Source organism: Brucella sp. RRSP16, assembly GCF_052246815.1.
GTDB lineage: Bacteria > Pseudomonadota > Alphaproteobacteria > Rhizobiales > Rhizobiaceae > Brucella > Brucella intermedia.
This window is the reverse complement of record NZ_JBQQAM010000006.1, coordinates 55,792-112,569: the sequence shown is the minus strand read 5'-3', so window position 1 is coordinate 112,569 and position 56,778 is coordinate 55,792. Positions and strand designations below refer to the sequence as shown.

The following is a 56,778-nucleotide window of genomic DNA, read 5'->3' as shown; positions in this document are numbered from 1 at the left end:
AGAAAAAATTCACACCAGAGACAAACTCTCGTCGCTCCACGACTGTCTTCTCGTCCAAGACGCACTATGATTGAGTGCAGAAGCATTCCCGATTCTCATCTTGCTAGAGCATTTCCTGTTTTGATTGAATCGTTGGAAATGCTCTATCTTTCTGTTTTAAGCATGTCTTTATCCCGAAACCGGTTCCCACTTTCGGGCGACATGCTCCAGTTCAAGGAAATTCGGCGTGACCTCCTTTTCCCCTTTCGGCAAATCATTCGATGCGTTTCTGTTCGACATGGACGGCACGATATTGAGCTCCATTGAGGCAACCGAACGGGTGTGGAGCGAATGGGCGATACGCCATGGCATCGATCCGGTTACATTCCTGCCGACCATCCACGGTGTTCGGGCAGTGGAAACCGTCCGCCGCCTTGCCCTGCCCGGCGTTGACCCGATCCGCGAGGCGGAAATATTGCTTCAGGCCGAAATGGCCGATCTGGACGGTATCGCGCCCATCGATGGCGCGCATGAGTTTCTGAGCGCGCTGCCGGAAGACCGCTGGGCGATTGTAACCTCCGCGCCGCTCGAACTGGCGCGCCGTCGCGTCGCGGCGGCGGGATTGCCGATGCCCAGGACCATCGTGTCAGCCGAAGATGTCGAGCGCGGCAAGCCGAGCCCCGAATGCTTCCAGCTTGGCGCGAAGCGGCTTGGATTCGATCCGCACAACTGCCTTGTGTTCGAGGATGCGCCAGCCGGTATCGTTGCCGGAGAAACCGCCGGTGCGAGCGTTGTCGTGGTAACCGCGACGCATCCGCATTCGCCCCAGACTTCCCATCTCAGCATCCAGAGCTATCGCAATCTGCAGCTCGATATCCTGAGCGAGGGCAGGCTGGGGCTGGAACCGACAGCGCCAGACCCTGTGGGCTAAATAACCCGCCGCCCCTCGCGCCAGACGGTGCGGATGATCGGAACGTGATCGGCGATCTGCACGCGGACGAGGTCGGCCCGCTTGCCGGCAACGATCTCGCCGCGATCCTCCAGCCCCACCGCGCGCGCAGGATTGGCGGAAACCAGACGAATGGCCTGCGGCAAGGAGATGCTTTCCACGACATCGGCGAGGAAAAAGGCCGATTGCATCATGCTGGCCGGGATATAGTCCGACGATATGATGTCGAGATTTCCGGCCTCGGCCAGTTCACGCGCGGAGACATTTCCAGAATGCGAACCGCCGCGCACCACATTCGGCGCGCCCATCAAAACCGACATGCCGGAAACTTTTGAAGCCTTGGCAGCCGTGTGGGTCGTTGGAAATTCGGCAACGCGTATCCCCTGCGCCTGCGCCTCCGCCACATGCTCCACCGTCGCGTCGTCATGGCTTGCGAGAATAACCCCGCGCTGATGGCACAGTTCGGCAATCGCCTTGCGCGTCGGTGCGGAATATTGCTGCGACTGGCCGATACGGCGCTCGCAATAGAGCCTGAACTCTTCTTCCGAGAATTTCAGCTTGCGGAGGAAATAGGTCTTGTAGCTTTCGATATCGGTAAACTGGCGCTGCCCCGGCGCGTGATCCATCAGGGACACCAGCCTGACCAGCGGCTGGTTGCCGAATTTTTCAAAGGCCGGAAGGCAATCCGGTGCTGAAACCTCGCAGCGCAGATGCAGGAAATGGTCGGCGCGCAAGCGCCCCGCCGCGCGGCCCTCGGCAATTGCCGAAGAAAGCTTGCGCATATCGTCGATACCCGTTTCGGCGTCGTCATCGAAGCCGATGCGCAGGGCGTCGAAAACGGTGGTGATTCCCGAGGCGGCAATCTGTGCGTCGTGGGCCTGCACGGCGGCAATCGGGTTCCAGCGCACTTTCGGGCGCGGCGCATAATGCCCTTCGAGATGATCCGTATGCAGCTCGACCAGACCGGGCGTCAGGAAGTCGCCGTCCATATCCTCGCCGCTACTGGATGCACCGGCGGAAATATCGGCGATCCTGCCATCCACGAGCTTCAGGGAACCGAGGACAACGTCGTCGGCCAGCACGATGCGTGCGTTGCGCAGAACCGTTTCATTTCCCATTGGTTACGGCCTCCCAACCGCTCGTGAGGCGCGAGCCGATGCCGCCTTGCCGCCTGTCAGTGGATGCAGCGAATGAATCTGGAAAGGCGCCCCTTTCTCAGGTTCCACGAACAGGGCGAGATTCGCAACCTCCACGGCGTCATCCAGCAGCGGCGTGAAGAATTCATCCAGCGTCCGCTCCACGCGAGCGCGGTCTTTCTCCTCCACCGGTCCGGTCAGGGTCATGTGAAAGCGGAATTCCTCAAAAACATAAGGATAGCCCCAGCGCTCGATATTGTGCCGCTGCGCCTCGCTGAGACGTTCCGGCCGTCGCCTGGCTATTTCCGCCTCGGTGAGCGGGGCGCGAAACCGGTCGAAGGCAACCACGACATCGTTGGCGAGCTGGTTCAGCTCGGCCACCGGTTCTTCGGGCACAAGCGCGAAGAACGGCCCAATCGCGTGAAGCTTCAGGCGGGGAATCGTGACAGGCGACGCCGACGAAGCAAAATGCATCAACGCGGAAAGCAGATCGTTTTCCGTGTGCTTCTCATCCAGACGGAAGGGAGCCTTCATCGTCGCATGAAAGCCGTAGCGGCGCGGCTCTTCGGTCAGCTGGGCGATTTCATCGGTGGCAAGCGAGCGAATCGCAGGCATCTTTACCGGCTCGCCGCTGAACGCATTGCGTCCGAGCCAGTTTGCGGCAACCTTCAAAAGCGCATCGTTGGATGGCGGCGTGAAATAAATCGCATAACGCATGTCAAATCCTTAGGCGAGGTTCGCGACACGACGTCAGCGGAACTCCAGAATATCAGGCAATGCATCGCGCTTTTGAAAAGCTGTCCCGCGTTTGGGAGCGATGCGGTCGGCGGATGCTTACACAATGAATGTGGCAAGTCGATAAAGGTCGGATGACAGCTGACGAAATGCCGACAAACCAATTTTACATAGCCGCAAATTAGTATAGGCGTTAGCCCCATTGGAAGTGAGGAGACTGAAATGGGCGGATTTGCGTCTATCGGCGAATGCATGATCGAGCTTTCTGGCAATGAAGGCGACCAGTGGCGCATGGGTTTTGCGGGCGATACGCTCAACACTGCGTGGTACATGCGGGCGCTGATGGAAAAATCCTATCCCGTCGAATATGTGACCGCCTTCGGCGAGGACAGTTTCTCCCAGAAACAGCGCGTGTTCCTGACCTCCAACGGTATCGGTATCGCCCATAGCCCCATCATCGACGGGCTGCATCCCGGCCTTTATGCAATCACGCTCAACGGCGCCGAGCGCTCCTTCACCTATTGGCGCAGCGACGCCGCCGCAAGGCGTCTGGCCAGTGACCGCGAAGCGCTGGAAAAGAGCCTGACCGGCCGCGACATCATCTATTTTTCGGGTATTTCGGTCGCCATCATCCTGCCCGAGCATCGCCACACGTTCTTCGATGTCCTGCGGCAATGTCGCGCCGCCGGTTCGCGGATTGCCTTCGACCCGAATTTCCGCCACCAGCTGTGGCCGGACCGCAAGGCCGCGCAGGATATCATCAGCGAAGCAATGCGCATTGCCGATATTGCGCTTCCCACCTTCCCGGACGAACAGGCGCTCTTCGGCGACAAGGACGCCAGCGCGTGCGCTGATCGCCTTGCCGGGCTTGGCGTAAAAGAGATCGTCGTCAAGGACGGCACGGAACCCGCGCTCGTCGTCACCGGCGAGGAAAGAGTGCTCGTCCCTTCCGTCGTTGCGCAAGCGGTGGACACAACGGGCGCAGGCGACAGCTTCAACGGCGCCTATCTTGCGGCGCGGCTGAACGGGCTTGCCCCGGTGGAGGCAGCCCGCAAGGCGCATCTGGTAGCAGCCCGCGTGGTCGAGATACGCGGCGCGCTTGCCCCGATGGAAACCGCACGCGCCGCCTTTGCCGATTAGGGCGCGTTTCGATCTGACTGGATCAGTTCGGCGCTCTAATCCTTTGTTTTGACGCGCATCTTTTCCGAAACCCGCTTCACACTTTTCGGGATGCGCTCTAATCCTTTGTTCTGACGCGCATCTTTTCCGAAAACCGTTTCACACTTTTCGGGATGCGCTCTAATTATCTTTCGCGTGAAAAGCTGAAATGGCTGGTCTGGGCGTAAATCTCGCCCGGACGCAATATTGCCTGCGGGAAATACGGATATTCCAGCGATCCGGGCCATATCTGCGGCTCCAGGCAGAAACCCGCATGTTTTCCGTAGGGCTTGCCCATAAGGCCGATGCAGTCATTGGCCATGGTGTTGCCCGCATAGAACTGAACGCCCGGCTCCGTCGTCGATATATCGAGGCGAATGCCGGAGCGCGCGCCCTTCACTGACGCGCAGGGACGCAAGGGCCCGCGAGCCGCAGCCAGACAGAAATTGCTGTCATACTGGACCTGAGCGCCGTTCTCCTCGAAGCGAATCGGGCGGAAATCCCGGAAATCATATGGCGTCCCTTTGACCGGCAGCACGCGCCCGTCCGGAATGAGAGCTTCATCGACCGGCATATAGGCATCCGCCTCGATTTTAAGCTGGTGATCAAGAATATCGCCCTCGCCGCCATCATCGAGATTGAAGTAGCTGTGATGCAGCAGGTTGCAGACGGTCGTCTTGTCGGTCACGGCCTCCAGCCGCACGATGAGCGTTCCGTCCGCATTGAGCATGTAGGTGCAGCTTACATTCAGGTTGCCGGGAAAGCCCATTTCGCCATCGGCGGCCACCGTGGCAAGCGTCACGAAATCCGGCCCGGTCCCGGTTATCTTCCAGACGCGATTGCCCAATCCCTTGCTGCCGCCATGCAGGTTGTGGCGGCCCTGAAAATTCGGCTCGACCTCATAGGTCGTTCCATCCAGTGCAAAGCGGGCATTGCGGATACGGTTGGCCGAACGGCCTGCAATCGCGCCCAAATGCGGCGAATGCGCCGGATAATCGGCAAAGTCGCGATAACCGATCACCAGCGGGGCTTCGTGGCCCTCCATGCGCAAATCCTGGATGGCCGCGCCCCAGCTTATGATCCTGGCCGTCAGCGGGCCGTTGGAGATAGTGAGCCGGTGAACCGCCTGCCCGTCCGGTGCATACCCAAAGATTTCCGAATTCACGTTTGCCCGCCTGTAAATGATGCAGCGTTGAGTTGCCCATGAATCCGCATCCATGCGCGGGACGCAAGATGCAAGATGATCAAATAATGATTTTGAACAGAACTTGATCGATCAGGATGACAGATGAATTTCGGGCTGTTTTCCCGGAGGAAACTGATGTTATCATGGCGTGTAAATTATTGATTATTATGGCTAAAGACTAATTTAGAGGCTTTTCAAATGAAGTCGAATTTCCAGAAAGTCATGCCTTATATTTTCAGTGAAGAAGGCGGTTATGCAAACAACCCCGCCGATCCCGGCGGCGCGACCAATATGGGCATCACCATCGCCACCCTGTCTGCATGGGAGGGGCATCGCGTATCGCCGGAAGATGTACAGAACCTGACCGCGGCCACCGCAACGAAAATCTATCAGGCGCAGTTCTGGAACAAGATCGACGGCGACAACCTGCCTTCCGGCATCGACTATGCGGTGTTTGACTTTGCAGTCAATTCAGGCCCCGGGCGCGCGGCCAAGATGCTGCAAGGCGTCCTGGGGGTGCCGGAGGATGGCGTGATTGGCGCGAAGACGGTTGCGGCTGCGAGCATCCGGCCTGCCGGCGAGATCATCAATGCGTTATGCGACGCCCGTGCATCCTGGCTGAAAGGCCTGTCGACGGCTTCCACCTTCGGAAAAGGCTGGCTGGCGCGCGTTGAGCGGGTGCGAGCCCGCGCGCTGGCGCTGGCTGACAAGTCGCCCGTCCCTCGCCCGGTTGCCGCCCTGAACGATGTAGCGCCGACGAAAGCACGCCAAGGCGATACGGCGGTCACATCCGCTTTGATGCACCCGGAAGCGCTGGGTACGATGGGGAGCGCGGTATCGGGCCTCGCAGCGATCGTATCGGGGAACGGACCGGTTCAATATGCGCTGGCGATCGTCATGTTAGCCTGCGCCGCGGTCGGTCTGTGGTACTTTATCAGGCGGGTCAGAAACGAGCCCTGACCGCATCGCAATAACTCGGTTTTGAGAATATTTCCAAAACATGAGTTTGCCTTTATGTTGCGCTTCGCATGTTGCGCGCCTTATATGCGCTTTCGACAGACCGGTGCTTATGAAAGTATTATGACTTTCCCTATCACCGGAAAAACGCTAGACACGCGCAAACAGTCAGATGCGTGCCAACTGTGGCACCGCCATGAATAAAGGAATCGAAACTTGTCCTCTACTTTTGACAAAGTCGCCGACATCATCGCCGAAACCAGTGAAATCGACCGTGACACCATCACGCCAGACAGCCACACCATCGACGATCTGGGCATCGACAGCCTCGACTTCCTCGACATCGTCTTTGCAATCGACAAGGCTTTCGGCATCAAGATTCCGCTTGAGCAGTGGACCCAGGAAGTGAACGAAGGCAAGGTTCCGACCGAAGAATACTTCGTTCTCAAGAACCTCTGCGCGAAAATCGACGAGCTGGTCGCAGCCAAGAAAGGCTGATCCGGCACATTATATGGCGGTATTGAGGGGTGGACAGAAATGTTCGCCCTGATTCCGTTTCTGGAGCAGTATCAGCACCGACGGACAAACGGCACCCATGCAGAACAATAAAGTCGTCATCACAGGCATCGGCATCATCTCCTCGCTCGGCGAAGGGGTCGACGCGCATTGGAACGCTTTCTCGAAGGCCGGTTCCGAACCGCGTCTCGAAAAGCACGCCTTTGCGCCCTACACCGTTCACCCGTTGGGCGAAGTGGACTGGAGCCTGCAAATTCCAAAGCGCGGCGACCAGCGCCAGATGGAAACCTGGCAGCGCCTCGGCACCTATGCCGCAGGGCTGGCGCTTCAGGACGCAGGCATGAAGGACGATGAAGCGCTCTGCGCGACCATGGACATGGTCGTGGGCGCAGGTGGCGGCGAACGCGACATCACCGTCGACATGCAGATTCTGGACGAAGGCCGCGTCCGCAACGACCGCGGCGTCATGCTGAACGAAAAGCTCTCGACCGAACTGCGCCCGACGCTGTTTCTGGCCCAGCTTTCCAACCTGCTCGCGGGCAATATTTCCATCGTGCACAAGGTCACGGGTTCCTCGCGCACCTTCATGGGCGAGGAAGGTTCCGGCCTTTCGGCCATCGAGACCGCAGCCGCGCGCATCCGCACCGGCCAGAGCACCCATGCACTGGTTGGCGGTTCGTACAATGCCGAACATTTCGACATGATTCTCGGCCATGAGCTTGGCGGTCTGCTCAAGCATGACGGCTGGGCGCCGCTCTGGGAGCGCGACGGCTCGGCAGGCGGCGGCATGATCTCCGGTTCCGGCGGCGTCTTCCTCGTTCTCGAAAACGCCGAACATGCCGCAAAGCGCGGCGCCCGCGCCTATGCAGAAGTCGCCGGGATTGAAAGCGCACAGATCCGTCGCGACAATGCCGACCTTGCAAATGCCGTCCGCGAACTCGTGCTTGCCGCCAATGACGGCAAGAACCCGTCCTATGTCGTTTCCGGTGCTTCCGGTGCCCATGCGGCGACCGCCGCGGAGAAAACCGCGCTGGACGCTCTCTCGGCATCCTATCGCGGCATTTCCGGCCTGACCGGCCATTTGCGCGAGGCGCAGTTCCCGCTGGCACTGGCGCTTGCAGCCATTTCGGTCTGGAAGGGCGAGGCTTTCGCGCCGCTCGATGCCTTTGAAAAGGACGCCGGTGGCCCTGTCAGCGAGGCAATTGTCACCATCGTCGGCGCAACGCGTGCCGAAGGCGCAGCAAAGCTGGTGAGAGTATAAGATGACGAAATATACAGACCATCTCGGCCGTCCCATTGTCGCCATCACCGGCGCTGGCGTGGTTTCCTCGCTCGGTCAGGGCAAGGAAGACAACTGGGCTGCATTGACCAGCGGCAAGTCGGGCATCCACACCATCACCCGCTTTCCTACCGACAATCTCAATACGCGCTTTTCCGGAACGGTTGATTTCCTGCCGGAAAGCGATGTGGGCGCATCGGCGCTTTCCGAAGCGCTGGCCCGACTCGCCGGTGAGGAAGCCCTCGCCCAGTCCGGGCTTTCGTCGACCGATTTCGGCGGTCCGCTGTTCCTGGCGGCGCCCCCGGTCGAACTCGACTGGAAAAGCCGCTTTGCACTCGACGCAACCGTGAAGAATGAAGGCCCGGCAAGCTATCAGCTTCTGCTGGAAGCCTGCCGTCGCGCGCGTCAGGACGAACTCTTCAACACGACCCAGTTCGGCTATATCGCCGAACGCCTGTCGGAAGCTTTCGGCACGCGCGGCCTGCCGATCACGCTGTCGACCGCCTGTGCCTCGGGCGCGACTGCGATCCAGCTCGGGGTGGAAGCCATTCGTCGCGGCGAAAGCGACCGGGTTCTCTCTATCGGAACCGATGGTTCCGTCTCTGCCGAAGCGCTCATTCGCTTCTCGCTGCTGTCAGCCCTTTCGACGCAGAACGACAGGCCGGAAAAGGCTTCCAAGCCCTTCTCCAAGGACCGCGACGGCTTTGCCATGTCGGAAGGTTCCGGCGCACTGGTCATGGAATCGCTTGAAAGCGCAGTTGCGCGTGGAGCCAGGGTTCTGGGCATTCTGGCCGGTTGCGGCGAAAAGGCCGATGATTTCCATCGCACACGCTCCAAGCCGGACGCCTCGCCTGCCATCGGCACGGTGCGCGCCGCGCTGGCAGATGCGGGCCTGACCGAAGATCAGATTTCCTATATCAACGCCCACGGCACCTCGACGCCGGAAAACGACAAGATGGAATATCTGGCGCTCTCGACCGTATTCGGTGAAAGGCTTGCCTCCATCCCGGTTTCTTCCAACAAGTCGATGATCGGCCATACGCTGACCGCAGCGGGCGCCATCGAAGCCGTCTTCTCGCTTCTGACGATCCAGACCGGCACGTTGCCGCCGACCATCAATTACGACAATCCGGACCCGGCTATCCCGCTTGATGTCGTGCCGAATGTGAAGCGTCAGGCGGAGGTCTCTGCCGTACTTTCCAACTCGTTCGGTTTCGGCGGACAGAATACGAGCCTTGTTTTGGCGGCAAATCCGAATTAATCCGTCCGGCAACGAACTTAAATTCCTGATGATCCCGGAAGGCGGAAGCTCTCCGGGATCATGCCATGAAAGGAACAGCCCATGCGCGCCTTGCAGCTTCTTGATGATCGCCGCCTTGAAATCACCGATATCACACCCCCGCCTGCCCCCGGCATCGGCGAGGTGACGGTACGCATCAAGGCCGTAGCGCTCAACCACATCGACGTATGGGGCTGGCGCGGCATGGCGTTTGCCAAGCGCAAGATGCCGCTCGTCATCGGCGCGGAAGCTTCCGGCATCGTCGATGCCGTCGGCCCCGGCGTTTCCAATCTCCTGCCCGGCCAGCTTGTGTCGATATATGGCGCGCGCACCTGCGGTCTTTGCCGCGCCTGCCGCGAAGGCCGTGACAATCTGTGCGAGCATGTCGGCGGCGTGCATGGTTTCCATCTTGACGGCTTTGCCTGCGAAGCCGTGAACCTGCCTGCCCGCCTGCTCGTTCCGGCCCCTCCCGGCGTGGACGCCATCGGCGCTGCCGTTGCACCGGTTACCTTCGGCACGGTCGAACACATGCTGTTCGACAATGCCAAGCTTGAGCCGGGCGAAACCGTGCTCGTTCAGGCAGGCGGTTCCGGCATCGGCACGGCGGCGATTCAGCTTGCGAAGAAAATGGGCTGCACCGTCATCACCACGGTCGGCTCCAACGACAAGATCGAGAAAGCCAAGGCGCTCGGCGCCGATCACGTCATCAATTACCGCGAAGACCGCTTTGAAGGCGTGGTGCGCAAGCTCACCAAGAAGAAGGGCGTGGATGTGGTGTTCGAGCATGTGGGCGCGGACACATGGGCCGGCTCGATGCTGTGCATGAAGCGCGGTGCGCGCCTCGTCACCTGCGGCTCGACCTCCGGCGTTTCCACCAACATGAACCTGATGCAGCTCTTCCAGCAGCAGCTCAAGATTTTCGGCTCCTTCGGCTGCCGCATGGAAAACATGGCCGATGCGATGCAGAAGATGGCGCGCGGCATCGTGCATCCGGTCATCGACACCGTGGTCGGCTTCAACGATATCGACACGGCGCTGAAGCGCATGGAAGGCCGCGACGTCTTCGGCAAGATCATTCTTGAGATCGACTGAGCCGTAATTCCATGATGTTCAAGCTGAAACTTCTGCTCTTCCGCTGGACCCGCAAGCTGAAGCAGTTCAACTACTGGCTCTGGGCACAGGCCGTGTTTCTGCTGCTTGGCCTGCTGCGCCTGTTCCCGGCGAAGGCAGCGATCAGCTTTTCAGCCAGGGTGGCCCGTCTGGTCGGGCCGCTGACGCCGCGCCACAAGGTGGCGACTGATAATCTGCGTCAGGCCTATCCCGAGAAAAGCGACGCGGAAATCGAGGACATCGCCCGCGAAATGTGGGATTCGATGGCGCGCCTCTTCGCGGAATATATCTTCCTCGACGCGGTTTTCGATTTCGATCCCTATGCGACCAAGCCGGGGCTGGTCGAAGTGGAAGGCATCCCGATTTTCGAACGGCTGCGCGACGAGAAGAAGCCGCACATCTTCTTCACCGCCCATACGGGCAATTTCGAGTTGCTGCCCATCTGCGCCGCCACTTTCGGCCTGAACGTCACGGCGTTGTTCCGCCCGCCGAACAATCCCTATATCGCCGACAAGGTGCTGAAGGCCCGCCGCACAAATATGGGCCATCTGGTGCCGTCGAAAGCCGGTGCTGCATGGTCGCTTGCGCATATCCTCGATGAAGGCGGCAATGTCGGCATGCTGGTGGATCAGAAATTCCGCCGTGGCGTGCCGTCGACCTTCTTCAATCGTCCAGTAAAGACCAACCCGCTTCTGGCCAAGCTTGCACGGCAATATGATTGCGACGTCTATCCGGCGCGCTGCATCCGCCTTCCCGGCGGGCGCTACCGGCTTGAGCTTTATGAACGCATGGAACTGCCGCGTGACGACAAGGGCGAGATCGATGTTGCGGCGACTGCGCAGCTTCTGAACGATACCGTCGAGACATGGGTGCGCGAATATCCCGGCCAGTGGATGTGGTTCCACAAGCGCTGGGGATAGGATTCCCGCCCCTCATGTGCTAGGGGCTGGCCAAAGTTACGGAGATCACATATGCGCCCCATCGCCATCGCCCCGTCCATCCTTTCCGCCGATTTCGCCCGTCTGGGCGAAGAAGTCGATGCCGTGCTGGAAGCCGGTGCCGACTGGGTGCATATCGACGTCATGGACGGGCATTTCGTGCCCAACATCACTTTCGGCCCGCAGGTGGTGAAGGCGATCCGTCCGCGCACCGAGGCATTCTTCGATGCCCATCTGATGATTGCGCCTTGCGATCCCTATCTGGCGCCTTTTGCCGATGCCGGTTGCGATCTCATCACAATTCACGCCGAAGCCGGGCCGCATACGCACCGTTCGCTGCAATCGATCCGCGCTCTCGGCAAGAAGGCCGGTCTGGCGCTCAACCCGGCAACGCCTGCCGAAGCGCTGGCCAATGTCATCGAAGATGTCGATCTCGTCCTCGTCATGACGGTCAATCCGGGCTTTGGCGGACAGAAATTCATCGCCCCGATGCTCGACAAGATCAAGCGCGTTCGCGAAATGGTCGGTGACCGCCCTATCGACATTGAAGTGGATGGCGGCATCACGCCGGAAACCGCAGGCTCGGTCGTTGCCGCTGGCGCCAACATTCTCGTGGCCGGTTCGGCCGTCTACAAGGGCAATTCGGTCGAGAGCTACCGCGCCAATATCCAGGCGATCCGCGCCGCTGCCGAAGCTGCCCGCAAAAATTAACCCCCCTCTTTCTACAGGATGCACCCATGATCCCGCGCTATTCCCGGCCTGAAATGGTCGCCATCTGGTCGCCCGAAACGAAGTTCCGCATCTGGTTCGAGATCGAAGCCTATGCCTGCGAGGCGCTCGCGCAACTGGGCGTCATTCCAAAGGATGCAGCAAAGACGATCTGGGAAAAAGGCAGCGTGGCAAAGTTCGACGTCGCCCGCATCGATGAGATCGAGGCCGTTACGAAGCATGACGTCATCGCCTTCCTGACGCATCTGGCCGCATTCATCGGCCCGGACAGCCGTTTCGTGCATCAGGGCATGACCTCATCGGACGTGCTCGACACCACGCTCAACGTCCAGCTGGTGCGCGCTGCCGACCTGCTGCTCGCAGACATGGACCGCGTTCTGGAAGCGCTGAAGAAGCGCGCTTTCGAGCACAAGGACACGGTGCGCATCGGCCGCAGCCATGGCATCCATGCCGAACCGACGACGATGGGCCTCACCTTTGCGCGTTTCTATGCCGAGATGGCGCGCGGCCGCGCCCGTCTCGTTGCGGCGCGTGCGGAAATCGCAACCGGCGCCATTTCCGGCGCTGTCGGCACTTTCGCCAATATCGACCCGCGTGTGGAAGAATATGTCTGTGCCAAGCTCGGCCTTGAGGCAGAGCCGGTTTCGACGCAGGTCATCCCGCGCGACCGCCATGCGATGTTCTTTGCAACGCTTGGCGTCATCGCCTCTTCGATGGAAAACATCGCCATCGAAATCCGCCACATGCAGCGCACCGAAGTTCTGGAAGCAGAAGAATTCTTCTCGCCGGGCCAGAAGGGTTCGTCCGCCATGCCGCACAAGCGCAACCCGGTTCTGACCGAGAACCTGACAGGCCTTGCCCGTCTGGTGCGCATGTCGGTAACGCCCGCGATGGAAAACGTGGCTCTCTGGCACGAACGCGACATTTCGCATTCGAGCGTCGAACGCGCCATCGGTCCGGACACCACCATCACGCTCGATTTCGCGCTGAACCGTCTGGCCGGCGTGATTGAAAAGCTGGTGATCTACCCGGACAACATGCTGAAAAACATGAACAAGTTCCGCGGTCTGGTGCATTCGCAGCGCGTTCTGCTGGCGCTGACGCAGGCCGGCGTGTCGCGTGAGGATGCCTATCGTCTCGTACAGCGCAATGCCATGAAGGTCTGGGAACAGGGCGCCGACTTCCTTGAGGAACTGCTGGCCGACACGGAAGTGCGCGCCGCTCTTTCCGAAGACCAGATCCGCGAAAAGTTCGATCTCGGCTACCACACCAAGCATGTGGATACGATTTTCAAGCGCGTCTTTGGTTGAAGTGGCTCTGCCCACCCTCCCTCACCCTGAGGAGCCGTTGAAAACGGCGCCTCGAAGGGCTGAGGGAAACACTCCGCATGCCCTCGTCCTTCGAGGCTTCGCTTCGCTTCGCACCTCAGGATGAGGGGGGGAGCACGGAGACAAGAAAAAAGCCCCATGTTTATGAAAACATGGGGCTTTTTTACATTCTGAAGATCGCTGGCTACGCCTTGGTCTTGATCGTGTTGACCACATTGCCCCATGGGTCCACGAAGGTGCTGTCATTACCGCCGCGCGTATCTTCCAGTTCCACCCATGCGAGGCCGGTGCGATCCTCGTCGCGCTTGCCAGCACCGGCGCTCTGCCAGGCATTGGCCGCGATATGGTGATGGTAGCGCCCGGTGGACATGAACACTGCCCGGTCACCATAGGTTTGGACGGTTTCGAGGCCGAGTTCATTGTGCCAGAAAGTTTCGGCTTCATGGGCATTACCAACGCGCAGGTGAACATGGCCGACGACCGTGTTCTGCGGCGCAAAGGTCCATTCTCCGCCTTCCTGCTTGATGACATCGAGCAGATTGCCGACATCCAGCGGATCGGTGCTCATGGCCACACGATCACCATTCCACTGCCACTGGCTGTTGGGACGGTCCGAATAGATTTCGATGCCGTTGCCTTCGGGGTCGGTCAGATAGATCGCTTCGCTCACCTTATGGTCCGACGCCCCGCTGACCGGCAATTGCTTGTCGATGGCGCGGCGCGACCAGCGCGCCAGATCGCCACGGGTCGGCAGCAGGAATGCGGTGTGATAAAGACCGGCGCTGCGCGGATCGTCCGGACGGGCTGCTGAAAACTGCTCGATTTCCATCAGTTCGCGGTCGCCCGCGCCGAGAACGATCGACGCGCCACGGCGGGTCATCTCGCGCAAGCCCACGACATCACGGTAATATTCAGCCAGCGTTTCGGCGTCGCGGGCCTTGAGGCCGACGCGCGCCACTCGCATTGGCGTGGTCATTGCGAAAGGAAGTGGAGCGACAGGACGCCCGGTTTCGGCTGCCGCCGCTTTCAAATTCTGTGTCATATCGCTCTCCTTCGACGGCATTTCTGCGCGGACAGGAAGAATGTTGGCCATGACAGCAGTCCCGGCTGCGCCGAGCATCTTGCGTCTGCTGATTGCCATGTTGTTATCTCCGTCGCGTTTCAAATCTTGCCTAAACATCACCATTTGCGACATGTTTCACAAGATCGCGATCAGCGAACAGGCTGTTCATCATTCGCATGCCTTCCAGACCGGGCATACCGCAAGCACCGCTTGAAGAAGTGAGCAAGCCTCTCTAAATGGGAGGCCATGAAAGTCAAAGACGCAGATATCCTCATCATCCCCGGCTATACCAATTCCGGCCCCGACCACTGGCAGACCCGCTGGGAGAACAAACTCTCCACGGCGCGGCGTGTGCAGCAGGCGGAGTGGTCGAAACCTGTTCGCGAAGACTGGATCGGCGAAGTCGTCAAGGCTGCCAATGCGGCCACCCGGCCCATCGTTCTGGTCGCGCACTCGCTCGGCGTTGCAACAGCCGTTCATGCCGTGCCGCATATCCAGCACAAGGTCGCCGGAGCCTTTTTCGTGGCGCCTCCGGATGTTTCCAACGACAGGATCAGGCCCAAGCACCTGATGACGTTTGGCCCTTATCCGCGCGAGCGCCTGCCTTTCCCGACGATTACCGTCGTTAGCCGCAACGATCCGTTCTCCAGCTTCGAGGCTGCGGAGGACGTGGTGAAGGATTGGGGCGCCATGCTCATCGATGCAGGTGAAGCCGGACACATCAATTCGGAATCCGGGCATGGCCCCTGGCCGGAAGGCTCGATGGTGTTCGCCGAGTTCATGACGCAGCTACAGGCGCCCAAGCATCATTGATCTGAGAAGAAACGGAATGGTAGGGTCTGCTACCATTCCTCCCATCGTACTTCCAATCGCCCACCCAAGGCTCGCACTGCTCGGCTGATGGCCTTGAAGTTAGGATAGTCACAACGATAACCGCGTGTTTGGAAATATCGCCCGGTACCGGCTTCATCATCCAAATCCCGCATAATCCAGTTTATTTCGTAGCAGCGGCTCCTACACTGATCGAGTGAGAGGACTCCGGTGATTTTGTAAGGTTTTTTCTTGCGCCGGTAACTATAGTAACGGGCCGCGGCCTGAATTTTCCCCCACTCAACGCCGGGAAAGGCGCTGCATATTTCCTCCTTGGTCGCTTCTGGATAAAGTCTCCGCAGTTTTTGTTTCGCTGACCATCCCCAACACAACTTCTTGGGAACAAGCCCCAGTTTCTGGCAGCGTGCCTGTATTGCTTTTCTTGATCGGGTATCCAGAACTTGGCAAATCGCAAAATAATCGGGATAGAAAAACCGACATACCCGGTCTTCGTCATCAGTCCATAATCGATGCCCGCTGATCGTGAACCCGGAACGAAGTATCCTTGAGCGTATACGCTCCGCCGAATCTGCATTTCGCGATAGATATCTTAAGTCCATTGCACAAACCAACAGGCTATTTTTTCTTCACCTTCATTACGCGGAAGGAGTTGAAGGTGTTGGCTTTGTCGGTAAAAGCATCCGCGACAGATTTTGGGAGAGCGTTCAACTCCCTCAACTCGTAGGCGAGGATCGCAAAGTCAAGTTTCTTCCGTTCTATATCCTGGCTTTTAACTTCCAGAATTCGCGCTTCAATTTCCGCTTTCTGACGGAGAAGGTCATCAAGTTCAGACATGCACACCCCTCGAACGAGCGTTCGGCTAAGAGATATTTGTGATGAAATCGCGTGGGTAGTGAAAGTGAAGTAGTTCAACCAACTTATCGATCCGTCCAGCGGGCTGCCAGTTGCAATTGTTTGGGCCCAAACATTCCGGCGGGTCTACCATAAGCAAAAGAAAAGGCGGGTCACGAGCCCGCCTTTTCTTGTTCAATACCTTGCAACGGACTTAATCGCGGACCGCTTTCGTCAGCGTTTCGGCTGCCAGCCGGATGTAACCGCCATCATTGCTGAGCGTCAGGAAGCGGAAGCCAAGCGGAATGTAACGCCGCGCGAATTCCGCGGTCGGCGAATAGATGCCTGCAATCTTGCCAGCCGCAATTGCCTTGCGCGCAATGTTGCCGATCGGCTCCACAATCGCATCGGAATTCGGGTTGGCCTCGCGTCCGTTGCTCCATGCTATGGAGAAATCCGCAGGGCCGACGAAAACGCCGTCGATGCCGCGAACGTCGAGGATGGCATCGAGCGCATCATAGGCGTCCCGCGTCTCGATCATCGCGAAGGCGAGCGTGTCGTGATTTGCGGTCGTCAGATAATCGTTGGAACCCGGCGTGCCGTAATCCGCATTGGCCCTGAACACGCCCCATGAGCGCTCGCCCACCGGCGGATATTTCATGGCGGCTGCAAACCGGCGGGCATCCTCGACGGAATTGATCATCGGAGCGATGACCGCCTGCGCGCCGAAATCAAGCGCACGGCTTGCCATGTCGAAACGGCCGACGGGAACGCGCACGACGGGGGGCTTGCCGGCATTCAGGATAAGGCCCAGCGAGCGAAGCACGCTCGCCTCATCGTGGCCGCCATGTTGCATGTCGAGCGTTACGGCATCGAAAGCGCTATGGGCGAGAATTTCGACCGTCAGGGGTTCAGGAAGCGAGGACCATGCGGAGAGCACTGTTTCCCCGGCGCGAAGGCGCGAAGACAACGACATTCGAATTTCCTTCATTTCAAAGCATCGGGGCGGAAGTGCTGGTGGATTGAATTTTACGTTCGATACTCGTCCGCAATCAAACCACTAGCTGCCCTTGCGCCCCGAAACCTGCATCAATCCTGCTTTACCTGGCGGATTGCCTCTTCGAGGAAAGCAAACATCTTCTCGCGGATGACCTCGTCTGCAACGCTCACGCCCGCAGCATCGAGATCGGCGCGGATCTTGCGGAAAACATCCTCGTCGCCAGCTTCCTCGAAGTCGGCGGCAACGACTTCCTTGGCATAGGCTTCCGCCTCCGCATCCTTCTTGCCAAGCTGGTCTGCGGCCCAGAGTCCCAGAAGCTTGTTGCGGCGTGCCTCCGCCTTGAAGCGCAGTTCCGCATCAAGCGCGAATTTCTTTTCAAAAGCGTCGCGGCGATCATCCATGCCAGTGTTCATTCATAAAGCTCCCAGACTTACAAGTTAGAAAAGATCGTCATCCGTTCTCTTGCCTAAAGCTGGCAAGGGGCGCAAGATTATACAAGGGCTTAAAGACCACTTTCTTGCGACTCATACATAAACTTGCGTCAGAAACGCCGAAAACGGGGGAACGGGCACAAAGCAGGATTGTTAAAAGCCCACAATTGCTATAGGTAGCCCGCGAGAATAGCGGCTTAGAGCCGATCACCATAAATATGGAAATCCGAGAAAAGCCATGAACCGTCGCCGCCGTATTTACGAGGGCAAGGCCAAGATTCTTTATGAAGGCCCTGAACCCGGTACGCTTGTCCAATTCTTCAAAGATGATGCAACTGCCTTCAATGCAAAGAAGCATGAAGTCATCGACGGGAAAGGCGTGCTGAACAACCGCATTTCCGAGCATATTTTCACCCAGCTCAACCGCATCGGCATTCCGACGCACTTCATCCGCCGCCTCAACATGCGTGAGCAGCTGATCAAGGAAGTGGAAATCATTCCGCTTGAAGTGGTCGTGCGCAACGTTGCAGCCGGTTCGCTCGCCAAGCGCCTTGGCCTGGAAGAAGGCACCATCCTGCCGCGCTCGATCATCGAGTTCTACTACAAGGCCGATGCGCTCGACGATCCGATGGTCACCGAAGAGCATATCACGGCTTTCGGCTGGGCAAGCCCGCAGGAAATCGACGACATCATGGCGCTTGCCATCCGCGTCAACGACTTCCTCACCGGCCTGTTCCTCGGCATCGGCATCCAGCTTGTCGATTTCAAGATGGAATGCGGACGCCTGTGGGAAGGCGACATGATGCGCATCGTCGTCGCCGACGAAATTTCGCCGGACTCTGCGCGTCTTTGGGACATCACCACCAATGACAAGCTCGACAAGGACCGTTTCCGTCGCGATATGGGCGGTCTGGTCGAGGCCTATCAGGAAGTTGCGCGCCGTCTCGGCATCATGAACGAGAACGACACGCCGCGCCCGTCCGGCCCCACGCTTGTGAAGTAATCATCCGCCCAGCCCGGAAGGGCCTGGTCCCGAAAAGTGGAAGCCGGTTTTCGGGATCGAGCCAGACAAGTCTTCCGGGCTGTTTCATTCGTTCTAAAATTGCAGGAACTACAGAGTGATCAAGGCACGCGTCACCGTTACACTGAAAAACGGCGTTCTCGACCCGCAGGGCAAGGCAATCGTCGGCGCGCTCGGCAGCCTCGGTTTCGACGGCGTCAATTCGGCCCGTCAGGGCAAGGTGTTCGATCTGGAACTGGAAGGCTCGGACAAGGCCAAGGCCGAAGCAGACCTGAAAGCCATGTGCGAGAAGCTGCTCGCCAACACCGTGATTGAAGATTATTCCATCGCCATCGCCTGAGCCCAACAAGGAAGCAGTCGCCATGAAATCCGCAGTCATTCTCCTTCCCGGTCTCAATCGCGATCGCGACATGATCGCGGCGCTGACCAAGATCACCGGACAGGCTCCGGTGACCGTCTGGCAGACTGACACCAGCATCCCCGACGATGTGGACCTGATCCTCATCCCCGGCGGCTTCTCCTATGGCGACTATCTGCGTTGCGGCGCCATTGCCGCCCGCATGCCGGTCATGCAGGCCGTGCGCGAGAAGGCCGAAAAGGGCGTGATGGTCATGGGCGTGTGCAACGGCTTCCAGATCCTCGTTGAAGCCGGACTTCTGCCGGGCGCGCTGATGCGCAATGCCTCGCTGAAATTCGTCTGCCGCGAAGTGAAGCTCGAAGTGACCAACGCCAACACGTCGTTCACGCGCGGCTACCAGCCGGGCCAGATCATCCGCTGCCCGGTCGCGCATCATGACGGCAATTATTTCGCCGATGCCGAAACGCTGAAGCGCATCGAAGGCGAAGGCCAGGTCGTGTTCCGCTATGCCGAAGGCACCAATCCGAACGGATCGGTCAACGACATTGCAGGCATCGTCAATGCACGCGGCAATGTGCTCGGCATGATGCCGCACCCGGAAAACCTGATCGAAGCAGCCCATGGCGGCGACGATGGCCGGGCGCTTTTTGCAGGCGCACTCGGCGTCGCGGCCTAAGCTGGCAGACAGATAAACGGAAAAGGCGGCTCCAAGCGAGCCGCCTTTTTTGTTGCGCTTGCCTCGCCTCAAAACTGCACTGGCAAAGCGCCGGTTTTCGTGGCAGCTTGGCTCCGGGAGGACTTTGACAAGAGACAAACCGTCGGGGTCTCCTCATTTTTGTCCGTGCATTTTTCCCGGCACAAATCGTCCATATTTTTGCTGGAAATGCCTCACAGATTTTAGCGATAAAGAATCAGGGGAATTCATTCATGCAGCTTTATTCCAGGCCTCTCTCCCCCTACTCATCTTTCGTGCGCGGCGTCCTCTACCTGAAGGACCTGCCTTTCAAGCCGATGAACCTGCCCTATCCGTTTCCCGCCGATTTCGGCAATGTCACGCCGCTCCGCCGCATACCGGTGCTGATCACCAGTTCGGGAGAAACGCTGTTTGAAGCCGCCGTCATCGCGGAATATCTGGAAGATCATTTTCCTGAAACACCCGTATTGCCCGGCACGCCGCGCGAGCGCGCGCTCATCCGCCTGCTGGCGCGCGTGACGGAACTCGACGTGCTCGGACCGACGATGAAGCTCTTCATCCTGTCGAGCAAACCCGAGCGTGACGATGCAAGCATCGAGCGCCTGTTCGACAAGATGCATACCGGACTGAAAGTGGTCGAAAGCCGCCTCTCGGACAAGGCTTTCGCCGCCGGAGACGAACCTACGCTTGCGGATTGCTGGCTGCTGCCCGTGCGTTTTCTGATGGAACCGTTGAAGAAGCTATCCGGCAAAGCGGATTTGCTGGACGCGTTCCCGAAATTCGATGCATATGCGGCCAAGGCAAAACAGCACCCGGTCTTTGAACGCATCTGGAACGAGATGAGCGACGGACTGAAGTCCTTCATGCCGCAACTCGCCTGATTCTGCCGATCTACCTCACCCCCAGCGTGCTTTTCAAAGGCACGCCCTTTCGGAGCCTCTCCTTGAAGACCAAGACTTTCGCTCTTCTGGCCCTCCCGGCCATTGCATTGCTTGCAGCCTGCACCTCCAGCAAGCCGACGCGGCCTGTTGCCGTCGATGCCAGCAAGGCTGCATTACCTACCATGGAGCGCATTGCGCTGGCCGCGAATAGCTGCTGGTTCAAATCCAAGGACAAGGATTTCCGCGGATACTCGCTTGCACCGGAACTGAATTCCTTCACCGGACGTCCGCGCATTCTGGTGGTGCCGGCCCGCAACCCGGCGTCTCGTCCGCTGCTGGTCGTGCAGGCGCAGGGAAATCCGGCTCGCGTCGAGATTTTCGGCCCCATGATGGGTGAAAGCCATGGCGGACGTATCGCCGCCGACGTCAACCGCTGGGCTTCGGGCCAGAGCGGCTGCCAGTAACAACCAGATGTGTCGCGGAAACGCCGGAACCGGCTTTCCGCGACACATTTCAACGCAAGTGAAAACGCACCTTCCGCGCTTCGCGCTCGGCTTCACCGCGCCGCAGTCCAATGTCGCGCAACTGCGCATCTGTCAGTTCGTCCAAAGCAATCCGGGTGCGCCGCAGCATCATTCGATAAGACAGCCAATTCAAAACCTGCCGTAGATATCTGCCTCGCGGTTGCGAGGCCGTTGCCAGATGCGCTTGCAATCCTTTCGGCAAATCCGCCGCCGTATCAGCCACGGGTACAGGAAGAATTGTATCTATTGTCTCGGTCTGCGGCCTGAAGTAAAACATTGTCTCGGTCCATTCCTCATAAGCAGAGCCGGTTGGGAGCCCGGTGCTGCTACGGCATCGACCTGAAATCGAAGTCGACTTCCAGCGGAACGATGCCCGGATTCAACTGGTCGGAGCGCCTTTCAACCCGCGAACGCGCACACGATGCTCCAAGCAGTTCGTTTGATCACCGCCGATTTACAATTCACCGGCAGCGATGAATTGACTCTATAATTGACTTGGCAATAGGTACAATTTATAAGTTGTCACCATGACAAATTGGATTCCAGACCTCTCCGGCAAGTCCGGCCCGTTTTACCTGCAACTTGCCGATGCCATCGAAGAGGCAATCGGAAACGGCGGGCTGCCCGCGGGCGCAAAGCTTCCGCCGCAACGCAATCTCGCATTCGATCTCAAGGTAACAATCGGCACAATCGGCCGCGCCTATGCCCTGGCCCACGAGCGCGGCCTTGTGACGGGCGAAGTGGGTCGGGGAACCTATGTGCTCGGTGAAGAACCGGCCGACAATGCGCTGACCGCCTCAGGCATTGCCGGAACCAAACCCGCCGATGTCCCGTCCGGTAAAATCCGCTTCGACACGACGGCGGCACCGGATGTTGGCCAGCACGAAGTTCTGGCCCGGATAAATGCCGACGTTCATCGGGATTTTCCGCAGGATATAGCGAGCTATTCGCGCTATTTCCCGCAGCACTGGCTGGAAGCCGGGCAAAGATGGCTTTCGCGGGCCGACTGGCGGCCAGACCTCGACAGCATCGTCGTCACCAACGGCGCGCAGGCTGCGAGCATTGCCATCATCACGGCCTTCACCAATCCCGGCGACCGCATCCTGTTTGAAAACCTGACTTACGCGCAGATCAGCCGTTCCGTTCGCCTTCTGGGGCGGCGCACCATTCAGGCCGGTCTGGATGAATATGGTCTCATTCCGGAAGAATTCGAACGCGCCTGCCGCCAGCAGCACCCGACCCTCGCCTTTCTGATGCCGACGCTGCATAACCCCACATTGTCCGTCATGCCGGAAGAACGGCGCCGCGCCATTGCCGACATTGCACGACGTTACAATGTCTGGCTCATCGAAGACGATATCTATGGCGTCATGTGCGACAGCCAGATTCCACCCTTGGCAAGTTTTGCGCCGGAACGCACATTCGTCGTTTCCGGCCTGTCGAAAGCCGTAGCGGCAGGGATACGCAGCGGCTGGGTCGCCTGCCCTGCCCACTGCGCACAGCGCGTGAAGGTGACGCACAAGATGGTCACGGGCGGCGCAGCCTTCCTGCTCGCCGAAACCGGCGCGCAGCTTGTACTCTCCGGCGAGGCAGACGCCATTCACAGCAAATGCCGCGAGGAAACCGTCATTCGCGAAGAAATGGCCCGCAGAATCTTCGACGGGTTCGACTTCGTATCGAAACCATCCGTTCCGTTCCTGTGGATGGGCCTGCCCGAGCCCTGGCTTTCGGGAACGTTCAAGGCGGCGGCCTATGAAAGCGGAATCCTGATCGATGACGAGGACGAGTTCAAGGCCGGACGCGTCGACCAGATTTATCACAGGGTCCGCGTCGCCTTCTCTTCCCCCTCCGATCGCCATGTCGTTGAAAACTGTTTCCTAACGCTCCGTCGCTTGCTCGAAAACGAACAGGCCGGATATGAAGGGAGTGTCTGAAGCGCCTGGCCTCTTTTTATCGTTACTGATGTACGATTGAGGCCGGGAAAGCGGCATTTTCCTGTCGCACTTCATGGAAACTTAGGTTAAAGAGGCGCCTTGAAACCTTAGGTATCCAGCCTTCGGCAGAAGGTTTTCGGGTACCGCAGCCTGCGACGGGGTTCCCCATTTCCATGACTATTTCCAATACGCGAGACATCACGCCGGAATTGATCGAAGCGCATGGTCTTAAGCCGGACGAGTATCAGCGCATTCTCGGTCTGATCGGACGCGAGCCCACCTTCACAGAGTTGGGGATTTTCTCGGCCATGTGGAACGAGCATTGCTCCTACAAGTCGTCCAAGAAATGGCTGCGCACGCTGCCGACCAGTGGACCGCGCGTCATTCAGGGTCCGGGCGAAAATGCGGGCGTCGTGGATATTGGCGATGGCGATTGCATCGTCTTCAAGATGGAAAGCCACAATCACCCCTCCTATATTGAACCCTATCAGGGTGCGGCGACCGGTGTCGGCGGCATCTTGCGCGATGTCTTCACCATGGGTGCGCGTCCTGTTGCGGCGATGAATGCGCTGCGTTTCGGCGAACCGGACCATCCAAAGACCCCTCACCTCGTTTCGGGCGTCGTTTCCGGCGTCGGCGGCTATGGCAATTCCTTCGGCGTGCCGACTGTCGGCGGCGAAGTGAATTTCGACAAGCGCTATAACGGCAATATCCTCGTCAATGCTTTCGCGGCGGGTCTCGCCAGAACCGATGGCATTTTCTATTCCAAGGCGGAAGGCGTCGGCCTGCCGGTCGTTTATCTCGGCGCGAAGACGGGCCGCGACGGCGTCGGCGGCGCGACGATGGCATCGGCTGAATTCGACGAGTCGATCGAGGAAAAACGCCCGACAGTTCAGGTTGGCGATCCCTTCACCGAAAAATGCCTGCTTGAAGCCTGCCTTGAACTGATGGCTTCGGGCGCAGTGATCGCGATCCAGGACATGGGCGCGGCGGGCCTCACCTGCTCCGCCGTCGAAATGGGCGCCAAGGGCGACCTCGGCATCGAACTCATCCTCGATCATGTTCCTGTCCGTGAAGAGAACATGACGGCCTATGAAATGATGCTTTCGGAAAGCCAGGAGCGCATGCTCATGGTTTTGAAGCCGGAAAAGGAAGCCGAAGCGCAGGCCATTTTCCGCAAATGGGGCCTCGATTTCGCCATCGTCGGCAAGACGACCGACGATCTGCGTTTCCGCGTCATCCATCAGGGCGAGGAAGTCGCCAACCTGCCGATCAAGGATCTTGGCGACGAAGCGCCGGAATATGATCGTCCGTGGATGGAACCCGGCAAGCATGCGCCGCTTCCTGCCAGCAATGTGCCGCAGGTGGAAGATTATTCCGTGGCCCTTCTCAAGCTCATCGGCTCGCCCGACCTCTCGTCGCGTCGCTGGGTCTACGAACAGTACGACACACTCATTCAGGGCAACTCGCTGCAGGTTCCGGGCGGCGACGCGGGCGTGATCCGCGTGGAAGGCCACGACACCAAGGCTCTCGCCTTCTCTTCCGACGTGACGCCGCGTTATTGCGAAGCCGATCCGTTTGAAGGCGGCAAGCAGGCGGTTGCCGAATGCTGGCGCAACATCACCGCGACCGGTGCCGAGCCGCTGGCATCGACCGACAATCTGAACTTCGGCAACCCGGAAAAGCCGGAAATCATGGGCCAGCTCGTCAAGGCCATCGAAGGCATCGGCGAAGCCTGCCGCGCGCTGGATTTCCCGATCGTTTCCGGCAATGTCTCGCTCTACAACGAGACCAACGGTCAGGCCATTCTGCCGACGCCGACCATTGCTGGTGTGGGGCTCATCCCGGATTGGTCGCAAATGGCGAAGATCGGCGGCATGCAGGACGGGGACACGCTGGTGCTGCTTGGCGGCGACGGCACCCATCTCGCCAGTCGGTTTATCTGCGCGATCTGTTCGACCGCGCCGATGGTCCTGCCCCGACGGTCGATCTTGCGCTTGAAAAGCGCAATGGCGAATTTATCCGCTCGGCCATCCGCAACGGTCAAGTCACGGCCTGTCACGATCTTTCCGATGGCGGCCTGGCGATTGCCGTTGCGGAAATGGCAATCAAGTCCGGCAAGGGCGCCGTGATCGATGCCGGTGACGGCCTGCCTCATGCCGCACTTTTCGGTGAAGATCAGGCGCGTTATGTCGTCGCGGCCACGGCTGAAATGGCAAAGCTCATCGCCCTCAATGCCGAAGGCGCTGGCGTTCCGTTCCGCGTGCTTGGCACCGTCGGCGGCGACCGCCTGAAGATCGGCGATCTGGTCGATGTCAGCGTTGTCGATCTAACCGATGCTTTTGAAGGCTGGTTCCCGGCCTTCATGAGCGGCGAGCCCGTAACCGATAACTGACCTCGGTCCGCATCGTCGATACCTTTTGCCGCCCGGATGGAAAGCCTGTCCGGGCGGTTTGCTTGTCTTTGATTTAAGCGTTAGACAGATGGTTGTTGACGTTCCACGATGGTGCGTTACGATTCGACCGAACGATAAGAAAAGGCCGGAAACGGCAGGAGATTTTGCATGGCTATGGACGCACATGAGATCGAAAAACTGATACGCGAGGGGATTCCCGACGCAAAGGTGACGATCCGCGACCTTGCCGGAGACGGAGACCATTATGCCGCCGAGGTCGTCGCGGAGAGTTTCCGCGGCAAGTCCCGCGTGCAGCAGCACCAGATGGTCTATGACGCGCTGAAGGGCAATATGGGCGGCGTGCTGCACGCACTCGCCTTGCAGACAAGCGTACCGGAATAACGGACGGCCGTTTCGGGGGAGTAAGCCCTGCTGCGGCAAGATGCAGCTCCCCCGGAGACGGAATTCTCGCGCATTTGACTTGCTTTCGCCCGAACCGGGTGGTTACCAGCATTCAAAGCGACTATATTCGGGAAGACCTCCCCAGTTACGCCGGAATTTGCCTCGGCGTATTTGTTTAGCGCATAATCCTGTCCGGAAAGTCAGGCAACTTTTCGGGGTTATGCTTGGAAAGGACCGCAAATGACCGGCATCAACGATTTCATCAACAATGAAGTGAAGACCAACGACGTCGTGCTTTTCATGAAGGGCACGCCGGGTTTCCCGCAGTGCGGTTTCTCCGGTCAGGTCGTCCAGATCCTCGACTATCTCGGTGTTGAGTACAAGGGCGTCAACGTTCTGTCCTCGGACGAACTGCGTCAGGGCATCAAGGAATATTCGAGCTGGCCAACCATCCCTCAGCTTTATGTGAAGGGCGAATTCGTCGGCGGCTGCGATATCGTGCGTGAAATGTTCCAATCGAACGAATTGCAGGCACTTTTTACCGATAAAGGTATTGCCACCAAGGCGGCTTGAGGATTAATTGCCGGTTGTACGGCTTCAGCCTCACCTTTTCCGAAGGCGCCGTTCCACGGCGCCTTTTGCGTTTTGCTAGATGTTCAACGACGGATTTCCGTCTGTCTGCTTCTGCTTTCTAAATTTTGTCTTTCGTATCGTGTCCCCCGACGCGATGCGCTACTTTGCCAGGGAATGCCAGTCATGCCGCTCGACATCAAGAACGGTTCGCCGGACCAGAAAACCTCCATGCGCGGACGCGGCGAATTCATCGCGCTCATCGCAGCCATCATGGCCATCAATGCGCTGGCGGTCGACATCATGCTGCCCGGCCTGCCGCAGATTGGCGCAAGCCTCGGCGTGCAGTCGGAAAACCACGTCCAGTTCGTCATTACCGCCTATCTGCTCGGCTTCGGCGTTTCGCAGCTGTTCTACGGACCGTTGAGCGACCGCTTCGGCCGCAGGCTGCCGCTGTTCGGCGGGCTTGTCATCTACATTCTCGCCGCGTTGGCGTCGGCTGTCGTCACCGACTTCACGACGCTGATCGTGCTGCGCGTGCTTCAGGGACTTGGAGCAGCCGGTACGCGCGTGATCGCCGTCTCGGTGGTCCGCGACAAGTTTGCCGGCCGCCAGATGGCGGAAGTCATGTCGCTCGTCATGATGGTTTTCATGATCCTGCCCGTCGTCGCGCCTGCAACAGGCCAGCTCATCATGCTGCTCGGCGAATGGCACCTGATCTTCCTGTCGATGGCGCTGATGGCGCTTATCGTCGGCATGTGGGCCTTCTTTCGCCTGCCCGAGACCCTTCCCGCATCCAACCGGCGTCCGCTGACGGTCAGGAGCGTCATCGGCGGCTTCGGGATCGTTCTGTCGAACCGCGTCGCCCTGTTCTATATGCTCGGCACCTCGTTCATCCTGGGCGCGCTGTTCGGCTATATCAACTCGGCCCAGCAGATTTTCGTCGGCATTTATGAGCTTGGCGCGCTGTTTCCGCTGGCTTTCGCTGCCGTTGCCATGACGCTGGCACTCGCCTCGTTCATGAATTCGCGCCTTGTCGGCCGCTTCGGCATGCGCCGCATTTCGCAGTCGATGCTGCTGGTCTTCACCGGCTTCAGCCTGTTGTGGATGGTCCTTTCGGTCACGATGGAAGGACCTGTGCCCTTCCCGCTCCTGATGGCGATCTACATGACCATCATGTTCTCGTTCAGCCTCGTGACCGCCAACTTCAACGCGCTGGCGATGGAGCCGCTCGGCGAAGTCGCAGGCACGGCCTCCTCCGTTCTGGGCTTTGCGCAAACGGTGATCGGTGCGGCATTGGGCGCGGTTATCGGTCAGGCCTTCGACGGCACCACGACGCCGGTTGCAACCGGCTATTGCGTGCTCGGATTTGTGGCGCTTGGCTGCGTTCTGATCGCTGAACGCGGGCGATTGTTCAGGGTACAAAACCCGCCCGCCGAACACGTGATCTGATCGCATATCACTGATAAACAATCAAAGCCCGCTCACAGTTAGCGGGCTTTTCTCATGCCATGCACGTGCTATCAATTGGTGGTTTCGGGGGCAAAAGCACAACGCGTCAGCCAGCAGGCGCATCGGGGAGAATAAGCCACCCCGACTTTGGCAAGGGCTTTGCTCTCGCGCCGGAATGACACCAATGGGTTTCATACCTGTGAGTATCACGCCGCCGATAAAGAAAACCCGCACGGGCTGGCAATGCTACGTGCGGGTCCAACTCTTTACGTAAGCGAAACGGGTTGGGAGTTCGCGCTTCCAACCCACTCCGCCAATATAATATTCACATGCCAAAAACACAAGCAGGCCGGCTACTCTGCCCAGAGCGCGGCCTGAATGGACTGCCAGCTCTCCTTGCTCGGCGCAATGATAAGCCCGCCGCCGGTGTGAGACGGCAGGTACGCGCTGCCGTCCCAGCGCGCGATGTAACCGCCCGCTTCCTGATGGATCAGCGCTCCGGGAAGATGGTCCCAAGGCATAAGCTTATTGTAGACGGCGAAATGCGCCCCGCCGGTCGCGATAATCCGATATTCGTGCGCCGCACAGCGATAGCCGATCTGCGACAGGAATTTCGTATGATTGCGCGCCAGCCGCGACCGTATCGGCTCGGCTGTATATTGCCACGAAATCGAGCCGGTCATCTGGTCGATGGGAGCAGGCTTCGCAACGCTTACCCGGCTTAGATCGCCGTTGGCATGGCGAACATGGCTCCCGCCGCCCCTGGACGCCATGATCCAGTCATTGCCGACGGGATCGTGAATGATACCGGCGACCGTTTCCCCCTTCGACACCACCGCCAGCATCACGCCAAAGAGGGGAACGCCTGATGCGAAGTTGAAGGTGCCGTCGACGGGATCGATTGTGAATGCAAGTTCCGCGTCGTTCAGACCATCCAGCAAGGCCGGATTGTCCGAGCAGGCTTCCTCGCCCACGATCACCGCGTCGGCAAACCGCTCCTTTAGCCTGGCTGTGATATAGCGCTCCACATTCACATCGGCTTCCGTGACCAGATCGGCAGCAGAAGTCTTCTGCTTGATATCGCCCGCATCCAGCCTGCGGAATCGCGGCATGATCTCCTCACGCGCCGCATCGGCCAGCAAATCGGCCAGCCAGTCCATCTGTCCTTCATCAAAGCGCATGATCGCCCTCTCCTGCATCGTTCAGCGTCAGTCCTGCGAAATCGAACAGCTTGCGATCCAGCAGATGGCTTGGACGAACATTCGTCATGGCGCGGATCATCGTGTCCTTGCGGCCCGGCATGCGCTTCTCGATGTCGGTCAGCATGGCTTTCATCGCATTGCGTTGCAGCCCTTCCTGGCTGCCGCACAGGTCGCACGGAATGATCGGGAACTGCATCGCGGTCGCGAATTTCTCCAGATCGTCCTCCGCCGCATAGGCCAGCGGACGGAACACCATCAGGTCGCCCTCGTCATTGACGAGTTTCGGCGGCATTGCCGCAAGGCGTCCGCCATGGAACAGGTTCATGAAGAAGGTTTCGAGAATGTCTTCCCTGTGGTGGCCCAGCACCACCGCCGAGCAGCCCTCCTCACGCGCGACCCGATAGAGGTTGCCGCGGCGCAGGCGCGAGCAAAGCGAGCAATAGGTGCTCGTTTCCGGCAGCTTGTCGGTGACGATCGAATAGGTGTCCTGATATTCGATGCGATGCTCGATTTCGTAACGGTTCAGGAAATCCGGCAGAATGTGCTTGGGAAAATTCGGCTGGCCCTGATCCAGATTGACCGCCAGCAGTTCGACCGGCAGCAGGCCGCGCCATTTGAGATCCAGCAGCAGCGCCAGAAGCCCATAAGAGTCCTTGCCGCCCGAAAGGCAAACCATCCAGCGTTCGCCGGGTTTGACCATCGAGAAATCCTCGATGGCCTGCCGCGTCAGGCGCAACAGGCGTTTGCGCAGCTTGTTGAATTCAACCGTGGACGGCACATCGCGGAACAGCGGGTGACAGCCGTCGCTGCCCGCATCTTCTGCAATATCTGGATCGAAAGCGTTCATGGTGCTTCCCGAAAATTGAGGATGTTGCAGGCTTCATACCGAAAAGCGGGCGCGGGGAAAACCGGGAAACCATAATTGTTTGCGAAAGACGCAAAACCGCTACGCAGTTTCGCTGGAAATGCTCTTTTAAACTACGCATTGTCCTGCGCAAAACCGCTTCGCAATTTTGCTGGAAATGCTTAAAGAAAAAGCCGCGCTGATGTACAGCGCGGCTTTTCGATTTCGGCAAATATCCAGCGCGCCAGAGCGCGCATGGGATTAACGCGAATAGAATTCGACGACCAGGTTCGGTTCCATCTGAACGGCGTAAGGCACATCCGTCAGGGTCGGAACGCGGGAGTAGGTCGCAACCAGCTTGTTGTGGTCGACTTCGATGTAGTCCGGAACATCACGTTCTGCGAGCTGAACAGCTTCCAGAACGATAACCAGCTGCTTCGACTTTTCGCGAACTTCAACAACGTCACCGGCCTTCAGGCGGTAGGACTGGATGTTGACGCGGCGACCGTTCACATTCACGTGGCCGTGGTTGATGAACTGGCGGGCAGCGAAGATCGTGGGAACGAACTTGGCGCGGTACACGACTGCGTCGAGGCGCGATTCCAGCAGACCGATCAGGTTTTCACCGGTGTCGCCCTTGCGGCGAGCGGCTTCTTCGTAGGTCTTGCGGAACTGCTTTTCGGAGATGTCGCCGTAGAAGCCCTTGAGCTTCTGCTTGGCGCGCAGCTGCACACCGAAGTCCGACAGCTTGCCCTTGCGGCGCTGGCCGTGCTGGCCCGGGCCATATTCACGACGGTTTACCGGGGACTTCGGACGGCCCCAGATGTTTTCGCCAAGACGGCGATCAATTTTGTACTTAGCGGATTCGCGCTTGCTCATCGCATTTCCTTCAAAGGTTATAGCGCCCGAAAGCGCTGGAGGAAACGCGCCCTCCTCTGCCCTCCGTTTTCGGGGACTGACAGGATGAAGCGCGCGAGCGCAATCTTCATCCACGGGACACGTCAAATGAAACGCCAGCGCGATGACGCGCCAGCGATGGCGGCTTTTAGTCATCCAGCTGTTATCTTGTCAAGCGCGGAGGGCCGAAAAAGCCGGAAAAACCGGTCTTCGGCATGCGTTTCCTACCATTGCTACGCTCTGCCATCAAGCGTGAAGGAACGCCATTCCCTGTTTCGTCATTAGCCCTGACGGAACTGCTACTCATGAGGCGTCAATGGCTTTGTCTTTTCCTCCGTCCGGCAAGGGTGCACTCACCGTGCTGATCGCGCTTGGCCTCGTTGCAATGCCGTCCTTGTCCGGCCTTCTTTCCGGCGAGGCGCAGGCGCAAACTTTCATCGAACGCATCCTCAAACAGGACGCCCAGAAGGCAAGGCAGCATCGCAAACGTCCGGCAGCAAGACATACCCAGAGAAAACCGACCGCAAAGCAACAGACGGCAAGACAAGCGAGCTCCGCACCGAAGGCCGAAGCAAAACCGGCGCCCGGCTTCGCCATACCCGTTCCCATCCCGCGACCGAAGGAAACGGCAAACAAGAAACCGGAGCCGGAAGCTACACCCCTTCCCGAGGAAAAGCCGGATACGGGCGGACAGGAACAGCCCCGCCCGGCCCCCGCTCCATCTCCGGAGAAACCGGCAAGACCTGCGGAACCGGCAGGCAATCCTAAACAGGCTGACGAGAAACAGCAGGACGCCAAGCCGGAAATCGAAGAACGAATCTATCAGGTGTCCTGCCCGGCGCTCATTTCCGGCCAGGTCGAGGGCAAGCTCCTGCCTCCGATCAAGGACGGCGAGCAATGCGGGGTTCATTCCCCCCTGTCCCTGACCGCCATCGGCAAGGACGAGCCGTTGAAATTCGCCAATGCAGTGACCACGAATTGCGCAATGGCCGTCACGCTGGCGCAGTGGAGCAGCGAAGTGACGAAAGCCGCGAAGGATGTTTACGGCCCGGATTCAAAAATCACGGAGATCGGCGTCGGCTCGGACTATCAATGCCGAAAGGTAAACGGAGCCTCGTCGGGGCGGGTTTCGGAACACGCCTTTGCCAACGCGCTCGACATCATGTCGTTCACATTCGCGGACGGCAGCAAAACGCAACTGGAAAGCGGCTGGAACGGCAACGACAAGGAAAAGGCATTCTGGCGCGCCGTGCACGGTGCAAGCTGCAAGCTTTTCATGACCGTGATCGGTCCGGATGGCGACGCCGCGCACCGCACCAACATGCATCTCGACCAAGGCTGCCACGGCAAATCCTGTCTTGCACGCATTTGCCAATAAGCTATCGTAAGCGTTGGAAATTCATAAAAAAATCAGAATTGCGCCTGTAATCTCGGTTCCATTATCGATTCAACCCCGCCTGATCGCCAGTGAAAGACGGGTCTCCAGAAGGACATGGGCATGAAATCGACCAAACTTGTAGTTTCCGCAATTTTCACACTTGGTTTTTGCGCTGCGGCTCATGCCGATGCCGTTCCGAAGCGCTCGAAGGATTTTACAGGAAATTACCAGACGCTCGTCAAGGATCAGCGGGTCGCGCCGCAGATCGCCGACTGTATCGCCAGCGGCTATGACTATGTGAAGAAGAGCAAGAAATATGATCGTCTCGGCTTCACCAAAGACGATATTTCCGACGCGCAAACCGATGATAAATCATCGAAATTCAGTTCCAGCGACCCGCGCAAGGTGTCGGCGGTGATTTCGGTTCCCGGTGAAGCCCGCAACAAGGGTGTTTCCGCGAAGTGGGACAGCATCACGCTGCGCTGCGGCATCACCGACGGCAAGCTGAAAGCAATCGAACTCGCCCCGAACAAGGCCGACAAGTAAAGATCACATGGCGAGTGCCAGACGGCGCTCGCCTGTCCTGTTCAGTGCTTCTTGCCGCCGTCTACGTGCTCCGGCAGGCTTTTGCGCTTGGTTTCGGCAAACTCTTCCAGTTCCTTTTCGGTCATCGATTCATACATTTCCTTCGACGCGCCGATGAGTTCGCTTTTCTTGATCTCGCCGCGTTTGGCAGCAAGGGCAGCTCCGGCTGCCTTCTGTTGGGCTTGTGATTTAGCGGGCATGGCTTTCTCTCCTGTCTGACAAGACAAACGCACGGCGAGTCGGCCCGGTTCCCCTTTTATTCGTTGCCTTCGTCAAAACGAGCGCGTGCATCGCGAAGCAGGTCGCGGTTCTTGACTGCCCATTGGCCGAGCACATCGATCGGCACGGCCAGAGAATGGCCAAGCTCGGTCAGTGAATATTCCACTTCGGGCGGAGATGTCGGGCGAACATGCCGCGAAACCAGCCCGTCCCGCTCCAGCGACCGCAGCGTCACCGTCAACATGCGCTGCGAAATGCCTTCGATGGATCGCCGCAAGGCATTGAAGCGCATCGAACCTTCCTGAAGATTGAAGACGACGAGAATGCTCCACGTGTCGCCCACCCGATCCAGCACTTCGCGGATCGGACAGGCGCCGTCCCCATCGGTTTTGAAGGCCGGAGTGGATGAGAGCAAGGGCGTCTTGCCGTCAGGCCGTGTCGATATCGTCATCTGCTTCTCCTCGGACAGGCGGTCCACCGCCCGGCGCGCATTTTATTCTTCGAGCCTCGCCGCTTTCGAACGCACATGGTCTATGTTGGCGGCAAAATCCCGGTAAAACAATTGGTTAGATCGATCCCTGCCTTTCGGCTTCGTCGAAACCGCCCTGAACACTTGCCTTCGACGCGGTTACTTCCATGTACCCTGAACATGTAAAAGTGCGTTCTTCACACGCTTGGCAGCATCACTTATGTAGTTATCAGAAATAACCTGATTACGAAACATACCTCAATTCATTCGATACGAGAAGATCGGAAAGGAAAATGCCATGACCAGAATCGCACTGATCGGCGCAACGGGTTTTGTGGGCGCCGCAATTCTCAAGGAAGCCGCAGCACGCGGCCACCAGGTGACCGCACTGGTTCGCCATCCGGAAAAAGTGGAAAAGCTCGCCAATGTCACAGCGTTAAAGGCTGACGTATTCGATACTGATGCGCTTGGAAGCCAGCTTGCGGGGCATGACATCGTGATTTCGGCCTACAATCCGGGCTGGAGCGACGAAAATATCCGCGAAAATCACATCAATGGCAGCCGCTCCATCACGGAAGCCACCAAAAAGGCCGGCATCAAGCGCCTTATAGCGATTGGTGGCGCAGGCAGTCTTTCGATCAATGGCAAGCAGCTGGTCGATTCGCCCGAGTTTCCTGCCGAGTGGAAGGAAGGCGCGCTCGGCGCCCGTCAGGCACTGGAAGACCTCCGCGGCGAGGACCAACTGGAATGGACATTCGTGTCGCCGGCGATCATTCTCCAGCCGGGCGAACGCACCGGAAAATACCGTCTCGGCGGCGACGAACCGGTGTTCGACGACAAGGGCGAAAGCAAGATTTCCGTCGCCGATCTGGCGGTCGCCATTCTGGATGAAGCTGAAAACGGCCAGCATATCCGCAAGCGTTTCACAGCCGCCTATTGAGGCAAATCACAGATTTGCCGCATTTTTGACGGGCGTTCGCCACAAAATCGGTGGTGAAATACACACATCACCACCGTTTTTTGCGCAAAAAGAACGCAAAACGAGCTCGCCGCCACTCTGTCTTAATTACCTCAAACCAGTTCCACGTCCACGACACCGTGAATGGCTTTCATGGCGCTCGCGATCTGCGGGCTGACGCGATAACGGTGCGGCAGTTCGATCTCGACTTCGCGCTGGCCGTTGTCCTTGATGACGATGAGGCTCACCTGCCCGTCGCCGCGCGTATTGAAATGCGGCGCGATATGACGGACCGCATCGGCGGAGCGCAGATAAAGCCGCATCGCCTTCTGCATCCGACAGGCCTCGTCTTCGAGCGACTGCACCGTCTGGATACGCAGCCCGATGCCTTCGGGACGGTTTTCCGCCTGAACAGTAATCACCACCGACTTGCCGCTTTCCAGAAGATCGCGATATTGCGCGAGCCCTTCCGAAAACAGCACTGCTTCGAACTGGCCGCTGGCATCGGACAGTTGCACGATACCCATCTTGTTGCCGGTTCGCGTCTTGCGCTCCTGACGGGCTGTCACGGTGCCCGCCAGACGTCCGGCATTGGCGCCGCGCTTGACGGCTGCGGAAAAATCCGCCCAGCTTTGAACACGCATCCGGTTCAGCACATCGCGATATTCATCGAGCGGATGGGCCGACAGATAGAAGCCGACCGCCTGAAACTCGCGATGCAGCATTTCCGATGGCAGCCAGGGCGCTGCCTGCGGCAGGATGAGCGTTTCCTTGGGCGCGCCGGACAGGCCGAAGATATCGGACTGGCCGCTTGCGGCATTTTCCTGCGTGCGCTGGGCAAAGCCCATGATGCGATCCATGCCCGCACTCATGGCCGGACGCTCGCGACCGAAGCAATCCATCGCACCGGCATTGATGAGGCTTTCCAGCACCCGCCGGTTGACGATGCGCGGATCGACCCGCTCGCAGAAATCCTCAAGGCTTTCAAAAGGCTTCTCGGCCCGCACCTCGACGATATGATCGACCGCCGCCTCGCCCACGCCCTTGATGGCGGCAAGCGAATAGAAAATCTGCTTCTCGCCCACTTCAAACGGACGGAACGACGTCATCACCGACGGCGGCACGACCTCGATGCCCAGACGATTGGCCTCGCGGCGGAAATCGTTGAGCTTGTCGGTGTTCGACATATCGTAGGTCATCGACGCGGCGAGGAACTCGACCGGGTAATGCGCCTTCATATAGGCCGTCTGGTAGGAGACGATTGCATAGGCAGCGGCGTGCGACTTGTTGAAGCCGTAGTCGGCGAACTTGGCCAGCAGGTCGAAGATCATGTTGGCCTGCGCCTTGTCGACACCGCCTTCGATCGCGCCATCCACGAAACGGACGCGCTGCTTGTCCATCTCCTCGCGGATCTTCTTGCCCATGGCGCGGCGCAAAAGGTCAGCTTCACCGAGCGAATAGCCGGAAAGCACCTGCGCGATCTGCATCACCTGTTCCTGATAGACGATAACGCCCTGCGTTTCCTTGATCAGGTGATCGATCTTCGGGTGAATGGAGGCGATCTCCTCCTCGCCGTTCTTGCGCGCATTATAGGTCGGGATGTTCTCCATCGGGCCGGGACGATAAAGCGCCACAAGCGCAATGATATCCTCGATCCGGTCCGGGCGCATGCCGAGCAGCGCCTTTCGCATGCCGGCACTTTCAACCTGGAACACGCCGACCGTTTCACCGCGCGACAGCATTTCATAGGTGAGCGGATCATCGAGCGGCACATGGGACAGGTCGATCTCGATCCCCTTGCGCGCCACCAGCTTGACCGCCGTTTCCAGAACGGTCAGCGTCTTGAGGCCGAGAAAGTCGAATTTGACCAGTCCCGCCTGCTCGACCCATTTCATGTTGAACTGGGTGACCGGCATGTCGGAACGCGGATCCCGATACATGGGCACCAGTTCGGACAGCGGTCGGTCTCCGATCACGATACCGGCGGCGTGGGTCGAGGCGTGGCGATAAAGCCCCTCGAGCTTGAGCGCCATATCGAGAAGCCGCCCGACGACCGGCTCCTTCTCGCGCTCTTCGTTGATCTTGGGCTCGGTTTCGATGGCCTGCGCTAGCGACACGGGATTGGCCGGGTTCTGCGGCACCAGCTTGCACAGACGGTCGACCTGACCGTAAGGCATTTCCAGAACGCGCCCCACATCGCGCAGCACGGCGCGGGCCTGCAAGGTTCCGAAAGTGATGATCTGCGCAACCTGATCGCGCCCGTATTTTTCCTGCACATAGCGGATCACCTCTTCACGGCGATCCTGACAGAAGTCGATATCGAAGTCGGGCATCGAAACGCGGTCCGGGTTGAGGAAGCGTTCGAAAAGCAGCGAGAACCGCAGCGGATCGACATCGGTAATCGTCAGCGCATAGGCGACGAGGGACCCTGCACCGGAACCACGGCCCGGCCCGACCGGAATGCCATGGGCCTTCGCCCATTTGATGAAGTCGGCAACGATCAGGAAGTAGCCGGGGAACTTCATGCGGGTGATGATGCCGATCTCGTATTCGAGACGCTCGGCATATTGCTCCGCCGTATAGCCTTCCGCGAGGCCCGCCGTCTCGAGCCGCATCTTCAGGCCCTCGCGCGCCTGCCGCGCCAGCTCGTCGGCCTCCGCCTGGAGGGCCGCTTCCGGATCGTCCGATTCGCCCGTGAAGCGCGGCAGGATCGGCTTGCGCGTCTGCGTGTACCAGCTGCAGCGCTGGGCAATCTCAACGGTGTTTTCGAGCGCTTCCGGCAGATCGGCAAAGAGTGCCGCCATTTCCGCACGGCTTTTCAGATGATGATCCGGCGTCAGGCGGCGGCGATCATCGTTGGACAATATCTGCCCTTCCGCGATGGCCAGAAGCGCATCATGGGCCTCGAAGTCTTCCGCCTTGAGAAAGAACGCCTCATTGGTGGCCACCAGAGGCAGGTCCATCTCATAGGCAAGCGCCACGGTCTTTGCCTCCAGCGCACGGTCATAGCCCGCCTGACGCTGCAGTTCGACATAGAGCCTATCGCCGAAAGCTTCCCGCAGGAAAGCAAGCCGTGCTTCCGCCCTGTCCGGACGGTCGGCGGCAAAGGCGCGGCCGATCGGCCCCAATGCGCCGCCGGAAAGCACGATGACATCTTTCGCCAGGGGCGGCAGCCAGCTCGCCTCGACATGCACCGGATCACCCGCCGGAGTGTCCAGGAACGCGCGGCTGACAAGCCGCACGATATTGGCATAGCCCTCTTCCGTCGTCGCGAGCAACACGATGGGGGCAAGGTCCAGCGCAACCCGGCGATTGGCGCTGCGTCCATTGTCGGCATGGTCGCCAAAGGCAACATCGATCTGGCAACCGATAATCGGCTGCAACCCGTCCTTCGATGCCTTCTGCGCAAATTCAAGCGCACCGAACAGATTGTTGGTGTCGGTGACTGCGATAGCCGGCGCCTCGTCGGCAATCGCCTGTTTGATGATCTTGCCGAGCGGCAATGCGCCTTCCAGCAAGGAATAGGCCGAATGTACCCGCAGATGCACGAAACGTGGCGTCAAAGCACCGTCATTTGCTGCATTGGCTGCTGCTGCATCACTCATACATCGACCCCGATCATCTGCCGAGCCACCCGGATGGACATACATCCGGCGCTCCAAATCCGTGTATCGGACTTTCCAGAAATCGATTTCGATCCTGGCGCCGATACAGTAGCCGCCTGATAGCACATTGCTTCAAGCATGAACCACATTCGTGATTCATCGCGGCTGGCGACTCTGTCGCCTGAAAGCATCAGTTTCGGGGAATGAAGTGGCGATGTCCAGTAAGACTATCGCCCCCGTGGCGCGGGTTCACAGGAACCCGCTATTTCCTTCAAATAGCGCTCACCCAGATGGCGAAAGTTGCAATGAACAGGCTTACCGAAATGAAAGACAGAACGTCGTGGACGAGATCGGTCATGTTGGAAACTCCTCTGTGTTCACGTATGTTTATTTTTTGTTCTATTTTTGTTCCTAAGTCAACACCGTTATGCAACGGCATTCATTTTAGGGTTTACGAATAGTGAATACACAACCGCAGGCGGGAACTGCGAGAACAGAGTGAGGGTGACGCTGCCGGGCTCTGTTCAGGCAGAGCCGCACCTCGCCCTTCGAGACGCCGCCTGCGGCGGCTCCTCAGGATGAGGTGCTGGCGGGGCGGTCCATCGCCGCCCGGCCGCCAGGACAAGGTTACAGGAATATAGGCAGGCCCAGAGGCTCGGCCCGATCAAACGCAAGCAGAACAGATGGGAGAGCACTGGCCTGTCCGGTCAGGAACGCGCTGGCAGCGGTGCCGCACCTCGCCCTTCGAGACGCCGCCTGCGGCGGCTCCTCAGGATGAGGTGCTGCTGGTGGAGGCGGTTTCATGGCCGCACGGCCACCAAGACAAGGGGTATGGGAATACGGGGAGGCCTAAGAGGCCCGGCCCGATCAAACGCACAGCAGAACAGATGGGCGAGCATCGGCTGTCCGGTCAGGAATGCGCTGACGGCGGTGCGCACCTCGCCCTTCGAGACGCCGCCTGCGGCGGCTCCTCAGGATGAGGTGCTGCTGGCGGAGGCGGTTCCATGACCGCCCGGCCATCAGGACAAGGGTATGGGAATATAGGCAGGCCTGAGACGCCCCGCCCGATCAAACGCACAAGAGAACAGATGAGAGAGCATCGGCTGTCCGGTCAGGAATGCGCTGACGGCGGTGCGCACCTCGCCCTTCGAGACGCCGCCTGCGGCGGCTCCTCAGGATGAGGTGCTGCTGGTGGAGGCCGTTCCATGACCGCCCGGCCGCTAAGGGGTATGGGAATACAGGCAGGCCAGAGGCCCGGCCCGATCAAACGCACAGCAGAACAGATGGGAGAGCACCGGCTGTCCGGTCAGACAGGAACGCGCTGGCAGCAGAGCCGCACCTCGGCCTTCGAGACGCCGCCTGCGGCGGCTCCTCAGGATGAGGTGCTATGTAGTGTGGACGTTTTAAAGGTCGACGACCTTGCCGTCCTTCAGCGTCACGCGGCGATCCATGCGGCCAGCCAGTTCGTGATTGTGGGTGGCGATCAGGGCTGCAAGCCCGGACTGGCGCACGAGCGCTTCCAGAGCACCGAAGACATAGGAAGAGGTCGTCGGGTCGAGGTTGCCGGTCGGTTCGTCCGCCAGAAGAACGAGCGGCGCATTGGCAACGGCGCGCGCGATGGCGACACGCTGCTGTTCACCGCCGGAAAGCTCCGAGGGGCGATGGGAGGCGCGCTTGCCGATCTTCATATATTCAAGAAGCTGCTGCGCACGTTCTGCCGCCTGCTTCTTCGACAGTCCGCGGATCATCTGCGGCATCATCACGTTTTCCAGCGCGGAAAATTCCGGCAGGAGGTGATGGAACTGGTAGACGAAGCCGATGTCGTTGCGGCGCACCGCCGTGCGCTCGTCATCGGAAAGCTTGCTGCAGGAGCGTCCGTCCAGGAAAACCTCTCCCTCATCGGGACGTTCCAGAAGGCCAGCCGTGTGCAGCAAGGTCGATTTGCCCGCACCCGACGGCGCGACAAGCGCAACCATTTCGCCGCGACGCAGCGTGAAATCGGCGTCCTTGAGGATCACCAGTTCGCGGTCGGCTTCCTTGTAGGCGCGGCCGACGCGTTGCAGCCGCATGATGATTTCAGCCGCCATTATTCATACCTCAATGCTTCGACCGGATCGAGCTTGGCAGCGCGCCAGGCCGGGAAAATGGTGGCGATGAACGACAGCACCAGAGCCATGACGATGACGGAAATCGTCTCGCCGGGGTCCATCTTCGCGGGCAGCTGGCTCAGGAAATAAAGTTCCGGATTGAAGAGCGTCGTGCCGGAGAGCCACGAGAAGAACTCGCGGATCCGCTCGACATTCAGGCAGACGACGACGCCCAGAACCACACCGGCCACCGTGCCGGTGACGCCGATGGCGGCGCCCGTCATCAGGAAGATGCGCATCACCGCGCCGCGGGTTGCCCCCATGGTGCGCAGGATCGCAATGTCATGCCCCTTGTCCTTCACCAGCATGATGAGGCCGGAAATGATGTTCAGCGCCGCCACGAGCACGATCAGCGTCAGGATCATGAACATGACATTGCGTTCGACTTCCAGCGCCGAGAAGAAAGTCTGGTTGCGCTGGCGCCAGTCGACAAGCGAGAGCTGGCGTCCCGCCGCCTCTTCCACCGGGGCGCGCATCGCATCCACCTTGTCGGGATTATCGACAAAGATTTCAAGCGATTGCACCTTGCCTTCCTGATTGAAGAAAAGCTGCGCCTCGGAAAGCGGCATCATGACGATGGAGGAGTCATATTCCGACATGCCGATCTCGAAGATGGCGACAATCGGATAGGCCTTTACGCGCGGATTGACGCCGAACGGGGTCACATCGCCGTCCGGCGAGATCACGCGCAGCGTATCGCCGATGGAAAGGCCGAGATTTTCCGCCATGCGGGTGCCGATGGCGACGCCGCCCGCCTGATCGAAGCCCTGCAGCGTGCCCTGGCGGATATTGCCGGAAACGAGCTTGAGCTTTTCGAGGTCTTCTTCACGCAAGCCCCGGATCAGCGCGCCATTGCCTGCGCCGATATTGCCCTGCACAAGCGCCTGCCCTTCCACCACGGGAATGGCGAACCTGATGCCGGAAATACCGTCCATCCGCTTGATGAGATCGGCATAATCATCCAGCGGGCGGTCAATCGGCTGCATGATGAGATGGCCGTTGATGCCGAGGATTCGCGAAAGAAGCTCGGCACGGAAGCCGTTCATCACCGCCATGACGATGATGAGCGTCGCCACGCCCAGCATGATGCCGGTGAAGGAAAACCCGGCAATGACCGAGATAAAAGTCTCGCGGCGGCGCGCACGCAGATATCGCCATGCGATCATCCGCTCAAAGGCCGAGAATGGACTCGACTTCGGAGCTTTCTGGGCTACCTTTGCCTTGTCCCCGGATTTTGCTGCCGCCGCGTTGCTCATGCTTCTGCCGTCAACAGGTTGATCGCAGCTTCGACGCTCAGGTTCTGGCGTTCGCCGGTCTTGCGATCCTTGATTTCGACTTCACCGGCGGCAACGCCGCGCGGTCCGACGATCACCTGCGTCGGCAGGCCGATCAGGTCCATCGTGGCGAACTTTGCGCCCGGACGGTCGTCCGTGTCGTCAAGCAGCGGATCGACGCCTGCATTGGTCAGCGCCTCGTAGAGCTTCTCGCTCACGGCGTCGCATCCTTCGTCGCCCGGCTTCATGTTGACGATGCCAGCGCCGAACGGCGCGATGGCCTTCGGCCAGATGATGCCTGCATCGTCGTGGAAGGCCTCGATGGCGGCTGCGACAAGGCGCGACGGGCCGATGCCGTAGGAACCCATGGAAACCAGATGTTCCTTGCCGTCCGGGCCCTGCACTTTGGCGCCCATCGGTTCGGAATATTTGGTGCCGAAATGGAAGATGTGGCCGACTTCGATGCCGCGCGCGGAAACCTGATCTTCAGGCTTGACCTTGGCCCAGTCGGCCTCGTCGTGCATTTCGTCGGTCGCCGCATAAGGCGTCGTCCAGCGCTGGACGATGTCGGTCAGCTGCGCATCGTTGCGGAAATCGGTGTCCGCGCCCGGCACGGCCAGATCGAGATAAGCCTTGTCGCAGAAAACCTGGCTTTCGCCGGTTTCGGCCAGAATGATGAATTCGTGGGAAAGGTCGCCGCCAATCGGGCCGGTATCGGCGCGCATCGGGATCGCCTGCAGGCCGACGCGGGCGAAAGTGCGCAGATAGGACACGAACATGCGGTAGTAAGCCATTTTCGCGCCCTCATAATCGAGGTCGAACGAATAGGCGTCCTTCATCAGAAATTCGCGTGAACGCATGACGCCGAAACGCGGGCGCACTTCGTCGCGGAACTTCCACTGGATGTGATAGAGATTGAGCGGCAGGTCCTTGTAGGAACGCACATAGGAGCGGAAAATGTCGGTGACCATTTCCTCATTGGTCGGGCCGAAGAGCATATCGCGCTCCTGCCGGTCCTGGATGCGCAGCATTTCCTTGCCATAGGCGTCGTAGCGGCCGCTTTCGCGCCACAGGTCGGCGGACTGGATGGTCGGCATCAGGATTTCATTGGCGCCAGCGCGGTTCTGCTCCTCGCGGATGATGTCGCAGACCTTGTTGAGCACCTTCAGGCCGATCGGCAGCCAGGCATAGATGCCGGCCGACTGTTGACGGATCATGCCCGAACGCAGCATCAGCCTGTGGGAGACGATTTCCGCCTCCTTGGGGTTTTCCTTCAGAATAGGTAAAAAATACCGCGACAGACGCATCGTAACCACCAATCAAGAGGGACTGCCTGAGTGCTTCAAGAATCAGGCAAAAATTAAGCATATTCGTCGGTTTCTTACCGGGTTATAGATCGGTTGGAAACCCGCCTGGAAAAGCTTTCGCGGCGGCGGATTTCCCCATCCACAGCCATGATCGCCTGCCGAAAGAACTGCCTCCGCCAAATCGGGCATCCAGATTCACATTCAAATTCAATATATTACAGATATATCACTCTCTCCGGGGAAATTTTGCGAAAGAAATATGACGCGATAGAAGATTTTTCGTGACAAAAGCTGTGCAGTTCGCTATTTTTTTCATCATAAGAGCAACAACGGAATAAAACCGTTGGTTTCACGCGGTCAAAGTCTTGGGAGGATGGATCCAGGCGCGACTTTCGCAGCCGCCAGTCAAATGGAAACGGATCGAACGCGTATTTGATTAGCAAGGCGAAAGCCTTGCTTTTTTTTTGCACTTGCGGGACGGCCATGGTCCCCGCAGTTTCGCTATTTTATTTGCGCGAATAACACATTGATTTTGTGGGATTTATCCCGGTGCCCTCTGCGCATCCAAGTATTAAATTTCACTTAAGTATAAATCGATTTATTCATGCACAATTGCCGGGGAAATAGCCTCGCCGTCACAAATGACGGCGGGTTGTAGCCTGTCGGAAATTCAACGGGTTACGCTTAAGGGCTGCTACAGACTACAACTTTTGGTGGAGTGATCCACTTTTCTTTATACAAAAAAGAGGCTGCCTAATTTTTAGGCAGCCTCAAAATTCGTGCCGGAACCGGACCCGTGAAACCCGGTCGGGTCAAGTCAGATCCGGGAAGAAATGCGGGATATCGTCGAGGCCGTAACCGCTGACCTGCGTCAGATAATAATAGAGCAGGAAGATGAGCGTCGCGACGACCGTCGTGCGCAGGAAGGCCCGGCCGATGCGCGGCCTTGCCGGAGCGCTGGCGACCGTGCCCAGGGTCACTTCGTTTTCTTCGGCCTGTGTACGCAAGCCGACCGGCAGCAGCGCGAACAGCGTGGTCCACCAGATGATGAAATAGATCGCGATTCCCGAAACCAGAGACATGATTACACCTCTTCCAGTTCGATCAGTGTGCCGTTGAAATCCTTGGGGTGCAGGAACAGAACCGGCTTGCCATGCGCGCCCGTCTTCGGCTCGCCGTCACCCAGGATGCGCGCGCCTTCTGCCTTGAGGCGATCACGGGCGGCGATGATGTCCGCAACCTCGTAGCAAAGATGGTGCATGCCGCCGGACGGGTTCTTTTCCAGAAAGGCCGCGATGGGAGACCCCTCGCCCAGAGGTTCCAGCAATTCGATCTTGGTGTTGCCGACGTCGATGAAAACCACGGTTACGCCATGTTCGGGCAGCGCCTGCGGCTCGGTGACTTTGGCACCGAGCTTGCCGCGATAAAGCGCTGCGGCGGCGTCAATATCCGGAACCGCGATTGCCACGTGGTTCAAGCGTTCGAGCATCAGCACCTCCCATGCCGGTCATTCTGCAAATATATGTGGTTACCGTATCCTATTGACGAACACGGTCACCACGGGCTTTTTGCCCCATGCTTCATTTGCCGCAGCGCGAACGGCACGGCGCACGGACTCCCGTACCAGCTCGATATCCTTGCGGCGAACACGCGGAATGCTGTCGATGGCCTCGATCGCCGCGTCCAGAAGGATATCTTCCAGCAGGTCGCCCTGCGCATTTTCCTCCGGCACGCCGAAAGTCACGAGGTCGGGTTCATCGATGATCTTGTGCTCGCGGTCGAGCAGCACGGAAACGGCGACATGGCCGACATAGGCAAGCTTGCGGCGCTCGACCATGCCGATTTCTTCCTCGTCGCCGATCAGCTTGCCGTCCTTGTAGATGCGGCCAACCGGCGCTTCATCGATGATCTCGGCCTTGCCGGGCGCCAGACGCAGCATGTCGCCATCGCGAACCTGCGCGACCTGCTCGATGCCTTCCATCGCGCCAAGCGAGCCTTGCGCGACCAGATGCGCGGCTTCGCCGTGCACCGGCACCAGAATCTGCGGGCGAACCCATGAATACATGCGGCGCAATTCGCTGCGGCGTGGATGGCCGGACACATGGACCAGTGCATCCTCGTCGCCGATGATCTTGATGCCGCGATCGATCAGGCGGTTCTTGATGTCGAGTATCGCCTTTTCATTGCCCGGAATGGCGCGCGACGAGTAGATGACCGTATCGCCCGCCGTCAGCGCGAGGCTGCGCATTTCGTCACGCGCAAGCTTGGCGAGTGCGGCACGCGGCTCGCCCTGACTGCCGGTCAGGATCATCACCACGTTCTCGCGGGGAATATAGCCGTAATCTTCTTCGCTGAGATATTCCGGCAGGCCTTCCATGTAGCCAAGCTCGGTCGCAACGGAGATGGCGCGCTTCATCGAACGCCCGACCACCAGTACCTGACGGCCCGCGTCCCGCGCCGCCTCGGTAATCGACCGGATACGACCGACATTCGAAGAGAAGGTGGTGATGGCCACACGACCACGCGCATTTTCGATCAGCTCACGCAGGCTTTCGCCCACCTGTCGCTCGGAAGGCGATTCACCCTCGCGCAAGGCGTTGGTGGAGTCGCAGATCAGCGCCAGCACGCCAGCATCGCCGATGGCGCGGAAACGCGCCTCGTCGATGACGGGGCCGAGCGAGGGTTCCGGGTCCATCTTCCAGTCGCCCGTATGCACGACCGTGCCGAGCGGCGTCGTAAGGGCCAGCGAAACCGGCTCCGGGATCGAGTGGGTGACGGCCACGGCCTCGATCTTGAAAGGCCCGACCTCAAACTTTTCGCCAGCCTTGTAGATCGTGATCGGAATGTCGGGCGCGCCATCCTCCGACTGCCGCTTGGCTTCCAGCAGGCCGGCGGTAAATGGCGTCGCATAGACCGGCACCTTCAGGCGCGGCCAAAGGTCAAGCAAGGCGCCGAAATGGTCTTCATGCGCATGGGTGATCACGATGCCGCGCAGATTGTGCTTTTCAGCTTCGAGATAGCGGATATCCGGCAGGATGAGATCGGCGCCCGGCTGTTCCGGCCCCGCAAAGCTCACACCCATATCCACCACCAGCCACTCGCGGTTGTCCGCCGGGCCGAAGCCGTACATGGCCAAATTCATGCCGATTTCGCCCACGCCGCCAAGCGGCAGAAAGACGAGTTCCGTAGTATTGGATCGGGCCATGAAATTTCCTCTATGACTATCGAGCGGTCTTGCCGCACCAACTGAACCCAAAGTTGTCCTGTTGCAACCCTGGCAAGACAAAACAAAGCAAATTATTTGCGTATTGTAGCAGCAGTTCCGAAATAGACATCGCCAGCCGTTACTGCAACCCGCGAACCATCGTCTTCGCGAATAACAAAACGGCATGCCTCGTCAATCGTATCAAAATGACCTTCGACGATACGGCCTTCGACCTGCATCGTCACACGCTGGCCGAGGCCATGGGCGCGCTCCAGCCAACGCTTGCGAATGTCATCAAGGCCGCGCCCCTCGTTCCAGACGCGGTAATTGACGGACCATGCATCCGACAGGGCCGCGAACAAGGTTTCGGCATCGCATTTGCTGCCAAGCGAGCGCAGGGAAGTCGCCGCGTAGGGCAGATCATCGGGAAAGGCGACCACATTGGTTCCGATGCCGATGGCAACGGCGAACAGGCCTTTTCCCATAATGGAAGATTCGAGCAGGATGCCGGACAGTTTCGCACCATTCAGCAGAACATCGTTCGGCCATTTGAGGCCGATTGTCGGCGGCACGGCAGGCCCGGTCGCGGCGAATACCGCGTCAAGCGCGTCTGCGAGCGACAGGCCCGCGACAAACCCGAGCGTTGCCGCCGTTTTCATTTCGTAGGATTCAACGAGAAGCAGCGTGGAGGCAAGATTGCCTTCCGGCGTGGACCAGGCACGGCCCCGTCTTCCACGGCCGCTTTCCTGTTTCTTCGTGACAAGCCAGAGCCTGCCCGGATCGCCCGCGGCTGCCCGTTCCAGGGCAACGGCGTTGGTGGAACCTACCGTCTCGAAGCTTTCGAGACGGTAGCCCTCATTTTTCGCAACAGGCGAAAGCGCAAAACTCATCTATGCTTCCGCCTCATGCATTTGTCAGAAGAACGTCTTGGCTGCGGCTTCGGCAAAACCACCGATCGGGCCAGCAATGAAGACGTAGAAGAGCACGAAGGCACCCGTTACACCGAGAACCAGGCGAAGCTCGCCCGCGACGGGAACGAAACCGCCGGTCGGCTCATCGAACCACATGATCTTGATCATGCGCAGGTAGTAGAACGCGCCCACGACCGAAGCCACGATACCGATGATGGCGAGCGGCAGGAGACCGGCCTGCACAGCGGCAAGGAAGGTGTACCACTTTCCGAAGAAGCCTGCGAGGGGCGGAATGCCGGCGAGCGAGAACAGGAAGATGGTCATGATCGTTGCCAGCACCGGATTGGTGCGGGACAGACCGGCCAGATCATCGATGTTCTCGACATTGCCGTCCTTGGTGCGCATTGCAAGAATGAACGCGAAGGTGCCGAGCGTCATGGCAAGGTAGATCGCCATGTAGATCATCACGCCCTTCACGCCGATCACCGTGCCTGCGGCCAGACCAACAAGCGCATAACCCATATGGCTGATCGAGGAATAAGCCATCAGGCGCTTGATGTTGCGCTGGCCGATGGCGGCAAAGGCGCCGAGGATCATCGAGGCAAGCGCGATGAAGATGACGACCTGCTGCCAGTCATGGGTGACCGGGGCAAAGGCTTCCGAGACGACGCGGATGATGAGCGCCATGGCGGCCATCTTCGGAGCGGCGGCAAAGAATGCCGTTACCGGGGTCGGCGCACCTTCATAGACGTCCGGCGTCCACATGTGGAACGGAACGGCGGAAATCTTGAATGCCAGGCCGGCCAGAATGAAGACCAGACCGAAGACCAGGCCCAGTTCGCGCTGTCCGCCGGCGACGGCCTGCGCGATTTCGGCAAAGCCAATATGACCGGTGTAACCGTAGACGAGCGAGATGCCGTAAAGCAGCATGCCCGAGGACAGCGAGCCGAGGACGAAGTATTTCAGGCCTGCTTCCGTCGAACGGACGCTATCGCGGTTGAACGCTGCCAGAACATAGAGCGCCAGCGATTGCAGTTCGAGGCCGAGATAGAGCGACAGCATGTTGGAGGCCGAAACCATCAGCAGCATGCCCAGCGTGGAAATCACGATCAGGACCGGGAATTCGAACTTGTCGAACTTCTCCGCCTTGGCGAAGCCGACCGACATGATCAGCGTCACGATGGAGCCGACCAGTGTCAGCACCTTCATGAAGCGGCCAAAACCGTCATTGACGATGGCGCCGCCGAAAACAGCACCGTTCGCCGGGAAAAGGATGACCAGAGCCAGCGCTGCAATAAGCACCGCGACGGATAATCCGTTGACGAGCGTGGCCGCCCGTTCGCCGGAGAACACGCCAATCATGAGCAGTGCCAAGGCGCCTACAGCAAGGAGAACCTCCGGTGCTGCAAGGGTCAGATGAGCTATCAGATCAGTCTGCATGACCTACGCCTTTATTTCTTACTGTGCCAGCACGGCGCTCGCGGAGCCCGCGAGTGCTGCGTCGTAATGTTGGACCAGGGCGTTCACGGCACCGGCGGTCACATTGAAGACCGGGGTCGGATAGACGCCGAAGAAGATGGTGAGCACCACAAGCGGGTACAGAATGAGCTTCTCACGCGGGCTGAGGTCGAGGAGCGCCTTGAGGCTTTCCTTGGTCAGCGCGCCGAAGATCACCTGACGGTAGAGCCAGAGCGCATAGGCCGCCGAGAGAATGACGCCCGTGGTTGCGAACAGCGCCACCCAGGTGTTGACCCGGAACACGCCGAACAGCGTCAGGAACTCGCCGATGAAGCCCGAAGTACCCGGCAGGCCGACATTCGCCATCGTGAAGATGAGGAAAGCCACCGCATATTTCGGCATGTTGTTCACCAGACCGCCAAACGCCGCGATCTCACGGGTATGCATGCGATCATAGATCACGCCGACGCAGAGGAAGAGCGCGCCCGACACGATGCCGTGCGACAGCATCTGGAAGATGGCGCCCTGTAGGCCCTGCTCGTTTGCCGCGAAGATACCCATGGTCACATAGGCCATGTGCGCAACCGACGAATAGGCGATCAGCTTCTTCATGTCTTCCTGCACCATCGCGACGAGCGAGGTGTAGATGATTGCGATCACCGACAGCGCGAAGATGAACGGAGCGAAATCAGCGGAAGCCAGCGGGAACATCGGCAGCGAGAAGCGGATGAAACCGTAGCCGCCGAGCTTCAGCAGGATACCGGCCAGAATGACCGAGCCTGCCGTCGGTGCTTCAACGTGCGCATCCGGCAACCAGGTGTGGACCGGCCACATCGGCATCTTCACCGCGAAGGACGCGAAGAAGGCGAGCCATAGCCATGTCTGCATACCGGCCGGGAAGTCGTATTTCAGCAGCTCCACGATGTTCATCGTGCCAGCCTGCCAGTACATGGCCATGATGGCGATGAGCATCAGGACCGAGCCCAGAAGCGTGTAGAGGAAGAACTTCAGGCTCGCATAGACGCGGCGCTTGCCGCCCCACACGCCGATGATGATGAACATCGGGATAAGGCTTGCCTCGAAGAACACGTAGAACAGGAACAGGTCGAGCGCGCAGAACACGCCGATCATCAGCGTTTCCAGAATGAGGAACGCGATCATGTATTCCTTGACGCGCTTTTCCACCGACACCCAGCTTGCCAGAATGCAGAAGGGCATGAGGAAAGCGGAAAGCACCACGAACAGGACGGAGATGCCGTCCACGCCCATGTGGTAGCTGATGCCGCCGCCCATCCAGTCGACCTGCTCGACCATCTGGAAGCCGGGGTTCGAATTGTCGAAACCGGCCCAGACGACGAGCGACAGGGCGAAGACGAATATCGTCGTCAGCAAAGCGACGTTGCGGATATTGCGACGCGATGCCTCGCTGTCGTCCTTGATCAGAAGGATCAGTAACGCGCCGACGAGCGGCAGAAACGTGACCGTTGAAAGAATTGGCCAGTCGGTCATCAGAAAGAGCTCCCGAGCATCATCCAAGTGACGAGCGCGGCGACGCCGATCAGCATCGCGAATGCGTAGTGATAAAGATATCCGGACTGCATCTTGACGACGCGGTTGGTAACGTCGAGCACGCGGGCCGAGACGCCATCCGGGCCGAAGCCGTCAATAAGCCAGCCGTCGCCACCCTTCCAGAACACGCGGCCAAGCCAGCGAGCCGGACGCACGAAAAGGAAATCGTACAGCTCGTCGAAGTACCACTTGTTCAAGAGGAACTGGTAGAGGCCACGATGACGGGCAGCCAGTTCCTTCGGCGTTTCCGGCGAACGGATGTAGAAGATCCAGGCGACGATGAAGCCGAGAACCATCGAAATGAACGGCGACAGCTTCACCCACAGAGGAACATGGTGATATTCCTCGAGGATCTGGTTGGCAGCCGAGGTGAACAGAGCGCCCTTCCAGAACTCGGCATATTCGTGGCCGAAGAAGAGTTCCTTGAACACGACACCGGCAAAGAGCGCGCCGACGCCGAGGATCAGCAGCGGAACGAACATGACGGCAGGCGATTCATGGACGTGATGCATGACTTCCGCCGAAGCGCGCGGCTTGCCGTGGAAGGTCATGAAAATCAGGCGCCAGGAATAGAAGCTCGTGAAGAGCGCGGCAATGATGAGAAGCGTCGAAGCGTAGCCGCTGGCAGCACTGTGCGAAGCGAAGACGGATTCGATGATCGCATCCTTGGAGAAGAAACCGGCGGTGCCGATGACCGTGCCCGGAATGCCGAGGCCGGTAATGGCGACCGTGCCGATGACCATCATCCAGTAGGTGATCGGGATCAGCTTGCGCAGGCCGCCCATGCGGCGCATGTCCTGCTCTTCCGAAACGGCATGGATGACCGAACCGGCGCAAAGGAACAGAAGCGCCTTGAAGAAAGCGTGCGTGAACAGGTGGAACACGGCGGCGCCATAGGCACCGACACCGAGTGCAGCAAACATGTAGCCGAGCTGCGAGCAGGTCGAATAGGCGATGACGCGCTTGATGTCGTTCTGCACGAGGGCGACCGTTGCAGCGAAGAAGGCAGTCGTCGCGCCGATGATGGTCACGACCAGAAGCGCGGTCTGCGACAGTTCGAAGATCGGCGACATGCGGGCGACCATGAACACGCCCGCGGTAACCATGGTAGCGGCGTGAATGAGCGCCGAAACCGGGGTCGGGCCTTCCATGGCGTCCGGAAGCCAGGTGTGCAGCAGGAACTGCGCCGACTTGCCCATCGCGCCCATGAAGAGCAGCAGGCAGGTGATGGTGATCGCGCCCTGCTTGTCGAGCTGATAGCCGAGGAAGTTCAGAACGACCTGATTGGCATCGGCGGCGCCTTCAGCGGGGAGGAAGTTGGCGGCAGCAGCGAAGATCGTGTTGTAGTCGACCGACTGGAACAGCGCGAACACGCCGAAGATGCCGAGCAGGAAGCCGAAGTCACCAACGCGGTTGACGACGAAGGCCTTCATGGCGGCGGCGTTGGCCGAAGGCTTCTGGAACCAGAAGCCGATCAGGAGGTACGAGGCCAGACCCACGCCTTCCCAGCCGAAAAACATCTGGACCAGATTGTCCGACGTGACCAGCATGAGCATGGCGAAGGTGAAGAGCGACAGATAGGCGAAGAAGCGCGGACGGTGCGGATCGTGGTGCATGTATCCAATGGAATAAATGTGCACGAGAGCCGACACCGAGTTCACCACCACCAGCATGACGCCGGTGAGCGTATCGATGCGCAATGCCCAGTCGAAGGAAAGCGCGCCCGAGGTTACCCAGTGCAGAACCGGGATGCGGACGGTTTCCGCGTCGTGGCCGAGCGGAATCTGGAAGAACACGACCCAGGACAGGACCGCGACGACGACCATGAAACCGGAAGTGATGTATTCGCTCGCCTTGGCTCCGATCTGATTGCCGAAGAGACCGGCAATCAGGAAGCCGAGAAGCGGAAGGAAGACGATCGCGTAGTAGAGCATTTGCCCGTCAACCTTTCATAACATTGACGTCTTCCACCGCGATTGAGCCGCGATTACGGAAGAAAACAACGAGAATTGCCAGACCGATGGCCGCTTCCGCAGCCGCGACGGTCAGAACGAAAAGGGCGAACACCTGCCCGACCATGTCGCCGAGCTGGCTGGAGAACGCCACGAAGTTGAGATTGACCGAAAGAAGGATCAATTCGATCGACATCAGGATGACGATGACGTTCTTGCGGTTCAGGAAGATGCCGAAGACGCCAAGCGTGAACAGGATGGCCGAAACGGTCAGATAGTGGGCGATACCGATTTCCATATGCTTATCCTCAGATGCCTTTGCCCGTTTCGACTTGTTTGATCTCGATCGCCGTTTCGGGCGTGCGAGCAACCTGGGCCGGAATGGACTGGCGCTTGACATTCGGCTTGTGCCGCAGCGTCAGAACGATGGCGCCGATCATCGCGACCAGAAGGACGAGACCAGCAACCTGGAAGTAGAAGACGAAGTCGGTGTAGAGAATGTCACCCAGAGCAGCGGTGTTGCTCCGCTCGGCGATATTCGGGATCGGCACGGCGCCCTGCCCGAGCTTCGGTGCAAACATGTTGCTTGCAAACACGAAGATCAGCTCGCCGAGCAGGATGAGGCCGACGAGAGCGCCAACCGGCGCATATTGCAGCGCGCCGCGCTTCAGCTCGGAGAAATCCACATCCAGCATCATGACGACGAAGAGGAAGAGAACCGCCACTGCCCCGACGTAAACGACGAGCAGGATCATGGCGAGGAACTCGGCCCCCGTCAGCAGGAACAAGGCTGCCGCATTGAAGAATGTGAGGATCAGAAACAGCACCGAATGCACGGGGTTGCGTGCCGCGATCACCATGAACGCGGATGCGATCATGATGAAGGCGAACAGATAGAAAAACGCTGCCGCAATACCTGTCAGCATGGGGATCCCCCAACACCTTTCCGTGAGCAAAGCCTTATTGCCTTGCCCTCTTTAGTCTTTGTTTGCCGCGAATAATCGCGAAACTTAAATTCCAGCAACAAGATGGGCCGCCCCTTCCTGTTGCCGCTTTTCAAACCGGATGCCGAAACCAGGTTTCAGCAGGACCAATCAGCGATATGGCGCATCCATCGCGATATTGCGCGCGATTTCGCGTTCCCAACGGTCGCCATTGGCAAGGAGCTTTTCCTTGTCATAGTAAAGTTCTTCGCGGGTTTCGGTCGCGAATTCGAAGTTCGGACCTTCCACGATGGCGTCCACCGGGCATGCTTCCTGGCAGAAACCGCAATAGATGCACTTCACCATGTCGATGTCGTAACGCACCGTGCGGCGGGTGCCGTCGTTGCGGCGCGGACCGGCCTCGATGGTGATGGCCTGCGCCGGGCAGATCGCTTCGCAAAGCTTGCAGGCGATGCAGCGTTCCTCGCCGTTTGGATAACGGCGCAGTGCGTGCTCGCCACGGAAGCGCGGAGAAACCGGGCCCTTTTCATGCGGGTAGTTCAACGTCGCCTTGGGCGCGAAGAACTGGCGCATGGAAAGAAAGAACGCGCCTACGAATTCCTTGAGAAGGAGCGATTTGGCTGCTTGAGCGAATGAAGCCATGATGATTACTCCTTACGCCAGACCGAAGACTTTGAGGAAGGTCGCGGTTGCGACGACCATGAAGAGCGAGATCGGCAGGAACACTTTCCAGCCAAGGCGCATCAGCTGGTCGTAGCGATAACGCGGAACGAAAGCCTTCACCATTGCGAAGAGGAAGAAGCAGAAGCAGAGCTTCAGCATGAACCAGATGATGCCCGGAACCCAGTTGAGGAACCACACATCCACCGGAGGCAGCCAGCCGCCGAGGAAGAGCGTCGTCATCAGGGCGCACATCAGCGTGATCGCCACATATTCGCCGAGGAAGAACAGAAGGAACGGCGTGGACGAATATTCGATCATGTGACCGGCCACGAGTTCGGATTCAGCTTCGACAAGGTCGAAAGGCGGACGGTTCGTTTCGGCCAGCGCCGAAATGAAGAAGATCACGAACATCGGGAACAGGCAGAGCCAGTTCCAGTCGAGGAACGAAGCCGGCAGGCCGAGCATGGTGCCGAGGCCGGTATTCTGCGAAAGCACGATGTCGGTGAGATTGAGCGAGCCAACCGTCAGCAGGACCGTGACAATCACGAAGCCGATGGAAACTTCGTAGGAAACCATCTGCGCGGCAGAACGAAGCGCGCCGAGGAACGGATATTTCGAGTTCGATGCCCAGCCGCCCATGATCACGCCGTAAACTTCGAGCGAAGAAATGGCGAAGATATAGAGCATGCCGACATTGATGTTGGCGATGGCCCAGCCTTCATTGACCGGAATGACCGCCCAGGTCGCCATTGCGAGAACGGCGGAAACGAAAGGCGCAAGGAGGAAGACACCCTTGTTTGCGCCCGACGGGATGATCGGTTCCTTGAAGACGAACTTCAACAAGTCGGCGAAGGCCTGGAACAGACCCCAGGGACCGACAACGTTCGGGCCGCGACGAAGCTGCACCGCTGCCCAGATCTTGCGATCCGCGTAAAGCAGGTAAGCGACGACGATCAGCAATACGACGAGCAGAACGACCGACTTCAGCGCTATGATAAGCGCGGGCAAGACGTAAGCTGCAAAAATTCCTTCCATTGTTCCGTCTCTCTCTCGCTTACTCAGCTGCCTGTTGGAAGCCGCCGGCCGCGAGCGCCGAGCATTCGGCCATGACGGCGGAAGCGCGCGCGATTGGGTTCGTCAGGTAGAAGTCCTTGACCGGAGAGACGAACGCAGCGCCGCCGCCCGGGTTTGTTGCCTTGGCCGCCAGCGCGACGAGATCGTCGGCGGAAGCAGGCGCGATGGTGTCGATAGCCGCCATATGCGGATAGTCCGCATAGAGCCGGGCGCGAAGCTGCTGCAGCGAATCGAACGGCAGACGCTTGCCAAGGCTGTCGGAAAGAGCGCGCAGGATCGCCCAGTCTTCCTTTGCCTCGCCCGGCGCGAAACCGGCGCGGTTGCCAAGCTGCACGCGGCCCTCGGTGTTGACCCAGGTGCCCGACTTTTCCGTGTAGGCTGCGCCCGGCAGGATAACGTCGGCGGCGTGGGCACCGGCATCGCCATGCGTGCCGATGTAAACGATGAAGCTCGATCCCTTGCGGGTCATGTCGAGTTCGTCTGCGCCGAGCAGGAACACGACATCCAGATTGCCGAGCATGTCGCCGGCAGCCTTGCCACCCTCACCCGGCACGAAGCCGAGGTCCAGAGCGCCAACGCGCGAAGCGGCGGTGTGCAGAACGGAGAAGCCGTTCCACTCGTCCTTGATCGCGCCAACGTCCTGAGCGAGTTTGGCGGCGGCCGACAGAACCGCCCGGCCGTTTTCGCCGGTGAGCGCGCCCTGACCGATGATGATCAGCGGACGCTCAGCCTTGGCCAGCACGTCGCGGAATGCATTCTGGCCGGCAGCCAGTTGGCCCAGCGTTTCGGCGCCAGCACCCAGATATTCGTAATCGTAACGCAGTTCAGCCTTTTCACCGATCAGGGCAACCGGGAAATGGCCCATGCGCTGACGCTTGCGGATGCGGGCGTTCAGAACAGCGGCTTCAACACGCGGATTGGAACCGATGATGAGCAAAGCATCAGCGTTTTCAATGCCTTCGATGGTCGAGTTGAAGAGATAGGTTGCGCGGCCCAGAGCCGGATCGAGAGCTGCGCCATCCTGGCGGCTGTCGATATTGGCGGTGCCGAGCGAAGCCATCAGGCCCTTCAGCGCGTAGATTTCTTCAACCGAAGCCAGATCGCCAGCGACAGCGCCGATCTTTTCAGCCGACGTTGCGGAGACCTTGGCGGCGAGGGCAGCGAATGCTTCCGGCCAGGTTGCGGCGACCAGACGGCCATCCCTGCGAACATATGGGCGGTCGAGGCGCTGGGTGCGCAGGCCATCCCAGATGAAGCGGGTCTTGTCGGAAATCCACTCCTCGTTCACCGCTTCATTGACGCGCGGCATGACGCGCATCACTTCGCGGCCACGGGTATCGACGCGGATGTTCGAGCCGACCGCATCCATCACGTCGATGGTTTCGGTCTTGCTCAGTTCCCACGGACGGGCCTGGAAGGCATAAGGACGCGAGGTCAGTGCGCCGACCGGGCAAAGATCGATGACGTTGCCCTGCAATTCCGAGGTCATGGCGCGTTCGAGATAGGTGGTGATCTCGGCGTCTTCACCGCGGCCGATGAGGCCCAGTTCCGAAATGCCGGCCACTTCCGTCGTGAAGCGGACGCAGCGCGTGCAGTGAATGCAGCGCGTCATCACCGTCTTGACGAGCGGACCGATATACTTGTTTTCAACGGCGCGCTTGTTCTCGCGATAGCGGGAACCGTCGGTGCCGAACGCCATTGCCTGATCCTGCAGATCGCACTCGCCGCCCTGATCACAGATCGGGCAATCCAGCGGGTGGTTGATGAGCAGGAATTCCATCACGCCTTCGCGGGCCTTCTTGACCATCGGCGTGTTGGTGAAGATTTCAGGCGCTTCGCCATTCGGGCCGGGACGCAGATCGCGCACGCCCATGGCGCAGGATGCCGCCGGCTTCGGCGGTCCGCCCTTCACTTCAACCAGGCACATACGGCAGTTTCCGGCGATGGAAAGCCGTTCGTGGAAACAGAAACGCGGGACTTCCGCGCCCGCGGCTTCGGCAGCCTGAAGGAGCGTATAGTGATCGGGTACTTCGATCTCTGTGCCGTCAACCTTGATCTTTGCCATCGCTTATCCAAACCTGCGGCTTGTGCCGCATCTTCCAGATCTCAAACTCTTACCCTGCCCTTACTATTGGCATGGCCTTTACCGAAAACCGCCAGGCACTTTTCGGGGCCATGCCCTGCCGGGCAGGCTCACACAACTCATTCAGCCGCTTCCAGACGGATATTGCGGCTCTGAACGGCGTTGCGCGTATAATCGTCAATGCGCTTTTCAATTTCCGGACGGAAATTGCGGATCAGGCCCTGAATAGGCCATGCAGCGGCATCACCCAGTGCGCAGATCGTGTGACCTTCAATCTGCTTGGTCACGTCGAACAGCATGTCGATCTCGCGCTTCTGCGCGTTACCCTTGACCATGCGCTCCATCACGCGCCACATCCAGCCGGTGCC

At 59.2% G+C, this 56,778-nt stretch carries 53 protein-coding genes and 1 pseudogene (1 of these 54 only partly in view); 24 read left to right on the top strand and 30 right to left on the bottom strand.

Features of this window, described 5'->3' with window-relative positions:
• The first annotated feature begins 226 nt into the window (after positions 1-226).
• On the top strand, positions 227-910 hold the full coding sequence (locus ACS5UA_RS11250) for an HAD family hydrolase (RefSeq protein ID WP_443101315.1): 684 nt from the start codon (positions 227-229) through the stop codon (positions 908-910).
• Here the strand turns inward: ACS5UA_RS11250 and ACS5UA_RS11245 are convergent.
• Positions 907-2,046, bottom strand: coding sequence for an alpha-D-ribose 1-methylphosphonate 5-triphosphate diphosphatase (locus ACS5UA_RS11245; protein WP_112669633.1), 1,140 nt, complete (start codon positions 2,044-2,046; stop codon positions 907-909). The two genes, ACS5UA_RS11250 and ACS5UA_RS11245, sit on opposite strands and share 4 nt — an antisense overlap.
• A gap of 3 nt (positions 2,047-2,049) precedes the next feature.
• The gene (locus tag ACS5UA_RS11240) at positions 2,050-2,781 is read right to left on the bottom strand and encodes a DUF1045 domain-containing protein (protein ID WP_006471770.1); all 732 of its coding nucleotides are present in this window, start codon (positions 2,779-2,781) and stop codon (positions 2,050-2,052) included.
• 240 nt (positions 2,782-3,021) lie between these two features.
• Here ACS5UA_RS11240 and ACS5UA_RS11235 point away from each other — a divergent pair, with 240 nt between their 5' ends.
• The gene (locus ACS5UA_RS11235) at positions 3,022-3,939 is read left to right on the top strand and encodes a sugar kinase (RefSeq protein WP_112669631.1); all 918 of its coding nucleotides are present in this window, start codon (positions 3,022-3,024) and stop codon (positions 3,937-3,939) included.
• 163 nt (positions 3,940-4,102) lie between these two features.
• Here ACS5UA_RS11235 and ACS5UA_RS11230 read toward each other — a convergent pair whose 3' ends face one another.
• A complete protein-coding gene (locus tag ACS5UA_RS11230) occupies positions 4,103-5,122 on the bottom strand; it encodes an aldose epimerase family protein (protein ID WP_112669772.1) in 1,020 nt (339 codons plus the stop codon).
• 219 nt (positions 5,123-5,341) lie between these two features.
• On the opposite strand from ACS5UA_RS11230, the gene ACS5UA_RS11225 reads away from it, so the two are divergent.
• The 8 genes from ACS5UA_RS11225 to purB all read left to right on the top strand — a co-directional run bounded on the left by ACS5UA_RS11225 (position 5,342) and on the right by purB (position 13,261).
• Positions 5,342-6,103, top strand: coding sequence for a glycoside hydrolase family 108 protein (locus ACS5UA_RS11225; RefSeq protein ID WP_112669629.1), 762 nt, complete (start codon positions 5,342-5,344; stop codon positions 6,101-6,103).
• A 213-nt stretch (positions 6,104-6,316) separates the two neighbouring features.
• A complete protein-coding gene (locus ACS5UA_RS11220) occupies positions 6,317-6,598 on the top strand; it encodes an acyl carrier protein (protein ID WP_006466638.1) in 282 nt (93 codons plus the stop codon).
• A 97-nt stretch (positions 6,599-6,695) separates the two neighbouring features.
• On the top strand, positions 6,696-7,877 hold the full coding sequence (locus ACS5UA_RS11215; RefSeq protein WP_112669627.1) for a beta-ketoacyl-ACP synthase: 1,182 nt from the start codon (positions 6,696-6,698) through the stop codon (positions 7,875-7,877).
• Between the two features lies 1 nt (position 7,878).
• Complete coding sequence (locus ACS5UA_RS11210; RefSeq protein ID WP_006471775.1) at positions 7,879-9,156, top strand: beta-ketoacyl-ACP synthase; 1,278 nt, start codon at positions 7,879-7,881, stop codon at positions 9,154-9,156.
• Positions 9,157-9,237: 81 nt separating this feature from the next.
• Positions 9,238-10,266, top strand: coding sequence for a zinc-binding dehydrogenase (locus tag ACS5UA_RS11205; protein WP_100651182.1), 1,029 nt, complete (start codon positions 9,238-9,240; stop codon positions 10,264-10,266).
• Positions 10,267-10,277: 11 nt separating this feature from the next.
• A complete protein-coding gene (locus ACS5UA_RS11200) occupies positions 10,278-11,204 on the top strand; it encodes a lipid A biosynthesis lauroyl acyltransferase (protein ID WP_006471777.1) in 927 nt (308 codons plus the stop codon).
• 51 nt (positions 11,205-11,255) lie between these two features.
• Positions 11,256-11,933: a ribulose-phosphate 3-epimerase gene (gene rpe, locus ACS5UA_RS11195; protein ID WP_006466634.1), complete on the top strand. Its 678-nt coding sequence runs from the start codon at positions 11,256-11,258 to the stop codon at positions 11,931-11,933.
• 26 nt (positions 11,934-11,959) lie between these two features.
• Positions 11,960-13,261, top strand: a complete 1,302-nt coding sequence (gene purB, locus ACS5UA_RS11190) for an adenylosuccinate lyase (protein WP_266030303.1) — start codon at positions 11,960-11,962, stop codon at positions 13,259-13,261.
• A gap of 202 nt (positions 13,262-13,463) precedes the next feature.
• On the opposite strand, the gene ACS5UA_RS11185 is transcribed toward purB, so the two are convergent.
• Entirely contained in the window at positions 13,464-14,420 is a 957-nt protein-coding gene (locus ACS5UA_RS11185; protein WP_021585031.1) for a VOC family protein, read from the bottom strand.
• A gap of 168 nt (positions 14,421-14,588) precedes the next feature.
• Between ACS5UA_RS11185 and ACS5UA_RS11180 the strand changes: the two genes are divergently transcribed.
• Positions 14,589-15,155, top strand: coding sequence for an alpha/beta hydrolase (locus tag ACS5UA_RS11180; RefSeq protein ID WP_006466630.1), 567 nt, complete (start codon positions 14,589-14,591; stop codon positions 15,153-15,155).
• A gap of 633 nt (positions 15,156-15,788) precedes the next feature.
• Here the strand turns inward: ACS5UA_RS11180 and ACS5UA_RS11175 are convergent.
• The 3 genes from ACS5UA_RS11175 to ACS5UA_RS11165 form a co-directional block, all read right to left on the bottom strand.
• Positions 15,789-16,007, bottom strand: a complete 219-nt coding sequence (locus ACS5UA_RS11175) for a hypothetical protein (RefSeq protein WP_006471782.1) — start codon at positions 16,005-16,007, stop codon at positions 15,789-15,791.
• 211 nt (positions 16,008-16,218) lie between these two features.
• Positions 16,219-16,986, bottom strand: coding sequence for an HpcH/HpaI aldolase family protein (locus ACS5UA_RS11170; RefSeq protein WP_025091402.1), 768 nt, complete (start codon positions 16,984-16,986; stop codon positions 16,219-16,221).
• A 107-nt stretch (positions 16,987-17,093) separates the two neighbouring features.
• Positions 17,094-17,417: a DUF1476 domain-containing protein gene (locus tag ACS5UA_RS11165; protein WP_443101314.1), complete on the bottom strand. Its 324-nt coding sequence runs from the start codon at positions 17,415-17,417 to the stop codon at positions 17,094-17,096.
• 256 nt (positions 17,418-17,673) lie between these two features.
• On the opposite strand from ACS5UA_RS11165, the gene purC reads away from it, so the two are divergent.
• From purC to ACS5UA_RS11140, 5 genes are all read left to right on the top strand, one after another.
• Entirely contained in the window at positions 17,674-18,438 is a 765-nt protein-coding gene (gene purC / locus ACS5UA_RS11160; protein ID WP_004688254.1) for a phosphoribosylaminoimidazolesuccinocarboxamide synthase, read from the top strand.
• A gap of 115 nt (positions 18,439-18,553) precedes the next feature.
• On the top strand, positions 18,554-18,796 hold the full coding sequence (gene purS / locus ACS5UA_RS11155) for a phosphoribosylformylglycinamidine synthase subunit PurS (protein ID WP_006466627.1): 243 nt from the start codon (positions 18,554-18,556) through the stop codon (positions 18,794-18,796).
• A 22-nt stretch (positions 18,797-18,818) separates the two neighbouring features.
• The gene (gene purQ, locus ACS5UA_RS11150) at positions 18,819-19,490 is read left to right on the top strand and encodes a phosphoribosylformylglycinamidine synthase subunit PurQ (RefSeq protein WP_022568500.1); all 672 of its coding nucleotides are present in this window, start codon (positions 18,819-18,821) and stop codon (positions 19,488-19,490) included.
• A gap of 251 nt (positions 19,491-19,741) precedes the next feature.
• The gene (locus ACS5UA_RS11145) at positions 19,742-20,389 is read left to right on the top strand and encodes a glutathione S-transferase family protein (RefSeq protein ID WP_021585027.1); all 648 of its coding nucleotides are present in this window, start codon (positions 19,742-19,744) and stop codon (positions 20,387-20,389) included.
• A 62-nt stretch (positions 20,390-20,451) separates the two neighbouring features.
• A complete protein-coding gene (locus ACS5UA_RS11140) occupies positions 20,452-20,853 on the top strand; it encodes a hypothetical protein (RefSeq protein ID WP_443101313.1) in 402 nt (133 codons plus the stop codon).
• A 49-nt stretch (positions 20,854-20,902) separates the two neighbouring features.
• Here the strand turns inward: ACS5UA_RS11140 and ACS5UA_RS11135 are convergent, their stop codons facing one another.
• Positions 20,903-21,190, bottom strand: coding sequence for a DUF1127 domain-containing protein (locus ACS5UA_RS11135; protein ID WP_021585025.1), 288 nt, complete (start codon positions 21,188-21,190; stop codon positions 20,903-20,905).
• A 250-nt stretch (positions 21,191-21,440) separates the two neighbouring features.
• Between ACS5UA_RS11135 and ACS5UA_RS11130 the strand changes: the two genes are divergently transcribed.
• The 5 genes and pseudogenes from ACS5UA_RS11130 to ACS5UA_RS11110 all read left to right on the top strand — a co-directional run bounded on the left by ACS5UA_RS11130 (position 21,441) and on the right by ACS5UA_RS11110 (position 27,666).
• Positions 21,441-22,847: an aminotransferase-like domain-containing protein gene (locus ACS5UA_RS11130; protein WP_021585024.1), complete on the top strand. Its 1,407-nt coding sequence runs from the start codon at positions 21,441-21,443 to the stop codon at positions 22,845-22,847.
• A 173-nt stretch (positions 22,848-23,020) separates the two neighbouring features.
• Positions 23,021-25,242, top strand: a pseudogene (gene purL, locus ACS5UA_RS11125) (phosphoribosylformylglycinamidine synthase subunit PurL).
• A 168-nt stretch (positions 25,243-25,410) separates the two neighbouring features.
• Positions 25,411-25,644, top strand: coding sequence for a BolA/IbaG family iron-sulfur metabolism protein (locus tag ACS5UA_RS11120; protein ID WP_006466620.1), 234 nt, complete (start codon positions 25,411-25,413; stop codon positions 25,642-25,644).
• A 240-nt stretch (positions 25,645-25,884) separates the two neighbouring features.
• Positions 25,885-26,217: a Grx4 family monothiol glutaredoxin gene (gene grxD / locus ACS5UA_RS11115; protein ID WP_006466619.1), complete on the top strand. Its 333-nt coding sequence runs from the start codon at positions 25,885-25,887 to the stop codon at positions 26,215-26,217.
• Positions 26,218-26,400: 183 nt separating this feature from the next.
• Positions 26,401-27,666, top strand: coding sequence for a multidrug effflux MFS transporter (locus ACS5UA_RS11110; protein WP_006471791.1), 1,266 nt, complete (start codon positions 26,401-26,403; stop codon positions 27,664-27,666).
• A 353-nt stretch (positions 27,667-28,019) separates the two neighbouring features.
• Here ACS5UA_RS11110 and ACS5UA_RS11105 read toward each other — a convergent pair whose 3' ends face one another.
• From ACS5UA_RS11105 to rpsD, 3 genes are all read right to left on the bottom strand, one after another.
• A complete protein-coding gene (locus tag ACS5UA_RS11105; RefSeq protein WP_443101312.1) occupies positions 28,020-28,847 on the bottom strand; it encodes an inositol monophosphatase family protein in 828 nt (275 codons plus the stop codon).
• Positions 28,837-29,715: a tRNA 2-thiocytidine(32) synthetase TtcA gene (gene ttcA, locus ACS5UA_RS11100; protein WP_021585020.1), complete on the bottom strand. Its 879-nt coding sequence runs from the start codon at positions 29,713-29,715 to the stop codon at positions 28,837-28,839. The genes ACS5UA_RS11105 and ttcA overlap by 11 nt, the downstream gene beginning before the upstream one ends.
• 258 nt (positions 29,716-29,973) lie before the next feature.
• Positions 29,974-30,591, bottom strand: a complete 618-nt coding sequence (gene rpsD, locus ACS5UA_RS11095) for a 30S ribosomal protein S4 (protein ID WP_031345968.1) — start codon at positions 30,589-30,591, stop codon at positions 29,974-29,976.
• Between the two features lie 334 nt (positions 30,592-30,925).
• Between rpsD and ACS5UA_RS11090 the strand changes: the two genes are divergently transcribed.
• Positions 30,926-31,987, top strand: coding sequence for an extensin-like domain-containing protein (locus ACS5UA_RS11090; RefSeq protein WP_021585017.1), 1,062 nt, complete (start codon positions 30,926-30,928; stop codon positions 31,985-31,987).
• Positions 31,988-32,107: 120 nt separating this feature from the next.
• Positions 32,108-32,533 carry a type IV secretion system effector BspC gene (gene bspC / locus ACS5UA_RS11085; protein ID WP_025091399.1) on the top strand — a complete coding sequence of 142 codons (426 nt, stop codon included), beginning with the start codon at positions 32,108-32,110 and terminating at the stop codon, positions 32,531-32,533.
• Positions 32,534-32,574: 41 nt separating this feature from the next.
• Here the strand turns inward: bspC and ACS5UA_RS11080 are convergent, their stop codons facing one another.
• Positions 32,575-32,772 carry a DUF3008 family protein gene (locus ACS5UA_RS11080; protein WP_021585016.1) on the bottom strand — a complete coding sequence of 66 codons (198 nt, stop codon included), beginning with the start codon at positions 32,770-32,772 and terminating at the stop codon, positions 32,575-32,577.
• 56 nt (positions 32,773-32,828) lie between these two features.
• A complete protein-coding gene (locus tag ACS5UA_RS11075) occupies positions 32,829-33,242 on the bottom strand; it encodes a winged helix-turn-helix transcriptional regulator (protein WP_021585015.1) in 414 nt (137 codons plus the stop codon).
• A 316-nt stretch (positions 33,243-33,558) separates the two neighbouring features.
• Here ACS5UA_RS11075 and ACS5UA_RS11070 point away from each other — a divergent pair, with 316 nt between their 5' ends.
• Positions 33,559-34,200: an NAD(P)-dependent oxidoreductase gene (locus tag ACS5UA_RS11070; protein WP_021585014.1), complete on the top strand. Its 642-nt coding sequence runs from the start codon at positions 33,559-33,561 to the stop codon at positions 34,198-34,200.
• 131 nt (positions 34,201-34,331) lie between these two features.
• On the opposite strand, the gene dnaE is transcribed toward ACS5UA_RS11070, so the two are convergent.
• The 17 genes from dnaE to nuoF all read right to left on the bottom strand — a co-directional run.
• Positions 34,332-37,823, bottom strand: a complete 3,492-nt coding sequence (gene dnaE / locus ACS5UA_RS11065) for a DNA polymerase III subunit alpha (RefSeq protein WP_021585013.1) — start codon at positions 37,821-37,823, stop codon at positions 34,332-34,334.
• Between the two features lie 1,403 nt (positions 37,824-39,226).
• Positions 39,227-39,910: an ABC transporter ATP-binding protein gene (locus tag ACS5UA_RS11060; RefSeq protein WP_006466608.1), complete on the bottom strand. Its 684-nt coding sequence runs from the start codon at positions 39,908-39,910 to the stop codon at positions 39,227-39,229.
• Positions 39,910-41,226: a lipoprotein-releasing ABC transporter permease subunit gene (locus ACS5UA_RS11055; protein ID WP_443101311.1), complete on the bottom strand. Its 1,317-nt coding sequence runs from the start codon at positions 41,224-41,226 to the stop codon at positions 39,910-39,912. Before ACS5UA_RS11055 ends, ACS5UA_RS11060 begins: the two co-directional genes overlap by 1 nt.
• A complete protein-coding gene (gene proS, locus ACS5UA_RS11050) occupies positions 41,223-42,551 on the bottom strand; it encodes a proline--tRNA ligase (protein ID WP_006471801.1) in 1,329 nt (442 codons plus the stop codon). Before proS ends, ACS5UA_RS11055 begins: the two co-directional genes overlap by 4 nt.
• Before the next feature lie 812 nt (positions 42,552-43,363).
• Positions 43,364-43,633 carry a DUF1467 family protein gene (locus ACS5UA_RS11045; protein WP_006466605.1) on the bottom strand — a complete coding sequence of 90 codons (270 nt, stop codon included), beginning with the start codon at positions 43,631-43,633 and terminating at the stop codon, positions 43,364-43,366.
• 2 nt (positions 43,634-43,635) lie between these two features.
• Positions 43,636-44,040, bottom strand: a complete 405-nt coding sequence (mce, locus tag ACS5UA_RS11040; protein ID WP_006471802.1) for a methylmalonyl-CoA epimerase — start codon at positions 44,038-44,040, stop codon at positions 43,636-43,638.
• A gap of 39 nt (positions 44,041-44,079) precedes the next feature.
• Positions 44,080-45,756 (bottom strand): ribonuclease J, encoded by a 1,677-nt coding sequence (locus tag ACS5UA_RS11035; RefSeq protein WP_006471803.1) that lies wholly within the window; start codon positions 45,754-45,756, stop codon positions 44,080-44,082.
• Positions 45,757-45,848: 92 nt separating this feature from the next.
• Positions 45,849-46,646 (bottom strand): biotin--[acetyl-CoA-carboxylase] ligase, encoded by a 798-nt coding sequence (locus ACS5UA_RS11030; protein WP_021585010.1) that lies wholly within the window; start codon positions 46,644-46,646, stop codon positions 45,849-45,851.
• 24 nt (positions 46,647-46,670) lie between these two features.
• Positions 46,671-48,107: an NADH-quinone oxidoreductase subunit NuoN gene (nuoN, locus tag ACS5UA_RS11025; protein ID WP_021585009.1), complete on the bottom strand. Its 1,437-nt coding sequence runs from the start codon at positions 48,105-48,107 to the stop codon at positions 46,671-46,673.
• Between the two features lie 18 nt (positions 48,108-48,125).
• Positions 48,126-49,634: an NADH-quinone oxidoreductase subunit M gene (locus ACS5UA_RS11020; RefSeq protein WP_006471805.1), complete on the bottom strand. Its 1,509-nt coding sequence runs from the start codon at positions 49,632-49,634 to the stop codon at positions 48,126-48,128.
• The gene (nuoL, locus tag ACS5UA_RS11015; RefSeq protein WP_021585008.1) at positions 49,634-51,628 is read right to left on the bottom strand and encodes an NADH-quinone oxidoreductase subunit L; all 1,995 of its coding nucleotides are present in this window, start codon (positions 51,626-51,628) and stop codon (positions 49,634-49,636) included. Before nuoL ends, ACS5UA_RS11020 begins: the two co-directional genes overlap by 1 nt.
• A 7-nt stretch (positions 51,629-51,635) precedes the next feature.
• On the bottom strand, positions 51,636-51,944 hold the full coding sequence (gene nuoK / locus ACS5UA_RS11010; RefSeq protein WP_006466598.1) for an NADH-quinone oxidoreductase subunit NuoK: 309 nt from the start codon (positions 51,942-51,944) through the stop codon (positions 51,636-51,638).
• Between the two features lie 10 nt (positions 51,945-51,954).
• Positions 51,955-52,572 carry an NADH-quinone oxidoreductase subunit J gene (locus ACS5UA_RS11005; RefSeq protein ID WP_006471807.1) on the bottom strand — a complete coding sequence of 206 codons (618 nt, stop codon included), beginning with the start codon at positions 52,570-52,572 and terminating at the stop codon, positions 51,955-51,957.
• A gap of 168 nt (positions 52,573-52,740) precedes the next feature.
• Positions 52,741-53,232 carry an NADH-quinone oxidoreductase subunit NuoI gene (gene nuoI, locus ACS5UA_RS11000; RefSeq protein WP_006466596.1) on the bottom strand — a complete coding sequence of 164 codons (492 nt, stop codon included), beginning with the start codon at positions 53,230-53,232 and terminating at the stop codon, positions 52,741-52,743.
• A gap of 12 nt (positions 53,233-53,244) precedes the next feature.
• Positions 53,245-54,288 carry an NADH-quinone oxidoreductase subunit NuoH gene (nuoH, locus tag ACS5UA_RS10995; protein WP_021585007.1) on the bottom strand — a complete coding sequence of 348 codons (1,044 nt, stop codon included), beginning with the start codon at positions 54,286-54,288 and terminating at the stop codon, positions 53,245-53,247.
• Positions 54,289-54,307: 19 nt separating this feature from the next.
• The gene (gene nuoG / locus ACS5UA_RS10990; RefSeq protein ID WP_176588665.1) at positions 54,308-56,392 is read right to left on the bottom strand and encodes an NADH-quinone oxidoreductase subunit NuoG; all 2,085 of its coding nucleotides are present in this window, start codon (positions 56,390-56,392) and stop codon (positions 54,308-54,310) included.
• Between the two features lie 137 nt (positions 56,393-56,529).
• A protein-coding gene (nuoF, locus tag ACS5UA_RS10985) for an NADH-quinone oxidoreductase subunit NuoF (protein WP_006466593.1) crosses the window boundary here: on the bottom strand, positions 56,530-56,778 show its end. 1,059 nt of this gene lie beyond the right edge of the window; the window shows 249 of its 1,308 coding nt (coding positions 1,060-1,308); its start codon lies off the right edge, out of view; it ends in the stop codon at positions 56,530-56,532.

Bases quoted from the DNA above. Each gene is read 5' to 3' on its own strand.
- ACS5UA_RS11205 (WP_100651182.1), top strand. From the start codon at position 9,238: ATGCGCGCCTTGCAGCTTCTTGATGATCGCCGCCTTGAAATCACCGAT.
- grxD (WP_006466619.1), top strand. From the start codon at position 25,885: ATGACCGGCATCAACGATTTCATCAACAATGAAGTGAAGACCAACGAC.
- ACS5UA_RS11005 (WP_006471807.1), bottom strand. From the start codon at position 52,572: ATGCTGACAGGTATTGCGGCAGCGTTTTTCTATCTGTTCGCCTTCATC.
- ACS5UA_RS11060 (WP_006466608.1), bottom strand. From the start codon at position 39,910: ATGGCGGCTGAAATCATCATGCGGCTGCAACGCGTCGGCCGCGCCTAC.
- ACS5UA_RS11045 (WP_006466605.1), bottom strand. From the start codon at position 43,633: ATGTCTCTGGTTTCGGGAATCGCGATCTATTTCATCATCTGGTGGACC.
- purQ (WP_022568500.1), top strand. From the start codon at position 18,819: ATGAAATCCGCAGTCATTCTCCTTCCCGGTCTCAATCGCGATCGCGAC.
- ttcA (WP_021585020.1), bottom strand. From the start codon at position 29,715: ATGAACGCTTTCGATCCAGATATTGCAGAAGATGCGGGCAGCGACGGC.
- bspC (WP_025091399.1), top strand. From the start codon at position 32,108: ATGAAATCGACCAAACTTGTAGTTTCCGCAATTTTCACACTTGGTTTT.
- ACS5UA_RS11180 (WP_006466630.1), top strand. From the start codon at position 14,589: ATGAAAGTCAAAGACGCAGATATCCTCATCATCCCCGGCTATACCAAT.
- ACS5UA_RS11240 (WP_006471770.1), bottom strand. From the start codon at position 2,781: ATGCGTTATGCGATTTATTTCACGCCGCCATCCAACGATGCGCTTTTG.
- ACS5UA_RS11165 (WP_443101314.1), bottom strand. From the start codon at position 17,417: ATGAACACTGGCATGGATGATCGCCGCGACGCTTTTGAAAAGAAATTC.
- ACS5UA_RS11145 (WP_021585027.1), top strand. From the start codon at position 19,742: ATGCAGCTTTATTCCAGGCCTCTCTCCCCCTACTCATCTTTCGTGCGC.
- rpe (WP_006466634.1), top strand. From the start codon at position 11,256: ATGCGCCCCATCGCCATCGCCCCGTCCATCCTTTCCGCCGATTTCGCC.
- nuoG (WP_176588665.1), bottom strand. From the start codon at position 56,392: ATGGCAAAGATCAAGGTTGACGGCACAGAGATCGAAGTACCCGATCAC.
- ACS5UA_RS11120 (WP_006466620.1), top strand. From the start codon at position 25,411: ATGGCTATGGACGCACATGAGATCGAAAAACTGATACGCGAGGGGATT.
- ACS5UA_RS11075 (WP_021585015.1), bottom strand. From the start codon at position 33,242: ATGACGATATCGACACGGCCTGACGGCAAGACGCCCTTGCTCTCATCC.
- ACS5UA_RS11235 (WP_112669631.1), top strand. From the start codon at position 3,022: ATGGGCGGATTTGCGTCTATCGGCGAATGCATGATCGAGCTTTCTGGC.
- ACS5UA_RS11110 (WP_006471791.1), top strand. From the start codon at position 26,401: ATGCCGCTCGACATCAAGAACGGTTCGCCGGACCAGAAAACCTCCATG.
- mce (WP_006471802.1), bottom strand. From the start codon at position 44,040: ATGCTCGAACGCTTGAACCACGTGGCAATCGCGGTTCCGGATATTGAC.
- nuoN (WP_021585009.1), bottom strand. From the start codon at position 48,107: ATGCAGACTGATCTGATAGCTCATCTGACCCTTGCAGCACCGGAGGTT.
- nuoH (WP_021585007.1), bottom strand. From the start codon at position 54,288: ATGGAAGGAATTTTTGCAGCTTACGTCTTGCCCGCGCTTATCATAGCG.
- ACS5UA_RS11175 (WP_006471782.1), bottom strand. From the start codon at position 16,007: ATGTCTGAACTTGATGACCTTCTCCGTCAGAAAGCGGAAATTGAAGCG.
- ACS5UA_RS11225 (WP_112669629.1), top strand. From the start codon at position 5,342: ATGAAGTCGAATTTCCAGAAAGTCATGCCTTATATTTTCAGTGAAGAA.
- ACS5UA_RS11200 (WP_006471777.1), top strand. From the start codon at position 10,278: ATGATGTTCAAGCTGAAACTTCTGCTCTTCCGCTGGACCCGCAAGCTG.
- dnaE (WP_021585013.1), bottom strand. From the start codon at position 37,823: ATGAGTGATGCAGCAGCAGCCAATGCAGCAAATGACGGTGCTTTGACG.
- ACS5UA_RS11245 (WP_112669633.1), bottom strand. From the start codon at position 2,046: ATGGGAAATGAAACGGTTCTGCGCAACGCACGCATCGTGCTGGCCGAC.
- purC (WP_004688254.1), top strand. From the start codon at position 17,674: ATGAACCGTCGCCGCCGTATTTACGAGGGCAAGGCCAAGATTCTTTAT.
- nuoI (WP_006466596.1), bottom strand. From the start codon at position 53,232: ATGGCTTCATTCGCTCAAGCAGCCAAATCGCTCCTTCTCAAGGAATTC.
- ACS5UA_RS11215 (WP_112669627.1), top strand. From the start codon at position 6,696: ATGCAGAACAATAAAGTCGTCATCACAGGCATCGGCATCATCTCCTCG.
- nuoK (WP_006466598.1), bottom strand. From the start codon at position 51,944: ATGGAAATCGGTATCGCCCACTATCTGACCGTTTCGGCCATCCTGTTC.
- ACS5UA_RS11055 (WP_443101311.1), bottom strand. From the start codon at position 41,226: ATGAGCAACGCGGCGGCAGCAAAATCCGGGGACAAGGCAAAGGTAGCC.
- proS (WP_006471801.1), bottom strand. From the start codon at position 42,551: ATGCGTCTGTCGCGGTATTTTTTACCTATTCTGAAGGAAAACCCCAAG.
- ACS5UA_RS11090 (WP_021585017.1), top strand. From the start codon at position 30,926: ATGGCTTTGTCTTTTCCTCCGTCCGGCAAGGGTGCACTCACCGTGCTG.
- ACS5UA_RS11070 (WP_021585014.1), top strand. From the start codon at position 33,559: ATGACCAGAATCGCACTGATCGGCGCAACGGGTTTTGTGGGCGCCGCA.
- ACS5UA_RS11105 (WP_443101312.1), bottom strand. From the start codon at position 28,847: ATGCGCTTTGATGAAGGACAGATGGACTGGCTGGCCGATTTGCTGGCC.
- nuoL (WP_021585008.1), bottom strand. From the start codon at position 51,628: ATGCTCTACTACGCGATCGTCTTCCTTCCGCTTCTCGGCTTCCTGATT.
- ACS5UA_RS11210 (WP_006471775.1), top strand. From the start codon at position 7,879: ATGACGAAATATACAGACCATCTCGGCCGTCCCATTGTCGCCATCACC.
- ACS5UA_RS11135 (WP_021585025.1), bottom strand. From the start codon at position 21,190: ATGTTTTACTTCAGGCCGCAGACCGAGACAATAGATACAATTCTTCCT.
- ACS5UA_RS11020 (WP_006471805.1), bottom strand. From the start codon at position 49,634: ATGACCGACTGGCCAATTCTTTCAACGGTCACGTTTCTGCCGCTCGTC.
- ACS5UA_RS11185 (WP_021585031.1), bottom strand. From the start codon at position 14,420: ATGGCAATCAGCAGACGCAAGATGCTCGGCGCAGCCGGGACTGCTGTC.
- purB (WP_266030303.1), top strand. From the start codon at position 11,960: ATGATCCCGCGCTATTCCCGGCCTGAAATGGTCGCCATCTGGTCGCCC.
- rpsD (WP_031345968.1), bottom strand. From the start codon at position 30,591: ATGAGCAAGCGCGAATCCGCTAAGTACAAAATTGATCGCCGTCTTGGC.
- ACS5UA_RS11035 (WP_006471803.1), bottom strand. From the start codon at position 45,756: ATGGCCCGATCCAATACTACGGAACTCGTCTTTCTGCCGCTTGGCGGC.
- ACS5UA_RS11130 (WP_021585024.1), top strand. From the start codon at position 21,441: ATGACAAATTGGATTCCAGACCTCTCCGGCAAGTCCGGCCCGTTTTAC.
- ACS5UA_RS11030 (WP_021585010.1), bottom strand. From the start codon at position 46,646: ATGAGTTTTGCGCTTTCGCCTGTTGCGAAAAATGAGGGCTACCGTCTC.
- ACS5UA_RS11080 (WP_021585016.1), bottom strand. From the start codon at position 32,772: ATGCCCGCTAAATCACAAGCCCAACAGAAGGCAGCCGGAGCTGCCCTT.